The sequence below is a fragment of the Pseudomonas sp. RP-B7 genome, assembly GCF_059803535.1.
Genome location: NZ_JAPFHC010000016.1, coordinates 1 through 57,239, shown reverse-complemented (window position 1 = coordinate 57,239; position 57,239 = coordinate 1). Strand labels below are relative to the sequence as shown.

Here is a 57,239-nt window from a genome sequence, read left to right as displayed (position 1 = left end):
ACAAGCTGCTGCCGGTCGCCGCCGAACTCGATCTCAATGACCTTGAGGGGCGCCAGTCTGAGCCGACGGTCAAAATCCTCAAAGATCAGAACAGCATTCAAATCCTCGACATTTTGCCCGCCGCCTGAACATTGCGTGGTTGCCACTAAAGTGCCTCTGGTGGTGGTCAAAGCTTCGCGCTACTCTGCAAGCGAGATCAGCGAATGAATCGCTAAGGTCTGGTCTTGTCAGCTACATGCTTGTTTTCCAGCGGTGTTGTCATCGCCGTAGTCCATGCGCCAGTACGGCGTGGGCCTCGGGAAGCACGGAAAGTCTATCCATCGGTCAGAGGAGCACTTTTCATGAGCACAGCCTATCAAGAAGACATCAGCACCAACGTTCTGCGCCGCATGAAAGAAGGCGGCTTCGACTTCTCGCGTTTCCACCCCATTGAGTTCTACGCCATTTTCCCGGATGAGGAACGTGCGCGCAGGGCTGCGGGTGAGTTTCGTGGGGAATCCCTGAATGCCCAGGTCAGTGCGCGCGACGATGGCGCCTGGTATCTGGAACTGAGCAAAATCATGTTTGCCACCTACGACGGTATAGGAGACTTCGAACAGGACTTTGGGGCGGTGGTAGAGCCTCTGGGCGGGATTATCGAAGGATGGGGCGTCAAGCAGGAGGTGCGTGGGTTACCCATGTAGTTGTATGAAAAAACGCAGCGTATCGGCTGACCTTTGGGTCGGCCGATTTTGTTTGTGGCGTGGGAAAACTATTCTGAACTTGTGCGCCATTTTTCAGCACCAAAAAAAAGCCACCCAAGAAGGGTGGCCTAAAGGGAAGAGCGGTGTGCTGAAGGAGCGTGTTCAGCAGATGGGGCGATTATCCGCAGGCTTGGCCGGGCAGTGAAATCAACTCTGGCTATGCTGCTGATAGTCAAAGCCCGCATTGCGATGAAGCGCGCGACGGGACGGCGGGCATCTGGCTGCACCAGGACGGTGCGCTTGTGTCCTTGCTTTAATTCAACTCACTGATTTTTAAGTGTTTATGCCGCTGGCACGGGCCTTGCGATGGTTCTAGCGCCCGGGTGACAAGGAGTTCGGCATGATCCGCACTTATTACGATGAAATGTACGATGGGGCAGGCCAGGTCCGGCCTCATTACCGCGAGTTCGCCCGCTGGTTGGCCGAAACCCCAGATGATCTGTTGGCCCAGCGCCGGCGTGAAGCCGATTTGCTGTTTCACCGCGCCGGCATCACCTTCACCCTCTACGGTGACGAGCAGGGCACCGAGCGCTTGATTCCCTTCGACACCATCCCGCGCAGCATTCCGGCCAGCGAATGGCGGGTTGTCGAGCGTGGCTGCATCCAGCGGGTCAAGGCGCTGAACATGTTTCTCGCCGACCTGTACCACGATCAGCGCATCATCAAGGCCGGGATCATCCCCGCCGAGCAGGTGCTGGCCAACGAGCAATACCAGTTGGCAATGCAGGGCCTGGACCTGCACCGCGACCTGTATTCCCACATCTCCGGGGTCGATCTCGTGCGTGATGGCGACGGCACCTACTACGTGCTGGAAGACAACCTGCGCACACCGAGCGGCGTCAGTTATATGCTCGAAGACCGCAAGATGATGATGCGCCTGTTCCCCGAGCTGTTCGCCGCCCAACGCATCGCGCCCATCGACCATTACCCCAACCTGCTGCTCGACACCCTGAAAAGCTCCAGCCCCCTGGACAACCCCAGCGTGGTGGTGTTGACCCCGGGGCGCTTCAACAGCGCGTTTTTCGAACATGCCTTCCTGGCCCGGGAAATGGGCGTGGAACTGGTGGAAGGTGCCGACCTGTTCGTACGCGATGACCGCGTGTTCATGCGCACCACCGATGGCCCCAAGGCCGTGGACGTGATCTACCGCCGCCTCGACGACGCCTTCCTCGACCCGCTGGCGTTCAATCCGGACTCCATGCTCGGCGTGCCCGGCCTGCTGGCCGCGTACCGCTCCGGCAATGTCGTGCTGGCGAATGCCATCGGCACCGGGGTGGCGGATGACAAGTCGGTGTACCCATTCGTCACCGATATGATCCGTTTTTACCTGGACGAAGAACCTATCCTCAAGAACGTTCCTACCTTCCAGTGCCGTAAGCCCGACGAACTGTCCCACGTCCTGGCCAACCTGCCGGATCTGGTCGTGAAGGAAACCCAAGGCTCCGGTGGCTACGGCATGCTGGTCGGCCCTGCCTCCACCGCAGCGCAAATCGAGGCCTTCCGTGTACGTATCAAGGCCAAGCCCCACGCCTATATCGCGCAGCCAACCCTGTGTTTATCGACGTGCCCGACCTTTGTCGAAAACGGCATCGCGCCACGTCATATCGACCTGCGTCCGTTCGTCCTGTCCGGCAAGGAAACCCGTGTAGTGCCTGGCGGTTTGACCCGCGTGGCGCTGCGTGAGGGTTCGCTGGTGGTTAATTCGTCCCAGGGCGGTGGTACCAAAGACACCTGGGTGGTGGAGGACTGATGCCATGTTGAGTAGAACTGCCTCGGATTTGTATTGGATGTCGCGCTACCTGGAGCGCGCGGAAAACCTCGCGCGGATGCTGGATGTCAGCTATTCGCTGTCGCTGATGCCCCAGGACGGGCGCGGTGATGGCCTGCATGAACTGGCCATGCCGCTGTTGATTACCGGCACCCTGGATGACTACCGCGAGCGCCACGCTGAGCTGCACGCCGAACACCTGCTGCACTTCTTTGCCCTGGACGCGGCCAACCCGGCCAGCATCTACAGTTGCCTCGGCGCTGCGCGGGCCAGTGCCCATGCGGTGCGTGGGCGAATTACCGCCGACATGTGGGAAAACATCAACGCCACCTGGCTGGATATTCGCGACATTGCCCAGCAGGGCCTGAGCCGTTATGGCATGAGCCGCTTCTGTGAATGGGTCAAGGAGCGTTCCCACCTGTTCCGGGGCGCAACCTACGGCACCATCATGCGCAATGACGCCTTTCGCTTTATCCGCCTGGGCACGTTCATCGAGCGCGCCGACAACACCCTGCGCCTGCTCGACGCACGTTATGAAATGGCCGGCGACCAGGCTGCAGCGGTCACCGACGGTACGGCCCACGCCTACTATCAATGGAGCGCCTTGCTGCGTGCGCTGTCGTCGTTCGAGGCCTACACCGAGATCTATCGCGATGCGCCAGGCGCGCGACAAGTCGCCGAATTGTTGTTGCTGCGCGCCGATGTGCCACGTTCATTGCGCGCCTGCAGCGAAGAGATCGACCAGATCCTCGCCAGCCTGCCCGGCCTCAACGGCCGCCCGGCCCAGCGCCTGGCCGCCGAGATGGATGCGCGCCTGCGCTTTACCGCCATCGATGAAATCCTCGAGGAAGGCCTGCACGCCTGGCTGACCGACTTTATCCCCCTGGTGCGCCAGTTGGGCGACGCCATCTACAGCTCCTACCTGGAGGCCGCATGAGACTCTCCATCAGCCACGAAACCACCTACCACTATGAAGACCAGGTTCGCGCCAGCATTCAGTACCTGCGCCTTACGCCCCACGACAGCGAGCGTCAGAACGTCATCAGTTGGCAGCTCGACCTGCCGCGCCCGGTACGTGCGCAAGTGGACCCATTCGGCAACATCCTGCATGTGCTGACCCTGGACGAGCCCCATGACGCCATCATCATCGGTGCCCGTGGCCAGGTAGACATCGACGAACTGAGCGAGGCCGAACACGAGAGCCAATCGGCGTTCCCGTTCCTGCGCAGTACGCGCCTGACCGAGCCTGACGAGGCCCTGCGCGGGTTTGCCCTGCAACACTGCCATCAACGCCGCGACCGCAACGCGCTGATCGACTTGATGCACGCCCTCAACCACTCAATGGTCTACACACCCGGTGCCACCGAAGTCGACACCAGCGCCGCCGCAGCTTTCGCCGGCCGTGCTGGCGTATGCCAGGACCACGCCCATGCGTTCCTCGCCTGCGCCCGCAGCCTGGGGATTCCGGCGCGGTATGTGTCGGGGTATTTGTACAGCGAAGACAGTGCGCACCTGGCCAGCCATGCTTGGGCCGAAGCCTGGCTGGATGACGCGTGGTACAGCTTCGACGTGACCAACCAACTGGCGCGGCCCGAGCGGCATCTGAAGTTGGCGGTGGGCCTGGATTACCTCGACGCCTGCCCGGTACGCGGCATGCGCCGTGGCGGTGGGCATGAGCAGATGCATGCCAAGGTGTTCGTGGCGCCGACGCCGGTGATTGCTGTGCAGCAACAGTAGGCGAAGGCGATCAACGGTGGGAGCTGGCTTGTATGGGAGCCAGCTCCCACCGTTGATATATGTTGTACTCAGGGTTGTTGTTTACGCCCCGCCATGTGCTTCAAATATCCCACCAACAAATCCAACTCGCGGTCCGGTAACACACTGGCCGCAAACCCCGGCATCTTCGCCTGTGGCCAGTGCCTCAGGCTTTGCGGGTCACGGATATAGCGCTTGAGAAAGTCACCGCTGAAATATTCCGTGGGGTTGTAGGGAATGTTCAGATCCGGCCCCACCTGCGCGTCCCCGGCACCATTGAGCCGATGGCACGCCAGGCAGTTTTTCTGGAACAACGCAAAGCCTTGGTTGATCGGATCATCGGCGGCCAGTTCCGGGGCCGGCAACAGTGCCGGAAAACGCTCTGCGACGGTCTTCAACTGCTTGATCGCGCAGATCTGGAACGGCCACTGTTCCGGGCTGATATGCCCGGCTTGCGGGTCGGTCCACACCAGATAGAACGGCCCGGCACTCGGTTTGCCATCTGCCAGCGCCGGCCATGGCTGCGCCGGGTCCTCCACCGCCAGCCAGGCGCGGGCGCCGTGGGTTGCCAGCAAGGGCGCGGCCGTGAGTTCGGCGGCAAACCCGTCCAGGGCAACCGCTTGCAGATGGCTCTGTGCTGTGAGGCCCGGTAGGAGTGCTGCCAGCGGCACCGCGCGATAAGTCATGGTGCGCTTGTAGGAAACGTCATCGATGATCTGAATTGTTTTGACCGCCGGGTGTTTGAGCAATTCGGCGGTCTGCCAGGTCTTGCTGGTATGGTCCAGGTCGATGGTCAATTGCGCCGCCGTGACCGGCAGGGCCATGAACAGGGCGAGGAGGGCAAGGATCGATTTCAAGAGGAAGGCCTGCTGCAAAGTGGCGATGGCGCTCACGATACCGGAAAAATCCAGGCAAAAAGACAGCCCCCGCAACAGGATTGCTATTGGCAATGTCCCGGCAGGTGCTGCCAAAAACTGCAGTCCTGATGCTGTGTATACGCGCAGTGCGGGTGTTTAAGGGTTACCCAATGATCTTGGTCAGGTTGGGTAGGATCAGAATCAGTGTGGTGGCGAACAGAATAAGTCCCGCCTGACGTACTTTCGAGTGCTTGAACATGGCTGACTGCCTTTTTTTGTTATTCCTGAGCGTCAAATACGTGCCGTTTTATCGCAGTATGACGGTATGACGTGTCGCTTTTCTTACAGTTGCTCCAGCAAAACCCGGCAGCAACCTCCTACTGATTCAACCTTAGAGCCCTCGTTCTGCGTGGCTTAGATCCATTTCATATCAGCTCATCAGTATTCGCGCTAAAAACGGCATGAGGCCTAACGCCATCTTGGCGCCAGACCGTTGGCTAGACAGCTAAAACGATTAATCAGCGGATTGCCCCGGCGACCTACCGTTCGTCCGAGCGAGGGGGTCAAAAGCAATGAGCGCATCCGTCATTGAAACCGTGTCAATCGGGCCTAAGGTAGGGGCACACAGGTACAGCGGTTCGAGGACGTCATGACCCAAGCTTTGATCTTTGATGCGATACGCACGCCCCGGGGCAAAGGCAAGGCTGACGGCGCCTTGTACAGCGTCAAGCCGGTGACCTTGGTGGCCGGCTTGCTCACCGCACTGGCCCGGCGCAACGACCTCGACACCCAGCAGGTGGATGACATCGTGCTGGGCTGTGTGACCCCGGTGGGCGACCAGGGCGCCGACATCGCCAAGACCGCCGCGTTGGTGGCGGACTGGGACGTCAGCGTCGCCGGTGTACAGGTCAACCGCTTCTGCGCCTCGGGCCTGGAAGCGGTGAACCTCGGCGCGATGAAAGTGCGTTCCGGTTTTGAAGACCTGGTGGTGGTCGGCGGCGTCGAGTCCATGTCCCGCGTGCCCATGGGCAGCGATGGCGGTGCCTGGGTGCTGGACCCGCACACCAACCTGCACAGCCATTTCACCCCGCAAGGTATCGGCGCGGACCTGATCGCCACCCTGGAAGGCTTTACACGCCAGGATGTCGACACCTTTGCCCTACACTCGCAGCAGAAAGCGGCGAGGGCGCGTGCCGACGGTTCCTTCAACAAGTCGCTGGTCGCGGTGCAGGACCAGAACGGCATCGTGCTGCTGGACCACGATGAATTCATTCGTGGCGATTCCACGCTCGAAGGGCTGGGCAAGCTCAAGCCGAGCTTCGAGATGATCGGGCAGATGGGCTTTGATGCCACGGCGCTGCGGGTCTACAGCCATGTCGAACGCATCCAGCACGTACACACACCGGGAAACAGTTCCGGGATTGTCGATGGCGCCGCGTTGGTGTTGATCGGCTCCGAGGCCAAGGGCCGCGAACTGCGCCTGCAACCGCGGGCGCGCATTGTCGCCACGGCGGTGACAAGCACCGACCCGACCATCATGCTCACCGGCCCCGCGCCGGCGACACGCAAGGCCCTGGCCAAGGCCGGCTTGCGCGTCGAGGACATCGACCTGTTCGAGGTCAACGAAGCGTTTGCTTCTGTGGTGCTCAAATTCATCAAGGACATGCGTATCGACGCCGCCCGGGTCAACGTCAACGGCGGCTCCATCGCCATGGGCCACCCGTTGGGCGCCACCGGCTGCGCCATCCTCGGCACCTTGCTCGACGAACTGGAAGCACGCCAGCAGCGTTACGGCCTGGCCACCCTGTGTGTCGGCGGCGGCATGGGTATCGCCACCATCATCGAACGGCTCTGAGCCCAAGGAATCCAGCATGACCCAAGCCATTCGTTACGAAAAAGGCCAGGACCAGATCGTGGTGCTGACCCTCGACATGCCCGGCCAGAGCGCCAACACCATGAATGGCGCGTACCGCGAGGCCATGGCGGCCAGCGTTGCGCGTCTGGAGGCGGAGATAGACACGCTGGCCGGCGTGGTCATCACCTCGGCGAAAAAGACCTTTTTCGCCGGCGGCGACCTCAATGAACTGATCAAGGTCGACAAGGCCCAGGCCAAGGATTTCCATGACGGCGTATTGCTGCTCAAGGCGCAACTGCGCCGCCTGGAAACCCTTGGCAAGCCGGTGGTGGCCGCGATCAACGGCGCCGCCCTGGGCGGCGGCTGGGAGATTTGCCTGGCGTGTCATTACCGGGTCGCGCTGGACGACAAATCCGTGCAGCTCGGCCTGCCGGAGGTGACCCTGGGCCTGCTGCCGGGTGGCGGCGGGGTGGTGCGCATGGTGCGCATGCTGGGACTGGAAAAGGCCTTGCCGTACTTGCTGGAGGGCAAAAAAATCCGCCCGCAACCGGCGTTGCAGGCCGGTTTGATCAACGAGCTGGCGGCGGATCGCGATGAGCTGCTGGCCAAGTCCCGCGCCTGGATTCTTGCCAACCCCGAGGCCCGGCAGCCGTGGGACAACAAGGGCTATCAGCTCCCCGGTGGCACGCCGTCGAACCCGAAAGTGGCGCAGATGCTGGCAATCGCCCCGTCGATCTTGCGCAGCAAAACCCAAGGCTGTTTCCCGGCACCGGAGAAGATCCTGTGTGCCGCCGTTGAGGGCGCCCAGGTCGATTTCGACACCGCGCACCTGATCGAAACCCGCTACTTCACCGAGCTGGTCACCGGACAAGTGGCGAAAAACATGATCGGCACGTTCTGGTTCCAGCTCAACGAGATCAATGCGGGCAGCTCCCGTCCCCACGGTTTTGCGCCGTACGTCACGCGCAAAGTCGGGGTGCTCGGCGCGGGCATGATGGGCGCGGGCATCGCCTATGCGAGTGCCTGCGCGGGTATCGAGGTGGTGCTCAAGGACATCAACCCGGCGGCCGCCGAAAAGGGCAAGGCGCACTCGGCGGCGTTGCTCGACAAGAAAGTCAGCCGTGGGCAATTGAGCGCCGAACAGCGGGAAACCACCCTGGCGCGCATTCATCCTACGGACTCGGACGCCGACCTGGCGGGCTGCGATTTGATCATCGAGGCGGTGTTCGAAGACCGCGAACTCAAGGCCAAGGTGTCCGCCGCCGCCCAGCGCGTGGTGGGGGCCGACGCGGTGATCGCCTCCAACACCTCGACCTTGCCGATCAGCGGGTTGGCCACGGCCGTGCCGGACCAAGGCAAGTTCATCGGCCTGCATTTCTTCAGCCCGGTGGACAAGATGCCCCTGGTGGAAATCATCAAGGGCGTCCACACCTCGGACGAAACCCTGGCCCGAGGTTTCGACTTCGTACTGCAAATCAAGAAAACCCCGATCGTGGTCAACGACAGTCGCGGTTTCTTCACTTCCCGGGTGTTCGGCACCTTTACCAACGAAGGTATCGCCATGCTCGGCGAAGGCGTGGCGGCGCCGATGATCGAGACCGAAGCGCGCAAGGCCGGCATGCCGGTGGGGCCGTTGGCGGTGTCGGATGAAGTATCCCTCAGCCTGATGAGCCATATCCGACAGCAGGCGGCCAAGGATCTGCTCGCAGAAGGCAAGGCTGTGCCGCAGCACCCGGCGACGTTGGTGATTGATCTGTTGGTCAATGAATACAAACGCGGAGGCAAGGCGGCGGGGGGTGGGTTTTACGAGTATCCGAGCGGCGCGCAGAAATTCCTGTGGCCGGAGCTGAAAAGCCGCTTTGAACTGCCCGACCAACGCATCTCGCCGCAGGATGTGCGCGACCGCCTGCTGTTTATCCAGGCCATCGAAACCGTGCGCTGCGTGGAGGAGGGTGTATTGCGATCGACGGCGGATGCCAACGTCGGTTCGATCTTCGGCATCGGCTTTGCCGCGTGGACTGGCGGCGCATTGCAGTTTATCAATCAGTACGGCTTGAACGATTTCATCGCCCGCGCCCGCTACCTGGCGCAGCAGTATGGCGAGCGCTTCACGCCACCGGCGTTGCTGCTGGAAAAAGCCGCGCAGGGCGCATCTTTCTAGGCGTTCACACGGCTCAGACTGTGAGAGAGGGACTTGCTTTGCAGGTGGGTTTCGAGGCAGGCTTGGGTGTGCATTATTCCCATCACCGTGTCAGGTATTTTTTATGTCGCTACGCGTCTGCATTCTGGAAACCGATGTCCTGCGCCCGGAGTTGGTGGATCAATATCAGGGGTATGGGCAGATGTTCCAGCGTCTGTTTTCCCAGCAGCCGATTGCGGCCGAGTTCGTCGTATACAACGTGATGAACGGCGAATACCCGGACGACAGCGAGCAGTTCGACGCTTACCTCGTCACCGGCAGCAAGGCTGACTCCTTCGGCACCGACCCTTGGATCGAGAGACTGCGGGCGTACCTGCTCAACCGCTATGAGCGTGGCGACAAATTGCTGGGCATCTGCTTTGGCCACCAACTGCTGGCGCTATTGCTGGGCGGCAAGAGTGAGCGCGCAAGCCAGGGCTGGGGTGTGGGCATCCACAACTACAAGATGGCTGCCAAGGCGCCGTGGATGAGCCCACGGGTGGAAGAGCTGACGCTGCTGATCAGCCACCAGGACCAAGTCACCGCGCTACCGGAAAACGCCACCGTCATCGCCTCCAGCGATTTCTGCCCGTTTGCCGCGTACCACATCAACGACCAGGTGCTGTGCTTCCAGGGCCACCCGGAATTCATCCACGATTACTCCCGCGCCTTGCTGGATATTCGCCAGCAGAACCTCGGTGAGAAAATCTACAACAGCGGCGTGGCCAGCCTGGAACATGACCACCACGGCGTGACCGTGGCGGAGTGGATGATGCGTTTTGTCGCGCACAAGCCTGACGCAGCGGCTTAAAGCCAGCCCGAACGTTTGAAGCTGGCCCACAAGCCGGTGCAGCCCAATGCGATAAACCCGAGCACTGCAAAATAGCCGTAGTGCCATTGCAGCTCGGGCATGTTCTGGAAGTTCATCCCATAAATCCCCGCCACCGCCGTGGGGAACGCGAGGATCGCCGCCCACGCGGCGAACTTGCGCTGCACCACACTTTGGCGCGACGCCTCCAGCAACACACCGATCTCGATGGTCTGGCTGGCGATGTCGCGCAGGGTGGTGAGGTCTTCCATCTGGCGTGTCACGTGGATCTGCACGTCACGGAAATACGGGCGCATATTCTTGTCGATGAACGGGAAGCTCAGCTTCTGCAGTTCCTGGCTGATCTCCACCATCGGCGCCACATAGCGCTTGAGCCGCAGCACGTCGCGACGCAGGCCGTGAAGGTTCTGGATGTCGCGCTCATTCAAAGAACTGCACAGCACGTTGCGCTCCAACTCATCGATCTCGGCATGGATCGCTTCGCTCACGGGCTGGTAGTTTTCGGTGACGAAATCCAGCAGCGCATACAGTACGAAATCTTCCCCGTGTTCCAGCAGCAACGGCCGCGCCTCACAACGCTGGCGCACAAAGCCGTAGGACGCCGAATGACCGTTGCGTGCCGTGATGATGTAGCCGTTACCGGCAAAGATATGGGTTTCGATAAACACCAGCTTGCCGTTCTCGCGCACCGGCGAGTACGTGACGATAAACAGTGCATCGCCGAACGTCTCCAGCTTCGGCCGGCTGTGTTTTTCCAGGGCGTCTTCGATGGCCAGTTCATGCAGGTTGAACTGGCGTTGCAGGTTGGCCAGCTCTTGGGCGTTGGGTTCTTCCAGGCCGATCCAGACAAAGTGGCCGGGTTTGGCGGCCCAGGCCGCGCCTTCGTCGAGGGTAATGTCAGTAACTTTCTTACCGGCGCTGTAGACAGCGGCCGCAACAACTCTACCCATGGTGCTGATCACTTCTTATTAGGAGGACAGGTGTTGGGCAGCTTAGCCCGAAAGGCGTTCCATTGTGGGAACACAAGCCTGTAATGCTTGCTCGCGCTGGGGCGCCAAGCGCTCCCAAGACATCCTCACCCCCGCACCCACTCAAGATCCATCTGCGCAATACAAGCCTCCATCTGCACCTGACACGCCTGCATCAACCTCGGCACGTCATCCACCGTCATGCCAACCGTAGGAATCGGCGGCAACGAGCGTATGAGCACATCACCACTGTTCCAGCGATTCAGGCGCATCTGCGTGACGTAATTGTTCACGCACACCTGCACGATCGGCACACCGGCGGCAATTGCCATATGGAACGCGCCCTTCTTGAACGGCAGCAAACCCTTGCCCAGGTTGCGCGTGCCTTCCGGGAACACCCAGATCGACGTGTCCTTGTGTTGCAACGTATCGGTGGTGGTGAGCATCGCCCGGCGCGCCTTGTGCGCATTGCCCCGGTCGATCAGCACATTGCCCGCCAGCCAGAACAGCTGGCCGAACAATGGCACCCATTTCAGGCTTTTCTTGGCGATACACACAGTGCGATGGGGCACCACGTTGCCAAACACAAACAGGTCATAGTTGGACTGATGGTTGGCGATGATCACACAGCCGCTGGGCTTGTTTCGCAACGAGTCCACGTCGGCCTTGAGGTTCAGCCCCAGAATCCACATGGCCGGCAGTGCGTATAAACGTGCGCACAGGCGACTGTTGTCCGGGTTGAACGGTCGGCAGATCCCGACGAGCACGCCCAGCCCACCGGCGAGCATAAAATGCAGGCCCATCAACAACATACGCAGCAGAAAAAGCATCGACACGGCCTATCGGGACAAAAGGTGGCGCAGTGTACGGATGTGCACTGTATTCGGCAATTACCCCTGTAGAGGTAGGAGATAGGCGATGTTTAAGTACATGTTTCAACATGTGCCAGCAGTGGCCGGCTAGAGCGGCTAGGGAAGTTTCGAGTTTGTGTGTAAGAAAAAGCCCGACTCAAGGTCGGGCTCTGGTGTGGCGGATGTAAGGCTTAACTCAGAATATGGCCCTGATCCTGGATGATGGCGTCATCCAGGGCGTCCAGCAGCGCCTTACGCACCTTCAACTTGGTGTGCTTGTGGGCGTTCATGTTGATCTTCTTCAACTGCCGTGCCGCTTCCAGGGCGGCAGCGTGCAGCTCTTCAGGCGCCACCACCTTGTCAAGGAAGCCAGCCTGCAACGCGCCTTGCGGGTCAAACATCTCGGCATTGATCACCGAGCGATGAAACGCCGACTTGCGCAGGCGATCCCGCGCCAACTCGATCCCGGCGTGGTGCATGGTCATGCCGATCGCCACTTCATTCAGGCCAATGCTGAACGGGCCCTCGACCCCAATCCGATAATCCGCCGACAACAGCAGGAACGCGCCCTTGGCCACCGCATGCCCAGGGCACGCCACGATCACCGGGAACGGATGCGACAACAGACGGCGCGCCAACGTCGAGCCCGACGTCACCAGACCGATGGCTTCTTTAGGGCCGGCCGTCATCACCTTCAAATCATAACCACCCGACAAAATCCCCGGCGTCCCGGTGATGATCACCACCGCCCGATCCTTCTCGGCCTGATCCAGTGCCGCATTAAACGCACTGACCACATCCGGAGAAATGGCATTCACCTTGCCGTTGCTCAACGTCAGGGTCGCGATACCGTCTTCGAGGTGGTAAGTAATCAACTCACTCATGACGCGGTTCCTTGTATGACTTGTTATAGATAGGCTGTTTATAGAAACGCATCCCCAAACGTTACCCACCCCACCCGCCCCGGTAAAGCGCCATGACTGACTACCCAGTCAGACTTTTCCCGCCCACCCAGCGGCGGACGGCCTAGGGCAGGGCACGACAGCCGCCCCAGACACCCGCCGACGGTGCCTGAGAATGGCAGAAACACCACCCCTTGCCGGGCATGCAATGGCATATCCCGCTAAGCGCATGAAAATTCTGAAAAAAACCTTTGCCATCGGAAAGGCTTTCGACTACATTAGCGCGCCTCGACAGACTGAACTGGTTTGACGAGATACGGTGAAGTGTCCGAGTGGCTTAAGGAGCACGCCTGGAAAGTGTGTATACAAGAAATTGTATCGAGAGTTCGAATCTCTCCTTCACCGCCACATTAAGTAAACACAAACCCCTGATTTTCCTAGAGAAAGTCGGGGGTTTGTGGTTTTTGGTGTCTGAAAAATGGCCATATGGGACAGATCTGGGACAGATGGGGGCCTGGCTTAAGAATGAGCCCCATCTCGTCTGCTGCTCTGCCGACTATAGATATGCAGGAGTAGCCCAAATGGGCGGCAACAGAACAAAGCATAGATAAAGCAACGTTCGCCCACGCAGCTAAGAAATGGGTGGTTACTTCCGTCTATTTCACGCTAGAAATAGTAGGGCTTTCACTAGAGAGCGTGCTTTGCAGACCTGTAATAAAGCACGATCCCCCCTACACAGCCGAGTTTGACAAGTGCTATCGTTATGCCTTCATGCGCTAGGCGTCAAAAATACCGAAATAATTGCATAAGCTAGGCTGCTTACAGAGAAAGCACCTATAGCTGTGAAAGCCGAAGCTTCATATTTTAAAGGATTAATTTGTGCAAGAAATACTGACAGTCAAGAATTTCGTAGTTATCAAGAAAGCCGAAATTGAACTAAAGAAAATAAACATAATTATTGGTCCTCAAGCCAATGGCAAAAGTTTATTGGCTAAGCTCACTTATTTTTTCAAGAGTATTCCTGCTATTTTTATTGAAAGCATTCGATCCTTAGATAGCAAAAGGGAACTGGATGCTGGAATACTTAGTCAGTTTGAGTCGAGATTTCCACGTTACTCTTGGGATGGCACTAGCTTTACAATACAGTACGTGGCGGGGGAGTTTACGTTTGTTATTGAAGGGAAAGCTTCTAAAAAGGGCAAAACCCAGTTAAAGCTGAGTTACCCTGAAGCCCTTCTGAAGTTATTTAATTCTAAGAAAATTTCTTATAAGAGAAAAAGGGAAGGCCCCCAGTCTGATGATCCATTTATGGATGATTGGAGGATTATGAATAAATATGTTACAGGTCCGCTTCAGGCAGAATATGACTTTTTCAAGGGTCAGCCTATTTTTATTCCCGCTAGTCGAAGTTTTTTTGCAAACTTACAGAAGAATATATTTACTTTTCTTGCGTCAAGTTTAGAGATTGACCTGTTTTTAAAAGACTTCGGGCGGATGTATGAGCAATCTAAACGTTTTTACACTGACCCTTATCTAGTGAAAAGATCGCTTCCTGTAATTGAACGTCATAAGGATCTTGTTGAATCTATTATGAGCGGGACTTATAAGTACGAAGATGATCAAGATTGGCTTATATCGAAGGGACGTAAAATAAATCTGGCAAATGCCTCGTCGGGTCAGCAAGAATCATTGCCAATGCTTCTCGTATTAATGATATGGCCCTCTTTGAGGGGCAGCGAACCCAATGATATGTATTTCATTGAGGAACCGGAAGCCCACCTTTTCCCTACGTCTCAGAGTCGTGTTGTATCGCTGCTCTCCAGAATTCAGCATGATTGCTCCAGCAGCTTCTTTATTACTTCCCACAGCCCTTACATACTCTCTGCTTTTAATAATTTGATCCTTGCTCAGGATACAATAGAGTTGGGGCGGATCTCTATTGATGAGTTCATAAAGGTTAATGGTCCAAGTCAGCCGATTAAGTTTGAGGATGTCTCGGCTTATACTATAGATAATGGTGTGTCCAATCCTATTGCCGATCCTGAGTATCGGATGATTGGTGCTGATATGTTAGATGGCATATCAGAGCATTTCGAGAGGGTTATGAATACCTTGTTGAGTAGCGAGGCAGAGCAATGAACTATATGCTTTGCACTACCACGACGACTGACCCAATAATTGTTTTTAGTGAAAATAGAAGCCGTATTTCTGTATTGAATAATAATCGTATTGAGGTTCAAAAAATTCAGGTGGATGGTTGTCTTATTGATGCTCAGTTGGAAAAGTGTGACTGGCTATTTTGCTACGAAGATAACACAAAAAAAGCGGTGTTTATTGAGCTTAAAGGATGCGACTTGGATAAGGCTATTTCGCAGCTGAGGTCAACTATTGCTCACACGAGAGCAAACTACTCTGCATATAGGAAAGAGTGTTACGCCATCACCACTAGAGTTCCTAAGCACGGTGCGTCAACGAGAAAGCGTAGTATCGATTTTTTCAATCAAACAGGTGCGACACTCTCCATCAAAAATTCTCCATACAGTATTAGCATTTAGTGTATTAATTTTTAGGGGTGGGGGCACTTCTTACGTTCACGTTTGGACGAAAGAGTGCCGTGAGAAGTCAATAACCTACCCCTAAATCTTCAACGCAAGCTGCAACATCCCTACCATATCCGGCCCGTCCTCATTGATCCACGTCCCATAGTGCTGACGAATCATATTCCCGTTCGTATGTCCCATCTGTTCAGCGATCCAGTCGATTGACGCTATCCCCGTGGTCAGCAACTGACTGGCGTACGTGTGCCGGCACTGGCCAGGTCCGCGATAACGGACCCCTGCCGCGAGCAGGTGAGCCTTGAAAAACCTATCCCTAACCACGAAGTCGCTGACGTGCGGCAAACCGCTTTTCGTGTTCAAGAAGACAAAGTGCAGCTTGTGCTGCCGTATCGTCTTGTTGTCCCGCTCGACAATATCGACGGTTTCCGCCTTTCTTTTCCGATTCAGTGCATCGATCTTCCGCAACGCATCCCACGCCGGGGCGAGCAGGCGAACCTTGCGCGTCGATCGCCGGGTTTTCGTTACACGGTAAGCCCCACGTACCTTGGATCTACGGAACGTCACCGTGCCTTGCTCCAGGTCTACATCCTCCCAAGCAAGGGCTATGGTCTCGGATACCCGGGGGCCGGCCCATATCATGAATTGAACCATCAACAGCTCTTGCGTGCGGCTGGTGTGGGTTTCCAGGATCTGTTTGATTTCCGCCCTGGTGAATGGGTCGGGTGCCTCGGGATCTGGCAGTCGCACCATTAAACCCTCAGTCGGGTCGTGCGCCACTTTCATCCTGGTGCGATACAACCTGAACACCTAGCGTACGTTGCTGATGATGTCGCGGATGGCCTTGTTTTTGAGTGTTTTCGACAGTGTTACCTGTATCCATTCCTGCAGGTCCAGGTGGTCGATATTGTGGATCTGTATCTTCCCCCAGCGCGGCCGGACATGAACCTCTGCCTTGTTGGCGTAACCCCGATAGCTGGCCTAGGCAACAATGCCGAGCTGGGCCGTGCGTTGCTCGCCGGCGACACTCCGGGGCATGAGTGGGTGATCTGTGCCGGCCCGCTGCTGGTGGGATCTGAGCAGGGCCTGAGCTTCGTTCGTGAATTGGTGGGCCTATGACGCTACTTCTCGACGGTGAGCAGGTACGCGGGAAAAACCTCAAGGTCACGGGCAATCTGCGCATCGAGAGCGACGATCTGTCAGGGCAGACCAGCAACACCGACAAGGGGCACAAGGGCTTCAAACCCAAGACCCTGACCGTCAGCCTGACGATTCCTTTTGTTGACCAGGTGCAACTGCGCGACCTGATGCGCCTGGTGGAGGCGACCGCCGGCGGTGGCCAGCTCAAGACGTACCGCATCGTCAACGACACCGCTGCCGCGTTCGGCATGCGCCAGGTGACGTTCACCGAAGGCGTGAGCGCCCGAGAGGACGACAACCTGCGCGCCTGGCTGATCCAGTTCACCCTGACTGAAAAGCTGTCGAACCCGGAGAAAGTCGAAGGCCGGCGATCGGGCAACGTGGTTACCGCGCAGTCCGGCCCGGGCGGGCCAGTAGGTGGCGCCGGCGGCGTAGGTGGCGATTCCAGCGGGAGCCCCGAGGAACTGACCGGCTTTGAAGCCACCCTGAAAAAGGTGGACGGCTGGCTGGGCGGGAGTGACAAGCCATGAAGCTACACAAGGAACTGACCATAAACGGGCAGCCTTATGTCCTGGTCAAAAACGAAGTCCGGCTGGATGCGAAAAGCCCCGGCCGGGCGACGTTCACCATTCAGGCCACGGCGCCGGTCAAGGGCCTGGTAACGCTCGATATTGGCTACAACGGCAACACGCTGCAGCGACACTTCATTGGCTACGTTGAACGCTCCACCACGGCCAGCAGCACCCAGCAGGTGCTGTTCTGTCGCGAGCTGGCGGCGATCCTGGCCAACCCGCTGCCGTTGAACCTGCGTCACGTCGACCTGCGCGCCGTCCTGGTCGAGATCAGCCAGCACACCGGGTTACGCTTTCGCGTGCCGGACAAGCCCTACGCCGGGGTCAAGGCGCCGTTTTTCTACAGCCTGGCGGCCGGTTACCAAGCCATGGATAGCCTGGCCCGTGTTTTCAATATCCCCGACTTCATCTGGCAGCAGCAAGGTGACGGCGAAGTGTTCGTGGGCAGTTGGGCCGACAGCTTCTTTGGCGTTCGTTCGCCGCTGCAACTGCCGGTGGAACTGTTCGACGACTACCAGGGCAACCAAAGCGCGATGATTGCAGCCCTTCCCGGGTTGCGACCAGGTGCAACGATCAACCACGGCGAGCGCATCACCAGTGTGGCGCTCATCGACAACCAGATGGCCATCCGATGGACGACGCAATCCGCCGCAGCGTAGAACGACAATTCCCCGAACTTACCGGCGGTTACCACCTGCCACGCTTTGCCCGGGTTGTCGCCGTGGCCGACGCCCCGGCCGGCGCCGGGATCTGCGACGACTTCCGGCCGCGCTACGCGGTGGACATCGAGGTCATGGGGCCGGATGGCGAGCCAGACAGCAAGCTGCCGATCCTGGCCGGCGTGCCGTTGCCACTGCCCACCGGCGGCGAGGAAATGGGCATTTACGCGTTCCCCGAAGAAGGCACCCAGGTCGTGGTGTGCTTTGCCTATGGCCTGCCGCACAAGCCCTACATCCAGACGATCCTGCCCCGCGGGCTGAGCATGCCCAGCGTGCCGAAGGGTGACCAGGTGTGGCAGCACAGCGAAGCCTGCCAGCAGCGTGTGGACGCTGACGGCAACTGGCTGCGCCAGACTGACGGCAAGATCCGCGACAAGGCGATCGAGCGGGAAGTGGAGGCGATGGGCAACACGGAGACGTTCCAGAATCACACCAGGACGGTGGATGACCATTCCACCGAGTCAGTGGGTGGGATCAAGACGATCGAGGCGCTGGGCGCGCTCAAGCTGTTGTCGGGGGGATCTGCGAGCCTGGCGGCGGTGGATGATCTGCACCAGGCGACTGGGCGGGATTTGAACCTGGTGGTGGGGCAGAAGCACAACGCCACGGTGGGCGGTGATATGCAGGAAAGGATTGAGGGACTGCGTAAGAGCGTGGCGGCGGTCAGCCAGCGACTGGTCGCGCCCAAGACCTGGTTGGGATCTGAGGGGGTGAACGTGCTGCACGTGCTTTGCGATTTGCTCGACCTGGTGCAGGAAATGAATACTCATCTATCTGTGCATACCCACTTACCTGGACCGGCTCCAAATCCCAATGACGCTACGGGCTTCATTAAACGAGCGTCAAAGGTCGCTACGATGTCGTTCACTTTAAAAGGTATAACTATGTAGGGGGATTTATATGAATGGATCTTCTATGATTTCCTGATGTGTGGCATGTGGCTGCTTGCTTTGGGGGGGTATTTGCTCTGGCAGGCCAGTATCTTTGCGCCACTGCAAATACTCCGTTTTTAGGATTTGCTCGATAGCTTCAAGTTGGTCGTTGAATTTGAGGCGTGTATCAAATCTATTTTCTATATCGCTGAGTTTCTTGATGGCTCTCCATGCTTTGTAGTCTGTGAAAGGGTTTAGTCCGATTATGTTTCCGTGAAGTGAGCTTTGAGGATTAGGGCTATCTAGAATTAATGCAAGATTTTGTATGGATTTATTAATGTCCCATTCCGAAACGCTTAGTAGTAGGGAGCAAAAAGCTAAAAATTCTGAGGAGATTTTACCCCATCTATAATTGACCCAAGCCTTAGCAGGAAAGCCTAATGTTCTTGCGGTAAATGTGCATAGCTGAATAGTTTTTTCATAGTAGGGCTCTAGCGGTTCCATATCGAAAACTTCTTTGTCTCTATATCGAGCTATAAGTTTTGATATTTCAGATCTGTTATTGAAAAACGAAGCTCCCTTAGATGCTTCAATAAGCTCAGAATTTATTTGTACCATCTTTAATCTAGCAGCGTATGTCCAGTTAAATCCCGGGGTGCTCGCATGGCTAGGGTGATGTGTGAATGAATCATGGGGGTTCGTGGCAGCGAGATTATAGAGGAACGTCAGCGTTTCTTCTGATGCTGTCAAACGATATCTGCTGGCAGTTTTCAACTCGAAATACCATTGGCGCATTGCTCTGATATCCGACTGGTTAAAAACTTTCGACTCTATGCCTTTGCAAACCATGTCGCGGATAATTCGTGTTTCATTGCTTCTTGGTGACCCAAAGTCTATAAGTTCGGAACCTTTTGGGCTTTCTTTGTCGCTCGAACTGAACTCGCAAAATGGACGATGCGCGTCTTCATTTGAGTTGCTTGTAAAGCGAAAATGAGCCTGCCTTAAAGCTTTTGCTGTGCTTTTAGATTTCGCGCCGCTAACTAGAATAGCGCCCTCTACCCCGCAGGAGGGACACTGGATGTCTAGGCTGACCATTTCTCTGATGTGGTCAGGGATGTCATTAAGTATTCTAATGGAGTCTTCTATAGAGTGATTTCCGTAGAGAGCTAATAGCTGTTCTACGTCAACTTCCCGACTGTAAATTTTTGAGTATGCAGTTTTAGACATGTTCGCATCGCTCTAGTTATATCGTTGGGTTTGCTATTTATGGAGTTTGGTTAGTCGCCAATGTCAGTATCGGTTGCTATATTTTACTAGGTCGTAAAAACATGCGAGCCTTGCAAGGCCGCTAGCGTTTGATGTGTCAATATGCTTCCTCAATATCTCTGCTAGATCAGAGAGCCCTTCTTTGATTAGAGCTGGCTCCATATAAGGTAGCATTCTGTTAAAGAGTTCGAAGCCTTGTTTATGATACAGATCATTAACTCCGATTGTAACTTCGGGCACCGTTTTTGACCTTCTAAGCTCAGTGCCTCGGTTCGTTTCGGTAAAAAGGTTTCCTTCGAAACGTACCTGTGCGCCTGCGCATAGTTCTGGGATGCCTGCTTTCAGCGTGCCGTCATCGTTGAGGTACCCAGCTTTATTTAGGTAGTAATAAATTGGAAGTTTGATGTTTCCCTTTGCCAGTTTTGGAAAAACTGTTGAAACCAAATCTGCCGCATCATATTTTTCCGTTTCAAAAATAATGTCCCGGATGAGGTCGGAACGCTCTAGGCCAATTAGTCCTTGTTTTGAAATTGCCTCGCCTTTCTTGGTAGTTGATATCGCTCCGTATCCAACGACAAATTCTGTAAGTGAGTCGCCACTCGCAAGGTCGCTCTCGTTTCTTACATATAGCTGGCCTTTAGGGTCGTCAGTTATCACAAGTTCATATAGTTCGTCTTTGATTTTTCGGAAAATATGTGCGGGTATTCGTTTTTTTGTTTCCGAAAGAACCTCGTACAGCTCCACAAAATTTCGAACTCTTAGGAGTTTTACCGGTATCCGTTTATGGATGACTGAATCAGTGATGGTGGGTTCTTCAAGCTCTTGATGCCACTCAACAAAAATTAGCTTGTCTCTCAGGAAGTCCAAGCTTTTTTCAGGAAAACAGCCAATGATGTCTTCAAGTATGTCAGCAATGTGAGGATCTGCGAGTGAGTAGCCCAAGAAGATAACAGGCCGTTCGATGAATATGGTCAGAAGTTTAGAAGAAAGGTAAGGGTTTTTCCTTCTGTATTCAGCATAATCTGTTTCTGTTAGGACCAATGAGTTAGGTGCGGTCGAGCAGCCATGAATCTTATATATCTCAGCAATCCCGTGGCTTCTCTCTGCTATTAGTCCATCTTGTCCTATGAAAGTCGTAAACTTAGGGAATGTGTTCTCTATTAGACAATCCCAGTTGGTTGTTATTACGCCGTCAATATTGACCTTTTCTAGTAGGCTAAGCTCTTCTCTGACTTCGGCTATAGTGTTTTCGTGGGCGCTTTTCAAATAACGAGATATTTCAATCTTTAAGATTGAGCTATCGTTTATAAAGTGTTCGGAGAACTCTTCCGAAATTTCTTTCGAGTCCGGCCGTTCCCACCAAGAGTTCTCGTAGCTCTTTGCGAGGAGTTGCGCATATTTAGTTAAGTCTCCGTTAGAGCTTGTTTTTAGCTTTAACGGGTTTTCACCAATCAGATTGCAAAATTTTAGTAAGAGTTGCTCCCAGTTCTCGGTTCCTAAATAGCGTCTCGAGATTCCGGATCCAATGAATAGCATTGGAGAAGCGTCGAATTTTTTAAAGTGTTCCGTTAGCGCTTTTTTAAATTCCATGTATTTGAACTTCATAAAATTAGGGTGGAGTTGTGCTTTGAGTATAAGGCCTCGACAAGCAAAGGGCTAAAGGAAATGAAAAGGTAGCGAATGAAAAAATACGAACAGAAAAAGCACTTATCCCCCTCCCGCCGACGGGCTTTGTGTCCCTTTTTTGTGCAAACAGGTAGTGGGGTGCAAACGGTGCTCGGGCCCAAGCCCGCTGCGGGCTCTGGGGGATGCTTCGCAATTGCACAGAGTGCAAGGCTTTGCAAAAAAGTGTAGTGGCCTTGCACATACGTCACGGGGTGGCAGGGGAGCGGTCACGCAGACGAGGTGCCCGGTTTACGGGGGCTCTGATTGTGAAAACGTGCTGAATGCGGTGTTTTCATTTTTGGAACCGTTCATATCAGGGCTCAACCAGCCGCTATTGAACCCTACGCAAAAACGACTGTGAGGCCCAGCCTGTTGAGGTTTCCAGCATTTTTAGGCATTGCACGGCATCGCCATCAATTTCCGGCTGTTAGTACCAGCCCAAAGCGTTTGGAAAAAAAACCTGAAACGATGGGCGGATGGCTTTTTTTCAGGCGAGGGGTGGGAAAAGGGTAATTTTAGTAATTGGCAGGTCATAACGGGCTGGAGCACTTATAGAACGTGGCTTTCAGCCATTACCTTGGAGGGTAATATAAGGTAACGAGAGAGGTAATATTTTGTTCAAGCCCCCATTTTGCTGGGTTTGGCGGCTCAGTGGCATTACTAGCTCTGATAGTAATTTTCTAACCATCTACTTACCTTATTATTACCTCTATAAAACTATATCAACTACCTGATTTTATTAGGCTTTATCGAGTTTTTCACTGCTCATTACCAAAATTACCTTTTTCCCATGCCTCAACATAAATCGTTCAAAACGCTTGTTCTGACCGTTTTCTGCAACCTGGTGCATTTAAGCCATGGGACTGACGTGGGACAGATCCTACGCACGCGACCGGGCTGCAGCCCTTATAAACCGGGGGCCTTGGTTTCGAAAACCGCGAACGGGTAGTTTCGAATCTCTCCTTCACCGCCACATTAAGTAAACACAAACCCCCGGTTTTCCTAGAGGAAACCGGGGGTTTGTGGTTTCTGGCGTCTAAAAAATCACCTCTTGCTCCAAAAGTCATCGCCCCTTCGCAATCACACCACTCATATACTCATTCAAATCGCGAAAATCCTTAACACTCCAAGCGTGCGGCGGCACCTTCACGCCATTCTCCCGGAGTGTCCTTGGAATCAGGTCTCCATTGGGCCGAAGTATGACCGAAGACACAATGACGCCCGGGTAGTCACTCATGCGTTTCTTGAATGCGCGTGTTGTCAGGTCCGGGGTAGGAGGATTGCTCTTATTGGCCAGGGGCCCTGTGGCCTTGAGATCTGCTCCGTGACACATGGCGCAGCGTTGTGAATAGAGGTTCTTGCCATTGATGTTATCCGCGAAGGACAGTGGTGTGTGAATCAGCCAGGCCAATCCAAATGAAGCAATGAGTGAAGCTCTCACGGGTATACGTCCTTGTTTTGTCATTGGGGCGGGCTTTGCAGGGGCCAAGGCGCCTCAATGCCTATGTCGATGATGCACATCCGGAAAATGCGCGTGACTATGCCGCACCGGGCTGTGGACATGCACATGGTTATGCGGCACTGCCGGGTCCCATTCAAAGTCGTGTTCGTGCTGGTGATGCTCGTCATGCACGTGGCGGTGCCCGTGTTCCATTGCCTCATGTTGATGGTCATGGGCGTGCCGCTCCGTCAGGTGTAGCCACACGCCGATGGCCATCAGTGCCGATGCTGCCCAGAACGCCAGTGTCACCGATTCCCCCAGCACCAGCAGCGCTGTCGCCGCGCCGAGGAACGGTGCCGTGGAAAAGTATGCGCCGGTCCGCGCACTGCCGAGCCCGCGCAGGGCCAGGACAAACAGGACCAGGCTGATGCCGTAGCCCAGGAACCCCACCAACAGGATCGGCGTCAGCTGCGCCAAGCCCGGCATCTGTGCGCCGAGATAAGCCGCCAGGCTGCAATTGACCAGCCCGGCCATCAGCCCTTTGGTGCCAGCGATGAACACGGCGTCAGACGCCGAGACCTTGCGTGTCAGATTGTTATCAATCCCCCAGCACAAACACGCCAGTGCCACCGCGAACGGCCCGGTCCAATCCTGCTGGCCGCCGCCACCGCCTGCGCCGGATAGCGCCAGGCCACCCAGTACGATGGCAAACATGCCGAGGACGATGCGCCGATCGGCGTTTTCCCTGAACACCAGCCACGCGATCAGCGCGGTCAGGACCGACTCCAGGTTGAGCATCAGGGAGGCCGTCGCGCCAGAGGTGCGGGTGAGGCCGAACATCAGCGCAACCGGGCCGAGGATGCCGCCGAATGCAATGGCGCCGAGTAGCCAGGGCCATTCCGATGGGGTCAGTCCGCTGGGTTTCCAGCCGCGATCACGGATCAGCCGCACGCCGGCGAGTCCGACGCCGCTGCCGAGGTAGAGCAGGCCGGCGAGCAGTACGGGCGAGAGGCCCAGGCCGAGGCTTTTGGCGAGTGGGGTGCTGGCGCCGAAGAGGGCGGCGGCGGCCAGGGCGTAAACGATGCTGAGGTTCATGGGGCGTCCTCGAAGGTAGGCCCCATGATACGACTTATGTGGCTTTGTTCATGCCTGCACGTAAAGCCAGGCTGCCTGTTTAATGCGTCAGGCAAGCAGGTCTTCGTAAAAGGCGCCGTAGGGTTTGCTCGGGTGGGCGATCTGGATTTCGAGGATCCACAGTCCCGCATTCGGGTAGTGCTCGAAGTCGCCAAGGTCGCCGCCACGGTGGATGGCGTGGGGGAAGTCGCTGACGCGGTGGCCCTTGATGTCGAGGTTCAATTGCCAGCCCATGGCCTGGGCTTGTGCTTCGGCGTAGCGGTACAGCTCGAGGCCGACGACCTGCTCGTTTTTCCAGCGTGCCTGCACGCGGTCGAAGAGTTCCTTGGCCGCGCTGGCGCAGGCGATCATTTCCGGGTCGTTGCCGGTGGCGAACGTGGCACCGGCATCACCTTCGTGGCCTTGCCACACGGCGCCCATGTCGATAAAGAAGATGTCGTCTTCGCCCAGCACCGGGTCACCTTCGGAGCGCTGGTTGAACGCCTTGAGGGTATTGGCGCCAAAGCGCACCAGCAGCGGGTGCCAGATGCGTTGCATGTCGAGGTCGGCGAGGACGTGCTTGCCCAGTTCGCGGGCTTCGGATTCAAGCATGCCGGGGCGGATGCGTTGGGCGAGTTGTTCGATGGCTTGCCAGGTCATGGCCTGGGCGTAGCGCATGGATTCGAGGCTGTAGGCGGCGCCCACGGCTTCCTTGGTTTGTACGGTCACCAGCGGTCCCTCGGCTTGTGTTGGTTTGTCGTTATGCTTTTTACTATATAGCGCGGGGATGGTGTAGTGACAGCGCAAATTATGGGGGCTGACCCACCGTCATCGCAGGCAAGCCGGCTCCCACACAAGCCAGCTCCCACATGGGGTTGGCGGGGTGTCAGATATGCAGCCATGCCAGGCTGCCCAGCACCACCGCCACGCCCGCCGCCGCATACGACATGCGCTTCAACCACTCCTTCCTCGTCAATAACGTAATCGCCGCCAGCGAAATCGCGATCTGAATCGCGGTCATCGCCTGGGCCCAGCGGTGGTGCTGGTGCAGCGCCTGTTCCGACTTTTCATCCCATTCCTTCGAGGTGGCCTCAAGCTTCTCGGCTTGCTTGCGCACGTCTTCCTTCTGGCTTTTGTAGCGCTCGATCTCGTCCTTGTAATGCGCCGCGTCCACGCCGGGAATGTGGGTGGCCAGTTCCGCCAGGTTCTGTCGGCTGGATTTGGCCTGGTAGTAGTTCCATTGGTTGGCGGCTTCGGTCTTGATGATGGCGGCGTTGTTTTTGTCCATCGCCGCTTCGCTTTCGGTGGAGCCGGCCTGGTAGCTGAGCATGGCGCCGAGGGTGGCCATGAGGGCCGTCATCACGGCGATGCGGCTGGCGAAATTGTCCCCGCGGGCGTGGGCATGTTCGGTGGTGTGTTCGATGTGTTTTTCGTGGGGGCTGGGGACTTCGAAGGCTTCGGACATGGGAGCGTCTATGAAGGGACTAAGGGAGTCTGATTCTTCACCAGCGAAGCTGTCTCAAGCCTGTACGTAACGTCGGATCAGCCAGCCGTACACCGCGACGTTGACCGCGACCACCACCGCGCCCAGCGCCAGTTGAATATCCGGCGTCAGCCCGGCGGGGTAGATCAGCGTGAGGATGTAATGCTCGATAAACCCGCCGCCATAACCATCCTGCCCGGCGAGGTGGCGAAACAGGTTTTCCCAGCGGGTCAGCGGGCAGGGCAGGTGCAGCAGCTCAACCGCGATGCCCCAGGCCACGGCAGGCAAGTGCAGCCAGATCACGCGGCGCCACTTGAGGGCGAGCAACCCACCGAACAGCACGAACAGGATAAAGCTGAGGTGAAACAGCACCAGGCTGTCGGCGGCGAGACGGTAGAACATCGCGGGCACTTCAAAAGAAAGGGCGCACAGTCTAAAGGGTTGCCTGGCGGCAAGGGTGGCCGTTATTGTGCTGAATCCTTTTAGTCCTCCGCCCCCAAGGTTCTGTAGTGATGAATGCACCGCGTACCGCTGTCCCGATCAAGGCCGTGATTTTCGATATGGACGGGTTGTTGCTGGATACAGAAGGCATCTACACCGAAGTCACGCAGATCATCGCTGAACGCTACGGCCGCACCTATGACTGGGGGATCAAGCAGCACATCATCGGGCGTGGTGCCCAGGACCTGGCCGACTACGTGGTCAAGGCGCTGGACCTGCCGATTACCCCGGCGGAGTTTTTGCGGGTCCGCGAGCCCTTGATGAGCGAGCGTTTCCCCACCGCCCTGGGCATGCCCGGGGCCGAAGCGCTGGTGCGCCACTTGAAGGCGCATGACATTCCGATTGCCGTGGGCACCAGCTCGTCGCGCAATTCGTTTGGCCACAAGACGACGTTGCACCGCGAGTGGTTTGGCCTGTTCGACACCATCGTCACCGCTGACGACCCGGAAGTCGGCGCCGCCAAACCTGCGCCCGACATCTTCCTCACCGCCGCCCGCCGCCTGGGCATTGCACCCGAGGACTGCCTGGTGTTCGAAGATTCGCCGTTCGGCGTGACCGCCGCCAAGGCTGCGAACATGACCGCCATCGCCGTGCCGGATGAGGCCATGGCCGACAGCAAGTACCAGCATGCCGACCAGATCATCCGCAGACTTGCGGACTTTGACCTGGCGGCTTACGGCTTGCCGCCCATCCGCTGAATAAACGCGGTAAAAAATGTGGGAGCGGGCTTGCTCGCGAAAGCGGAGCGTCAGTCAACAGATTGATCGACTGATCCACTGCTTTCGCGAGCAAGTCCGCTCCCACATTGGGTTTTGCAGTGTTCCAGCAAACTAGGCGCTGAAACCACCATCGATGGTCAGGCTCGCCCCAGTGATATAACCGGCTTCCGGGCCGGCGAGGTACGCCACAAAACTGGCAATCTCCTCCACATGCCCATACCGCCCCACCGCCATCAGCCCGATCAAGCTCTCGGCAAAATCACTGTTCGCCGGGTTCATGTCGGTATCCACCGGCCCAGGCTGCACGTTGTTGATGGTAATCCCGCGTGGCCCCAGATCCCGTGCCAGGCCTTTGGTCAAGCCCACCAGCGCCGCCTTGCTCATCGCATACGGGCCACCGCCGCCAAAGGGCATGCGCTCGGCGTTGGTACTGCCGATATTGATCACCCGGCCGCCGTCTCCCATATGCTTGGCCGCTTCCTGGGTCGCAATAAACACGCTGCGCACGTTGATCGCCAGGGTCTGGTCGAAGTCTTCCAGCTTGAACGCTTCCAGCGGCGCGATGGCCAGGACGCCGGCGTTGTTCACCAGGATGTCCAGGCGGCCAAAGGCTTCGACGGTGGCGTTGACCGCGTTGCGGATCGCTGCGGCATCGGCGCTGTCGGCGTGGATCGCCAAGGCTTTGCCACCTTCGCTGATCACGCTGTTCTGTAATTCTTCAGCCTTGGCGGCCGAGCTCACGTAAGTAAAGGCAACCGCTGCACCTTGCGCCGCCAGGCGCTTGACGATGGCGGCGCCGATGCCGCGGGAACCGCCTTGAATCAAGGCGACTTTGCCGCTGAGGTTGTGTGTGGTCATGTCGATCTCCTAGCTGTTCAAGGCGGGATGCCTTGTTGTTGGAGCCGAGTATCGACCTCACCCACCCCTATCGGTAGACCGTGATTGCTATAGTCTGTGTAAACCAAAAGTTTAGAGTGTGGCGATATGGAAAGCTTTGGCAGTATCGAATGCTTTGTGCGCAGTGCAGAAGGTGGCAGTTTTGCCGAGGCGGCGCGGCACCTGAGCCTGACACCGGCAGCGGTGGGCAAAAGCGTCGCCAAGCTGGAAGCGCGCCTCGGTGTGCGCCTGTTCCAGCGCAGCACCCGCCGCCTGACCCTGACCGAAGCCGGCAAGCTGTTCCTTGAAGAAGTCAGCGGCAGCCTCACCACCATCCAGAACGCCGTGGCCAACCTGGCCAGTGCCGAAGGGCGGCCGGTGGGCACGCTCAAGGTCAGTATGGGCACGGTGTTTGGCAACCGCTACGTGGTGCCGCTGTTGGGCGCGTTCATGGCGCGCTTCCCGGACATAAGCCCGGACTGGCATTTCGATAACCGCCAGGTCGACCTGATCGGCCAAGGCTTCGATGCGGCCATCGGCGGCGGTTTTGAACTGCCCCAAGGCGTGGTGGCACGCAAACTCACGCCCGCGCATCGGGTGCTGGTGGCCGCGCCGGATTACTTGGCACAACGCCCGCCGGTGCGGGCGCCCGAGGATTTGTCGCGCTGCCTCGGCATCCTGATCCGCTCACCGCAGACCGGGCGCATACGTTCCTGGCAATTGACCAGTATCGAGCGTGAGCACCGGCCGTTGGTGCTCAAGCCGAGCATGACCATGAGCGACTCCGAGGCCGCCTGCTGCGCCAGCGCCCAGGGCCTGGGCATTGCCCTGGTGAGTATGCCCATGGCTGTGCCGTTTCTGGACAGCGGCGCGGTGGTGCGGGTGCTGCCCGACTGGTACGTCGACGACGGCAACATCTCCATCTACTACGCCGAACATAAACTGCTGCCTGGCAAGACTCGCGCATTTGTAGATTTCATTATCGAGCAGTTTGCCGAGCAGCGGTTGGGGCAGCGCTTCAGTGCGGTTTGATCCTCCTGGTGGACCGAGTCGCCTGCATCGCAGGCAAGCCAGCTCCCACAGGAGACTGCATTTCACCGTTGCACTGCGATCAACTGTGGGAGCCGGGCTTGCCCGCGATGCAGGCAGCTCGGTCTACCGGCCGAACTGGCCCGGCCAACCGATGACCTTCTTTGGCCTGGGGGTCGCATAGGTCCTGATCTTCGACGTCGACAACCCCAGTCGTACCAGCGACTCGGCTATGGTCACCGCCGCTGTCACCCCATCCACCACCGGCACGCCGGTGCGCTGGCGGATCTGCTCATCCAGCCCGGCCATGCCGCCGCAACCCAGGCAGATCACCTCGGCCTTGTCCTCGCGAATGGCCAGTTCCGCCTGGCGCACGATGGCTTCCATCGCGGCCAACGGGTCTTCTTCCAGCTCCAGCACCGCCATGCCGCTGGCGCGTACCGAGGCGCAACGCTGGTAGAGCCCTGCGAGTTTCAGGCGGTCTTCGATCAGCGGCACAGTGCGGTCGAGAGTGGTCACCACCGAGTAGGCATGGCCGAGGAACATCGCGGTACTGGCGGCGGCTTCGGTGATGTCCACCACCGGCACGTTCAACAATTCCTGCAAGCCTTCGCGGCCGTGTTCGCCATAGCCGGCCTGAATCACCGCATCGAACGGTTGGTCGTAGGCCATCACCCGGTCCATCACCGCGATGGCCGCCAGGTAGCTTTCAAAGTTGCCCTCCACCGATTCCGCGCCGAAGTGAGGCGTGAGCCCGACAATCTCGGTGCCCGGCGCGGCCACGGCGCGTGCCTGCTGGGCGATGGTTTCGGTGATGGATTCGGTGGTGTTGACGTTGACCACGAGGATGCGCATGGAATGTCCTTGATTAATGGCTGACGTTATCGACGGCAATGCTTTCGCCACTGACATCGGCGTAGAACGGCTGGCGCTTGGCGATCAGCAGGTAGAGCAACCCTGCAATACCGGCGCCAAACATCCAGGAGAACGGTGACACGCTGGCGAAACCGGGCAGCAGGGCCAGGAGAATGGCGATCACTGCCGCAGGAACAAATGCCGCTACGGCACGCAGATTGACCCCGCGGCTGTAGTAATAAGCGCCATTCGGGTCTTCGCTATACAGTTGCAGCACATCTACCCGGCTTTTACGGATCAGCCAGTAATCGACCATGATCACCCCGTACAACGGCCCCAGCAGCGCGCCCAGGCCCGACAGGAAGTACACGATCACCAGCGGGCTGTTGTAGAGGTTCCACGGCAGGATCAGTACGGCCACGGTGGCGCTGATCAACCCGGCACGACGGAAGTTCAGGTATTTGGGCGCCAGGTTGCTCAATACAAAGGCCGGCGCGACAAAGTTGGCCATGATGTTCACCGCCACGGTGACGATCAGGAACGCCAGGCAACCCAGGACCAGGAAGAAGGTGTTCGGGATGGCGGCGATGATTTCGGTCGGGCTTTCGATTACCCGGCCATTGAGTTGGAATTGCCCGCCGCACAGCAGCACGGTGATCGCGGCAAACACCAGGATGTTCACCGGCAGGCCCCAGAAGTTGCCGACCTGGATGGTCTTGCGGCAGGGCGAGGAGCGGGCAAAGTCGCAGAAGTTGAGGATCAGCGTGCCGTAGATCGACAGCCACAGCGCGCCGCCCGCGAAGATATTGCGCCACATCTCACCACCGCTGAGCGGCTCGCGGATCGACCAGGCAATGCTGCCGCCGGTCTGGAAATACATCCAACCGGCCAGCGCGGCCACGGTCAGCAAAATCACCGGCCCGGCGAAGCCTTCGTAGCGGCGCACCATTTCCATGCCGTAGGCCAGGATCACCAGTTGCACCAGCCAGATCGCCACAAAACACACCCAGCCGAGGGATGACAGGCCGAGGATCGAGTCGTGGTCATAGTCGGCAAAGCCTGGATGAATGGCGGTCAGCAGCACGCGGAAAACCACCGAGGCCAGGTAGGTCTGGATACCAAACCAGGCAATCGCGATGACGGCGCGGATCAACGCCGGAATCTGTGCGCCATGAATACCGAAACTGATGCGGCTGATCACCGGGAACGGCACGCCGGTCTTCTGCCCCATGTAACCCGACAAGTTCATGAAGAAGTACACCAGCGCAGCGCCAATGCCGAGGGACAGCAATATCTGCCAGCCGCCCAGGCCCAGTGCATATAAGCCAATGGCGAACGAATAGTTGGCGATGTTGTGCACGTCGTTGGTCCATAGCGCAAAGATGCTATAGCGCCCCCAGCGTCGCCCTTCGACTTTGGTGGGCGCCAGGTCCTTGTTGTGCAGGCGCGGGCTCAGCACCAGCGGGCCAGGGTCGACGGCCGCGGGGTGGAGGGCGGAGGGCAGATCCAGTGCGATGTTATTCGAGAGACTTGTACGCATTCCGGCAGGCTCCAGCACATCCGCAGGAGAGCCGCAGATGGCAAAGTGTATGTAGGTTTTGTATTTATTGTATACAAAGCGCTTTTCACCTTAAGCCACATGCGTGCCAGTTTTCGATCTATGAAAACTGTAGGTAATTTCGTTTTTGTAGGTGGGATAAATAAATTACTGAATTACAAGAAATATAAATTGACCGATTGAACAGCTATTTATTTTTTGGCGGGAAGAGGGCGATTCACGAACGGGAAAGATAGGCGGGAATAGGTGTTACGTATTGGTGCGGACAAGCAAAAATTGCACACATAAATGGCACCGATAGTTACACGTGTGTGTACATCTCTAATGGCCAATACAAAACAAATGTGGGAGCGGGCTTGCTCGCGAATGCGGAGTGTCAGTTGATACATTCATCACTGATACACCGCATTCGCGAGCAAGCCCGCTCCCACATAAGCTCATTCCACATTGTTTACTGCATCAGCCTCAAGCCTTGCTGATGATGTTCCCCGCATGCAGCCCACATTCCTTCTGCGTCGCTTCCTCCCACCACCAACGCCCTTCGCGCTCATGCTGGTTCGGCAACACCGGGCGGGTGCACGGCTCGCAGCCGATGCTGATAAAGCCACGTTCATGCAGGCTGTTGTACGGCAGTTCCAGCATGCGGATGTAGCCCCAGATCTCTTCGCTGGTCATCTGTGCCAGAGGGTTGAACTTGTACAGCGTGCGCTCTGGCGTGGAGAACGCCGAGTCGATTTCCAGCGCCGCTACCTGGCTGCGGGTGCCAGGGCTCTGGTCGCGGCGCTGGCCGGTAGCCCAGGCGCTGACACCGGACAGTTTGCGGCGCAAGGGCTCGATCTTGCGCACGCCGCAGCATTCGCCATGACCGTCCTTGTAGAAGCTGAACAGGCCCTTTTCCTTGACGAAGGGTTCCAGCTTGGTCTGGTCCGGCGAGATCAGCTCGATGTCGATTGTGTAGAACTCACGCACCTGCTCGATGAACCGGTAGGTCTCCGGGTGCAGGCGGCCGGTGTCGAGGCTGAACACCTTGACGTTCTTGTTCAGCTTCCAGGCCATGTCCACCAGCACCACGTCCTCGGCACCGCTGAAGGAAATCCACAGGTCATCGCCGAACTGGCTGAACGCCAGTTTGAGAATGTCCTGGGCGGACTTGTTGGCATAAGTCGCGGCGAGTTCAGCGACGTCGAAGGCTTGGTTCATCAGCACGGTTCCTACAAGGTCAGTGGCGCTAAGCGCTCTATAGGTGGGCGATGGTATCAAAATCCGCCCTGCGTTGCGGCCGCGAGCTTGAATCGCTAGAGTTCGGCAGTCCTTTTGCTCGCTCAACGTCAACAATATAAATAGGAGTGTCTTGTGGAAATTGCCTGTCTCGACCTGGAAGGGGTGCTGGTTCCGGAAATCTGGATCGCCTTCGCCGAAAAAACCGGTATTGAATCCCTGCGGGCCACCACCCGTGACATTCCCGACTACGACGTGCTGATGAAGCAGCGCCTGCGCATTCTTGACGAACATGGACTCAAGCTCGCCGACATCCAGGAAGTGATCGCCACCCTCAAGCCGCTGGATGGCGCCATCGAGTTCGTCAACTGGCTGCGCGAACGCTTCCAGGTGGTGATTCTGTCGGATACCTTCTACGAATTCTCCCAGCCGCTGATGCGCCAACTGGGCTTCCCGACACTGCTGTGCCACCGTCTGATCACCGACGAAACAGACCGCGTGGTGAGTTACCAACTGCGCCAGAAAGACCCCAAGCGTCAGTCAGTACTGGCGTTCAAAAGCCTGTACTACCGGGTGATTGCTGCGGGCGATTCCTACAATGACACCACCATGCTGGGCGAGGCCGATCGTGGGATCCTGTTCCATGCGCCGGAGAATGTGATCCGCGAGTTCCCGCAGTTCCCGGCGGTGCACACGTTTGAGGCGTTGAAGCAGGAATTTATCAAGGCGTCGAATCGGTCGTTGAGCCTGTAAGGCTTTCAGCGCGGCTGATGGCCTCTTCGCAGGCAAGCCAGCTCCCACACTTGACCGAGTTCCATCATGAGAATGCAGTCAAATGTGGGAGCGGGCTTGCCCGCGAAGAGGCCAGCCCAGTCACTACAAACCTTCCAGTGTCTCCAACAACACCCGCACCTTCGTCAGCGACTCCTGATACTCCGCCTCCCACTGCGAGTCCGCGACAATCCCGCCGCCCCCCCAGCAGCACACTTGCCCGTCCTTGACCAGCAAGCTGCGGATAGCGATGGAGCTGTCCATCTCGCCGCGCACGTCCAGGTACACCAGCGAGCCGCAGTACAAGCCGCGCCGGGTCGGTTCCAGTTCGTCGATGATTTGCATCGCGCGGATCTTCGGTGCGCCGGTGATGGAGCCGCCGGGGAAGCTGCCGGCGATCAAGTCGAGGGCGTCCTTGTCATCGGCCAGGGTGCCGACAACGCTGCTGACCAGATGGTGCACGTTGGGGTAGCTTTCCAGGCTGAACAGTTCCGGCACGCTCACCGAGCCGGTGCGGCAGGTGCGGCCGAGGTCGTTGCGCAGCAGGTCGACGATCATCAGGTTTTCGGCGCGATCCTTGGGGCTGGTCAGCAGTTCGGCGGCGTTGGCGGCGTCTTCTTCTGGCGTCAGGCCACGGGGGCGGGTGCCTTTGATCGGGCGGGTTTCAACGCGGCGTTCGCTGACGTGCACGAAGCGTTCCGGCGACAGGCTCAGCACGGCGCCGTCATCGGGCAGGCTCTGGAACCCGGAGAAAGGCGTAGGGCAGGCTGCGCGCAGGGCGCAGTAGGCGACCCACGGGTCCCCGCTGCACGGCGCGCGAAAGCGCTGGGCAAAGTTGACCTGGTAGCAGTCGCCGGCCTGGATGTAGTCCTGGATCCGCACGATGGCCTGTCGATAGGCCTCGGCGGTGAGGTCGGGGGCCATGGGGCCCTGGAGTTTGAAGGTGGCAGGCGTGTCGGTCATGCCAGCGCTGAACAGCGCAATCAGGCGTTGGCGCTCGCTGTCGGCCAGCGTGGGGTGGAATACAAGTTGGCTGGTCCGCGCCTGGTGATCGCTGATCAACGCCCAGGCATACAGTCCGAAGCGTGCGTCCGGCAGGTGCAGGTCGTCTGTCGCCAGGTGCGGCATCTGTTCCAGGTGCCGGCCGAAGTCGTAGCTCAGGTAGCCGATCAGGCCACCGGCAAAGGGTAATTCATAACCTGGAGGCAAATCCGCCTCGCCCAGATGCGCCACGTTTTCCCGCAAGCGTTGCAGGAAATCAGTGCCGTTTTCGTCAGGCGAAACCGTCAATGTAGCCTGTGGCCAGGCGCTGAGCAGGTCATAACGCCCACGTTCGGCCGCCGGGCGGCCGCTGTCCAGCAGCACCGCGCCGGGGGCATGGCGAATCGCCGTGAAGTAGTCAGCGGGGTTGGCCCGGTAGGGCAGCGGGTGTACGGAGCAGGTAGGCATGCGCGGGATGGATCAGCCGTGTGCGTGGGGGGAGGGGATTGTAGCGCCCCGAAGAACTGGGTCCTAGACCGCGGTTCAAATGTGGGAGCGGGCTTGCTCGCGAATGTGGTGTGTCAGTCACAGGTGTTTCAACTGATCCACCGCATTCGCGAGCAAGCCCGCTCCCACATTAGATTGGTGTTCAGCCTTCAACCGGCGGGATATGCCCAAACATCTCCTGCACGAACTTTACCCGTTCTTCCGGGGTTTCCGTCACGCCAGCGGCCTTCAGCTCTTCCAGGCGCGCTTCCACCGCGTGGGTACGCAGGGTCAGCCCGCAGTCGTTGGCGATCTGGATATTCAGCCCCGGCCGCGCATTCAGTTCCAGGATCAGCGGGCCTTTTTCCTGGTCGAGCACCATGTCCACACCGATATAACCCAGCCCGCACAGCTCGTAGCAACCGGCCGCGAGTTTCATGAAACCGTCCCAGTTGGGCAGTTGCACGCCGTCCACCGCGTTGGTGGTGTCGGGGTGTTTGGTGATGATGTTGTTCAGCCAGGTGCCCCGCAGGGTCAGGCCGGTGGCCAGGTCGACGCCCACGCCGATGGCGCCCTGGTGCAGGTTGGCCTTGCCGCCGGACTGGCGTGTCGGCAGGCGCAACATAGCCATCACCGGGTAACCCATCAGCACAATGATGCGGATGTCCGGCACGCCTTCGTAGCTGATGCTCTTGAAGATCTGGTCGGGTACCACGCGGTACTCGATCAGCGCGCGGTCGCGGTGGCCGCCCAGGGAATACAGGCCGGTGAGGATGCTGGAGATCTGATGCTCGATTTCTTCATGGCTGATGATCTTGCCCGATACCGTGCGATAGCGGCCCTCGAAGCGGTCCGCCACCACCAGGATGCCATCACCGCCGGCGCCCTGGGCCGGCTTGATCACGAAGTCGCTGCGCCCACCGATGATCTCGTCGAGCTTGTCGATTTCCTTCTCGGTGGAGATCACTCCGTACATTTGCGGCACGTGGATGCCAGCGGCAATTGCCCGTTCCTTGGTGATGATCTTGTCATCCACGATCGGGTACAGGCTGCGCTTGTTGTACTTGAGCACGTAGTCGGCATTACGCCGATTGATGCCCATGATTCCCCGCGCTTCGAGGGCTTTCCAGGTCTTCCAGAAACCGAACATTACTGGTCAGCCTTCAAGAACGCCTTGAAACGCACCAGCTCGGTCAGGCGGTAGCCGCGATAACGCCCCATGGCCAGCATGAAGCCCACCAGGATCAACAGGATCGCCGGGAAGGTAAACACGAAGTACACCAGCTCCGGCACGCTCATGATCAGGTGCGCCAGGGACGCGGCGAACAACGTGCCGATCGCCACTTTCAGCGCATGGTTGGCGCCGCGTTCCTCCCAGGTGATCGACAGGCGTTCGATGGTCATGGTCAGGATCACCATAGGGAACAGCGCCACCGACAAGCCGCGCTCCAGGCCCAGCTTGTGGCTGAACAGGCTGATGGCGGCGATCAGCACCACCACGAAGGTCAGCACCACCGACAGCCTCGGCAGCATCTGCAACTTCAAATGCTCCAGGTAGGAGCGCAACGAAAGCCCCAGCGCCGTGATGATCGTAAACAGCACAATCCCGAAGCCCAACTGCGTCTCGCGGAAGGCCAGGGCGATCAGCACCGGGGTGAACGTCCCCAGCGTCTGCAAGCCGATCAGGTTGCGCAGGATCAGGATCACCAGCACGCCGATCGGGATCATCACCATGATCATGAAGGTCTGCTGGGTTTGCAGCGGCAGGCCGTACAACGAGTATTCGAGGAAGTTGGCGTCGGTGTTTTCGTCCGTCAGCTTGGCCAGGCGAATCGCGTTCATCTCGCTGTTGTTCAGGCTGAAGGTCACCATGGCTTTCTTGCCGCCATCCACCGTGATCAGGTTTTCATCGCCAGTCCACCACAGCAGGCGGTCGGCGGGCAGGCCTTGTTCGCCGGTTTCCGGGTTGAAGTACAGCCAGTCATTGCCGTTGAAACTGCGCAGCCACAGCTCCGGGGTTTGTGGTTGGTCGGCGACGAGGCGGATGGTGTGGACTTTTTCCACCGGCACGTGGGCGATGGACAGCAGCAACTCGACGATCTTGGCCTTGTGCGGCGTCGACGGGTCGCCCGCCAGCAGCAGCTTCACGTTGTCGTCGTTGAGGTTGTTGGTGCGCTTGATGGCTTCGGTGATGAAGGTCTCGACGTCGGCCGAGTGCTGGCGGATCGGCGCCAGCAGGGCTTCGGCGGCGATTTTTTCCGGGCCTTCCACGGCGATGCTGTCGCGGAAGGTCGGGCCCTTGATCTTGACCTTTTCACCGCTGTAACGCTTGGTCAGCACCAGGCGGTAATACAGGGTCTGGTTGCCTTTGGCGCGGCGCGCCGACCAGGTCACCTTGCGGTTGCCGTCGATGCGGTTGACGCTGACCCCGTAGTTGTTCGAGATGAAGCTCTCGTTGAGGCTGACGAAGTCGCGGCTCAGCGGCGGCACGAACATTTGGATCTTCACCGGGTCCTTCGGGTTGGCGACGAACTCGACCTTGGCGTCGATATTCCACAAGTCGTCGGTGGCGTCCTCGGTAACGGGGATCCCCAGCACGAAAATCTGGTAGGCGGTGACCGAAATACCCAACACCACCAGGATGGTGATCAGGATTTTCAGGTGCAGGGTCAGAGAGCGCATTCGGTTTACTCGGCGGTATAAGCGTCGGCGGCGCAGGCGGGTTTGCCTGCTGCGTATTTAAGACTGGGGTCGACCAGCGCATCAAAGCGTTTCAAGGCTTCGGAGCCGATCAGCAGCGGGTATTGGAATGCGCTACGGTCAGTCAAGTTCACTTCGATGCTGCGTAAAGCGTTGCCCATGCAGACGTCGAGGGCAATCACCGGACGGGCGGTGTATTTCTTGTCCTCATCGGGGTCGTAGTCACCGGCGCGGCGCTTGATCTTGCTGACGCGGGCCAGGGGCAGTTCGATGGGGTGGGAATGGGCGGTGTCGATGGCCAGGTAGAAGCGTACCCAGGATTCACCATTGCGCTTGAAGCGCTTGATGTCGCGGGCACTGAGGGAGGCGGTCTTGGCACCGGTGTCGAGTTTGGCGGCGACTTCGAGGTCGATACCCGCCAGCTTGGCGTATTCGTTCAGGCCATACACAGTCTTCTCGGCGGCAATGCCAAGGCTTGGTAGGGTCAACAGGCTGATCAATAGAAGGAAGGGCTTGAGTCTCATAAATCCCGAGGCTGTACAGTGCGATGTTCAATTCAAGGCGACTGGCATTGCTGCGCAAACTCCCTCGTGCGCCTTTTCATCAGATGATGTCAGGCAAAAGCGGCGGGCATTCTAACATGATGCTTTTTTGGCGCCAGCGCTGGCAGGCGGCCATGCCCTTATCAAGTGTGAAGGGGGTTATTAGACGATTGTCGACAATGTGGATTTATTCTTTGACTATCCAGGCTTGATTGGCTAGTTTTTGCCACATTGATTTTAAAGGTGTCGACAATATGCTGGATCAAGCGGAAGCCTCGGTGGCGACAACGGACGAATCCCAGACCATGTCTGAGAACGTCTTCCGCCGTATCCAGGCCGCCATCGTCAAGGGCGAGATCGCCCCCGGCAGCAAGATCTCCGAGCCGGAGCTGGCGCGCACCTACGGCATCAGCCGTGGCCCGCTGCGCGAGGCGATCCACCGCCTGGAAGGCCAGCGCCTGCTGGTGCGCATACCGCATGTTGGCGCGCGGGTGGTGTCGTTGAGCCACGCCGAGTTGATCGAACTCTATGAAATCCGCGAATCCCTCGAAGGCATGGCCTGCCGCCTGGCGGCCGAGCGCATGACCGACGCCGAAATCGAAGAACTGCGCCAAGTGCTGCATACCCACGAACGCGACGCCGCGTTCCAGGCTGGCGTCGGCTACTACCAGCAGGAAGGCGATTTCGACTTCCACTACCGGATCATCCAGGGCGCCGGCAACCGCACCCTCACGCAAATGCTCTGCGGCGAGCTGTACCAGTTGGTGCGCATGTACCGCATCCAGTTCTCCGCCACACCCAATCGTCCACGCCAGGCCTTTGCCGAACACCACCGCATTCTGGACGCGATTGCCGATCGCGACGGTGAACTGGCCGAACTGTTGATGCGCCGCCACATCGGCGCATCCAAACGCAACATTGCCCGTCACTTCCCCGACGGCGCAGCCCAATCACGAGGTGAATGATGAGTTCCAATAACAAGAGCACCCCAGGCCAGCGTTTCCGTGACGCCGTCGCCAGTGAGCACCCGCTGCAAGTGGTTGGCGCGATCAATGCCAACCACGCGCTGCTGGCCAAGCGCGCCGGGTTCAAGGCCATTTACCTGTCGGGTGGCGGGGTTGCGGCGGGTTCCCTGGGGGTGCCGGACCTGGGCATCACCGGCCTGGATGACGTGCTCACCGACGTGCGCCGCATCACCGACGTGTGTGATCTGCCGCTGCTGGTGGACGTGGACACCGGTTTCGGCTCCTCGGCGTTCAACGTGGCACGTACGGTCAAGTCGATGATCAAGTTCGGCGCTGCCGCCATCCACATCGAAGACCAGGTCGGTGCCAAGCGCTGCGGCCACCGCCCGAACAAGGAAATCGTGTCCCAGCAGGAAATGGTCGACCGCATCAAGGCCGCCGTGGATGCGCGCACCGATGACAGCTTCGTGATCATGGCGCGCACCGACGCCCTCGCGGTGGAAGGCCTGGAGTCCGCCCTTGAGCGTGCCGCCGCCTGCATCGAGGCCGGCGCCGACATGGTCTTCCCTGAAGCCATCACTGAACTTGAGATGTACAAGCTGTTCGCCGCCCGGGTGAAAGCGCCGATCCTGGCCAACATCACCGAATTCGGCGCCACGCCGCTGTACACCACCGAACAGTTGAAATCTGCCGATGTTTCCATCGTGCTGTACCCGCTCTCGGCCTTCCGCGCCATGAACAAGGCCGCCGAAAACGTCTACACCGCGATCCGTCGCGACGGCACCCAACAGAACGTGATCGACACCATGCAAACCCGCATGGAACTGTACGACCGCATCGACTACCACACCTTCGAGCAGAAGCTCGACGCGTTGTTTGCTGCGAAAAAGTGATTGTGTGGGAGCAGGCTTGTGTGGGAGCGGGCTTGCTCGCCAAAGCGGTGTATCAGCTGTAATTGCTGTGACTGACACACCGTCTTCGCGAGCAAGCCCGCTCCCACACGAACCCAGCTCCACTCGCGACTCCCTATAAGTACAAGATTGGAGAACAGACATGGCTGAAGCAAAAGTACTGAGCGGCGCCGGCCTGCGTGGCCAGGTGGCCGGGCAGACCGCACTGTCCACCGTGGGCCAGGCCGGTGCCGGCCTGACCTATCGCGGCTACGACGTGCGCGAACTGGCCGCCGATGCGCAGTTTGAAGAAGTCGCCTACCTGCTGCTGTACGGTGAACTGCCGAGCAAGGCCGAACTGGCCGCCTACAGCGCCAAGCTGAGCAAGCTGCGCGACCTGCCCCAAGCCCTGAAGGAAGTGCTGGAACGCATCCCCGCCGACGCCCACCCGATGGACGTGATGCGCACGGGTTGCTCGTTCCTGGGCAACATCGAGCCGGAAACCGACTTCAGCGTGCAACGCGACGTCACCGACCGCCTGCTCGCCGCCTTCCCGGCGATCATGTGCTACTGGTATCGCTTCAGCCACGACGGCCAGCGCATCGACTGCGTGACCGACGAGCCAAGCATCGGCGGGCATTTCCTGCACCTGTTGCACGGCAAGAAGCCGAGCGAGCTGCACGTCAAGGTGATGAACGTGTCGCTGATCCTCTACGCCGAACACGAATTCAACGCCTCGACCTTCACCGCCCGGGTGTGTGCGTCGACCCTGTCGGACTTGTATTCCTGCGTCACCGCCGCCATCGGCTCCCTGCGCGGCCCGCTGCATGGCGGTGCCAACGAAGCGGCGATGGAAATGATCGAACGGTTCTCGTCCGCTGAAGAAGCGGTCGAAGGCACCCTCGGCATGCTGGCGCGCAAGGACAAGATCATGGGCTTTGGCCACGCGATCTACAAAGACAACGACCCGCGCAATGAAGTGATCAAGGGCTGGGCGAAAAAGCTCGCTGACGAAGTGGGCGACACCGTGTTGTTCCCGGTGTCCGAAGCCATCGACAAGACCATGTGGGAGCAGAAGAAGCTGTTCCCCAACGCCGACTTCTACCATGCCTCGGCGTACCACTTCATGGGTATCCCGACAAAGCTGTTCACGCCGATCTTTGTCTGCTCGCGCCTGACCGGCTGGGCTGCGCATGTGTTCGAGCAGCGTGCCAACAACCGCATCATCCGTCCAAGCGCCGAGTACATCGGCGTAGAACAGCGCAAGTTCGTGGCAATCGAACGTCGCTGAGTAAGAAGACCGGCGACCCTGAATTGGAAACCGGATCAAATGTGGGAGCGGGCTTGCTCGCGAAAGCGGTGTCTCAGTCGCAGGTGTGTTGAATGACACACCGCTTTCGCGAGCAAGCCCGCTCCCACACTGGGATCGCATTTCAATTCTGGATAGGCACAGGTCTTCCTTTTGCAACTACCGTGACCGAGTCCTGACGATGAACACTGAATTTCGCAAACCGCTCCCCGGCAGCCGCCTGGATTTCTTCGACGCCCGCGCGGCTGTCGAGGCCATCACCCCCGGTGCCTACGCCACCTTGCCCTACACTTCCCGCGTACTCGCCGAAAACCTCGTGCGTCGCTGTGACCCGGCCACCCTCAATGCGTCCCTGAGCCAACTGATCGAACGCAAGCGTGACCTCGACTTCCCGTGGTTCCCGGCCCGTGTGGTGTGCCATGACATCCTCGGCCAGACCGCCCTGGTCGACCTCGCCGGTCTGCGCGACGCCATCGCCCAGCAAGGTGGCGACCCCGCGCAGGTCAACCCGGTGGTGCCGACGCAATTGATCGTCGACCACTCCCTGGCCGTCGAAGCCGGTGGTTTTGATCCGGACGCGTTCGAGAAGAACCGCGCCATCGAAGACCGGCGCAACGAAGACCGCTTCCACTTTATCGAGTGGACCAAGAAAGCCTTCAAGAACGTCGACGTGATTCCGCCGGGCAACGGCATCATGCACCAGATCAACCTGGAGAAAATGTCCCCGGTGATCCAGGTGCGTGACGGCGTGGCGTTCCCGGATACCTGTGTCGGCACCGACAGCCACACCCCGCACGTGGACGCGTTGGGCGTGATCGCCATCGGCGTCGGTGGCCTCGAAGCCGAGAGCGTGATGCTCGGCCGCGCCTCGTGGATGCGCCTGCCGGAAAGCGTCGGTGTCGAGCTGACGGGCAAGCTGCAACCGGGCATCACCGCCACCGACATGGTGCTGGCGCTGACCGAGTTCCTGCGCAAACAGAAAGTGGTGGGCGCGTGGCTGGAGTTCTTTGGCGAAGGTGCTTCGGCCCTGACCCTCGGCGACCGTGCGACCATCTCCAACATGGCCCCGGAATACGGGGCCACGGCGGCGATGTTCTATATCGATCAGCAAACCATCGCCTACCTGAAACTCACCGGCCGCGAAGACGAACAGGTCGCGCTGGTGGAGCAATATGCACGTCACACCGGCCTGTGGGCCGATGACCTCAAAGGCGCGCAATACGAGCGCGGCCTGACGTTCGACCTGTCCAGCGTAGTGCGCAACATGGCAGGCCCGAGCAACCCCCACGCGCGCGTGGCAACCAGCGACCTGGCCGCCAAAGGCATCAGCGGCCAATGGGACGAAGTGCCCGGCCAGATGCCCGACGGCGCGGTGATCATTGCGGCCATCACCAGTTGCACCAACACCAGCAACCCGCGCAACGTGATTGCCGCAGGCCTTCTGGCACGCAATGCCAACAAACTGGGGCTGACGCGCAAACCGTGGGTCAAATCCTCATTGGCGCCAGGTTCGAAAACCGTGGCCATGTACCTGGAAGACGCCGGCCTGGATCATGAACTGGAACAACTCGGCTTTGGCGTGGTGGCGTTTGCCTGCACCACGTGCAACGGCATGTCCGGCGCGCTCGATCCGGTGATCCAGCAGGAAATCATCGACCGCGACCTGTACGCCACCGCCGTGCTGTCGGGTAACCGCAACTTTGACGGGCGCATTCACCCGTACGCCAAGCAAGCATTCCTCGCCTCGCCGCCGTTGGTGGTGGCCTACGCGATTGCCGGCACCATCCGTTTCGACATCGAAAAAGACGTGCTCGGCCTCGACGCCAATGGCCAGGAAATCCGCCTGCAAGACATCTGGCCGAGCGACGAAGAAATCGACGCGGTGGTCAAGGCCTCGGTCAAGCCGGAGCAGTTCCGCAAGGTGTACATCCCGATGTTCGCGATCCATGAAGACACCGGCCCCAAAGTCGCGCCGCTGTACGACTGGCGCCCGCAAAGCACCTATATCCGTCGCCCGCCTTACTGGGAAGGTGCGCTGGCCGGGGCCCGTCCGCTCAAGGGCATGCGCCCGCTGGCGGTGCTGCCGGACAACATCACTACCGACCACCTGTCGCCGTCCAACGCGATCATGCTCGACAGCGCCGCCGGTGAATACCTGGCGAAAATGGGCTTGCCGGAAGTCGACTTCAACTCCTACGCGACCCATCGCGGCGACCACTTGACCGCGCAGCGCGCGACCTTTGCCAACCCGAAACTGTTCAACGAAATGGTGGTGGAAAACGGCAAGGTCAAGCAGGGCTCCCTGGCGCGGATCGAGCCGGAAGGCCAGGTCACGCGGATGTGGGAAGCCATCGAAACCTACATGGAACGCAAGCAGCCGCTGATCATCATTGCCGGCGCCGACTACGGCCAGGGCTCGTCCCGCGACTGGGCGGCCAAGGGCGTGCGCCTGGCCGGTGTGGAAGCGATCGCCGCCGAAGGTTTCGAGCGCATCCACCGCACCAACCTGGTGGGCATGGGCGTGTTGCCGCTGGAGTTCCTGCCGGGCACCGACCGTCATACGTTGCAGATCGATGGCAGCGAAACCTATGACGTGGTCGGCGCACGCACCCCGCGTGCCACGCTGACCCTGGTGATCAACCGCAAGAATGGCGAACGTGTCGAAGTGCCGGTGACCTGCCGCCTCGACACCGCCGAAGAAGTGTCGATCTACGAAGCGGGTGGCGTGTTGCAGCGTTTTGCCCAGGACTTCCTGGAATCGGCGGCAACGGCCTGAGGGGGAACCATGGCACACGTAGCGCAAATCAAGATCCCCGCCACCTACATGCGTGGCGGCACCAGCAAAGGCGTGTTTTTCAGCCTCACGGACCTGCCCGAAGCGGCGCAGGTGCCGGGCGCTGCACGCGACGCCCTGCTGCTGCGGGTGATCGGCAGCCCCGACCCCTATGACAAGCAAATCGACGGCATGGGCGGCGCCACGTCGAGCACCAGCAAAACCGTGATCCTCGCCAAAAGCACCCGCGCCGAGCACGACGTGGATTACCTGTTCGGCCAGGTGTCCATCGACAAGCCGTTCGTGGATTGGAGCGGCAACTGCGGCAACCTGTCGGCGGCGGTCGGTTCGTTTGCCGTCAGCGCGGGGCTGGTCGACCCGGCCCGCGTGCCCCGCAACGGCGTGGCCGTGGTGCGTGTGTGGCAGGCCAATATCGGCAAGACCATCATTGCCCACGTGCCGATCACCGACGGCGCCGTGCAGGAAACCGGTGACTTCGAGCTGGATGGCGTGACCTTCCCGGCCGCCGAAGTGCAGTTGGAGTTCATGGACCCGGCGGCGGACGAAGAGGGCGGCGGCGGTTCGATGTTCCCCACCGGCAACCTGATCGACGACCTCGAGGTGCCGGGTGTCGGCACCTTCAAGGCGACGCTGATCAACGCCGGCATCCCGACGATCTTCATCAACGCCGAAGACCTCGGCTACACCGGCACCGAACTGCAAGGCGCGATCAACAGCGACCCGAAAGCCCTGGCGATGTTCGAAACCGTTCGCGCCTACGGCGCGCTGCGCATGGGCCTGATCAAACAACTGGATGAAGCGGCCCGGCGCCAGCACACACCGAAGATCGCATTTGTGGCCAAGCCTGCGGACTACGTGGCCTCGAGCGGCAAGGCGATCAAGGCCGGCGATGTGGATTTGCTGGTGCGTGCACTGTCCATGGGCAAGTTGCACCACGCGATGATGGGCACTGCGGCAGTGGCGATTGGCACGGCGGCAGCAATTTCCGGCACGCTGGTCAACCTCGCCGCGGGTGGCGTGGAGCGCAATGCGGTGCGCTTCGGGCATCCGTCGGGCACGTTGCGGGTGGGCGCCGAAGCCAGCCAGGTGGACGGTGAGTGGGTAGTGAAAAAAGCCATCATGAGCCGCAGTGCGCGGGTATTGATGGAAGGCTTCGTGCGCATCCCCGGCGACGCCTTCTAAGCCCAACACCAATCCCTAATGTGGGACAGGGCTCGTGTGGGAGCGGGCTTGCTCGCGAAGGCGCTGGGTCAATGAAGTCTGTATCGACTGAAACACCGCCATCGCGGGCAAGCCCGCTCCCACAGGGGGCTACCTACGTAGAGTTTCTATTCCAAGGCAGGCATTCAAGACCTGCTTTCAACAACCGTGAGCCCGAGGACTAACCCCAACCCTTTCTTGGAGCACTGCCATGAGCGCCAATGTCGACCAGAACAACCGCCCCGACTACGACCAGGTCCTGCAGGACATCGCCGACTACGTCCTCAACTACCGGATCGATTCCCAGGCCGCCCTGGACACCGCCCGCAACTGCCTGATGGACACCCTGGGGTGCGGCCTGCTGGCCCTGCGTTTTCCCGAGTGCACCAAGCACCTGGGGCCGATTGTCGAGGGCACGGTGGTGCCGTTCGGTGCACGGGTGCCGGGCACCTCGTTCCGCTTGGACCCGGTCAAGGCCGCGTGGGACATCGGCTGCATCGTGCGTTGGCTTGACTACAACGACACCTGGCTCGCTGCTGAATGGGGCCACCCTTCGGATAACCTCGGTGGCATCCTGGCCGTGGCCGATCACCTCTCACAAAAACGCGTGGCCAACGGCGATGCGCCGCTGACTGTGCGTGCGGTACTCGAAGCGATGATCATGGCCCATGAGATCCAGGGAGTGATTGCCCTGGAAAACTCGTTCAATCGTGTCGGCCTCGACCATGTGCTGTTAGTGAAAGTTGCCTCCACGGCGGTGACCGCCAAGCTGATGGGGGCCAGTCGCGAGCAGTTGCTTGCCGCGCTGTCCCACGCGTTTGTCGATGGGCAGGCGCTGCGCACCTATCGGCACGCGCCGAACGCGGGTTCGCGCAAGTCATGGGCGGCGGGGGATGCGTCGAGTCGCGGTGTGCGCCTGGCCGACATCGCCCTGCGTGGCGAGATGGGCATCCCCGGCGTCTTGAGCGCGCCGCAATGGGGTTTCTACGACGTGCTGTTCAGCCACACCAACAAGGACCTGGCCCTCAAGCCCGAAGACAAACGCGCATTCAGCCTGTCCCAGCCCTACGGCACTTACGTGATGGAAAACGTGCTGTTCAAGATCAGCTTCCCCGCCGAGTTCCACGCGCAAACCGCCTGCGAAGCCGCCGTGACCTTGCACCCGTTGGTCAAGGATCGCCTGCATGAAATCGAGCGCATCGTGATCACCACCCATGAATCGGCGATCCGCATCATCTCCAAGGTCGGCCAACTGGCCAACGCTGCCGACCGTGACCACTGCCTGCAATACATGACCGCCGTGCCGCTGGCGTTTGGCAATTTGGTGGCCGAGCAGTACGAAGATGAATTCCACGCCGCGCACCCGATCATCGACGCGTTGCGCGACAAGATGGTCATCGTCGAAGAGCCGCGCTACAGCCGCGAATACCTGGAAGCCGACAAACGCTCAATTGCCAACGCGGTGCAGGTGTTTTTCACGGACGGCTCCAGTACCGAGCAGGTGGCGGTGGAATACCCGATTGGTCATCGCCGTCGTCGGGTGGAGGGTATTGCATTGCTGGAAGACAAGTTCAAGGCCAACCTGGCCACGCGGTTTACCGCGCAGCGCAGCGGGGAGATTTTTGCGTTGTGCAAGGATCAGGCGAAGCTTGAGGCCACGCCGGTCAATCGCTTCATGGACCTGTTCGTAATCTGAAAACACCAGAGATTCAATGTCGAAGTGAGCTTGTGTGGGAGCGGGCTTGCTCGCGAAAGCGGAGTGTCAGTCGCTACCTGTGCTGGCTGAAACACCGCTTTCGCGAGCAAGCCCGCTCCCACATGTGGAACTGTGTTGGTCCTGACTAACTACATGCTGCCTTCGACGTCTTCCAGGCTGAATGTCTCAGTGTGGTCGTCGTAGGAGAAAATCTCCGCGTACCGCCCCCACGCCACCACGCTTTCCAGGGTCTTTTCCACGAAGGCTTCGGTCATCGAGTCTTCCAACTCCTGTTCGAAACGCACCCGTGGCGCGCGGTGCCCGCTGCGTTCGAGCAGTACCTGGTGAATGCGCGCGGCCAGCGGTACGTGCTGGATCAGGTGCTCGGCGAACAGGGTCTTGCGTTCCTGGGTGCCGTAGTCGGCAAACAGTTTGCCGGCGTCGGTGAGGGTGATGTCGGCGCCCTTGAGTTCGGCGAAGCCCAAATGCTCGAGCATCTCGGCCACCGGGAACAGGTCGTCGACTTCCAGCAAGCGCCGCTCGGCCACGTTGGGCAAGCCCGCGTGGCCGTTGTAGGGCTCGGCGGCCAGGGTTTCGATCAGGCCGGCCATCAGGTTGGTGGAGACTTCCGGCAGCAGGCTGCTCATCTTCAACTCCGGCTTGCCGGCGCTGGCATCGGCGCTGCGTCGGTCGGTCATCAGCGCGTAGATGTCATCGACCATTTGCCGGAACGTCGGGTCCAGGCGGTTGCGTGGGTGGGCAAACGGCACCTTGATCTCGGCGACCACCCGGCCGGGGTTGGAGGACAGCACCAGGATGCGGTCGCACATCAACACCGCTTCTTCGATGTTGTGGGTCACGATCAGGATCGATTTGATCGGTAATTGCTTGCCACTCCATAGCTCCAGCAAGTCGGTGCGCAGGGTTTCGGCGGTGAGCACGTCGAGGGCGGAGAAGGGTTCGTCCATCAGCAGCAGGGTCGGGTTGACCACCAGGCCACGGGCAAACCCGACGCGCTGGCGCATGCCACCGGACAATTCGCGGGGGTAGGCGTTTTCAAAACCGTCCAGGCCGATCAGGTCGATGGCGGCCAGGGCACGGCGGCGGGCTTCCTTGCGTTCGACCTGCAAGGCTTGCAGGCCGGCCTCGACGTTTTCCAGCACGGTCAGCCACGGGAACAGGGCAAAGGTCTGGAACACCATGGCCACGCCTTCGGCCGGGCCGGTCAGCGGTACGCCGTGGTAGCGCACGTCGCCCGACGACGGCTGGATCAGCCCGGCAATAATGCGCAGCAAGGTCGACTTGCCGGAACCGGAACGGCCGAGCATGCCGACGATCTCGCCTTCGTGCAGGCTCAGGTCCACGCCGCTGAGCACTTGCAGCTCGTCTTTGCCTTTGCCGAACACTCGGTTCACATTTTTCAGCGAGTAGATTTCCGGGGTGTCGGCAGTGTGTTCGGTATAGGTACTCATCTCGGCAAATTGCCCCTCAATTCAGACGCAGTTTGTTCTCAGCCATGGCGTACATCGGGCGCCAGACCGCACGGTTGAAGACCACCACAAAGATCGACATCACCACCACGCCCAGGGCGATTTTCGGGAAGTCGCCCGCCGCGGTGGTTTGTGCAATGTAGGCGCCAAGGCCGTGGGCGACCACATTGTCCTGGCCCCAGGACACATACTCGGAAACGATGCTGGCGTTCCATGCGCCACCCGATGCGGTAATCGCGCCGGTGACGTAGTACGGGAAAATGCCCGGCAGCATCACCTTGCGCCACCACAGCCAGCCGCGAATGCGGAAGTTGGCGGCGGCTTCCTTGTAGTCATTGGGAAACGCGCTGGCACCGGCCACCACGTTGAACAGGATGTACCACTGGGTGCCCAGGACGATCAGCGGGCTGAGCCAGATGTCCGGGTTGAGGTGGTAGTGCAGGATCACAATGACGAATACCGGGAACAGCAGGTTCGCCGGAAACGCCGCGAGGAACTGCGCCACGGGCTGGATCTTTTGCGCCAGGCGCGGACGCAGGCCGATCATCACGCCCAGCGGTACCCAGATCAGCGAGGCAATCAGGATCAGGCCGGTCACTCGCAGCAGGGTTATCAAACCGAGTACGAAGACATGGCCGACCTCGGCGAAGGTCACTTCGGTGCCGACGTACTGCACGATGTGGTACAGCGCGTAGGCCGTGAGCAGGCCAATCAACCCGCCCCATACCCAATCGATCACCTTGGACGCTGCCGGCGATTCGCTCGGCAATGCCTTGAACGCGCCGCCGGCGAGCCTGAAGCGTTTGTTGCCGATGCGGCCGATGGCGCGGGTGATGGGGCGCAGGATGCGTTGGACCATGCGCGTGCGCTGGATCAGGTTCAGCACCCAGGATTGCGGCGCAGCGCCCTGGGAGGCGGTGGTTTCCATGCGGAACTTGTCGGCCCAGGCCACCAGTGGGCGGAACAGGAACTGGTCGTAGATCAGGATCACCGCGATCATCGCCAGGATCACATAGCCCACGGCATGCAGGTCTTTCTGGGCAATGGCCAAGGCCAGGTACGAACCGACGCCGGGCAGGGTGATGGTCTTGTCGCCGACGGTGATGGCTTCGGAGGCGACCACGAAAAACCAGCCGCCGGACATGCTCATCATCATGTTCCACACCAGCCCCGGCATGGCGAACGGCACGTCGAGCTTCCAGAAGCGTTGCCAGCCGGACAGCCGCAGGTTGGTGGACACTTCCACCAGGTCATGGGGCAGCATGCGCAGCGACTGGTAGAAGCTGAACGTCATGTTCCAGGCCTGGCTGGTGAAGATCGCGAAGATCGCCGCGAACTCTGCGCCCAGCACGCGGCCGGGAAACAGCAGCAGGAAGAAGGTCACGGTAAACGAGATGTAACCGAGCACCGGCACCGATTGCAGGATGTCGAGCACGGGCACCAGCAGTTTTTCGGCGCGCCGGCTTTTGGCGGCCAGGGTGCCGTAGAGCAGGGTGAAGATCAGCGCCGCGACCATCGCCGCGAGCATGCGCAGGGTGGTGCGCATCGCATATTCCGGCAGGTTGGCGGGGTCGAGGGAAATGACCTCGCTCTGCAGCGTCTCGATGGGGGCCCAGGTTTCCCGCGCAGTGATGGAAAAAAACAGCAGAAAGCCGATCACCAGCGGCAGGGCGACCAAATCCCAACGGTTGGGCAGCAAGCGCATGGTGGATGCTGGTATGTAGTGACGGAGCACTTTATTCATAGGCAGTCATTCCTGCAGCGTTCAGGTTCAGGGGAGCGGTGGGGTGAGCTTGGCTTCTGTTCGAAAGACCCCGCGAGAAGGGGCGGGCGCTCTTTCTCCGAGAGTCAGGTGGCAGTGCATCAGGACGATGACCTGCTGGCGAGATTCTACGTTTCTGAATGTTACAAGGCGGATAAATTTCCTGTCAGTTCGCTGTACGAAAAGCGGCCGGGGGGTTGGCTCCCCAGCTGCGTGGCCATTACTCGAAGCGCAGGATCACCCGCCGGTTGTGTTTGCTCTTCTTCTCGATCTTCTCGCAGAACACCCGGCCGATTTCCTCGGTGTTGATCACATGGGTGCCGCCGCAGGGCTGGATGTCGATGCCGGCGATTTCAATGATGCGCACCGAGCCCTGGATCACTGGCGGCGCGACCGCCTGGGTGCGGGTGATCTGCAGCAGGGTGGCGTATTCCGAGGCGGGCATCGCCAGGGCCTTTACCGTGTGGGCCTGTTCGATCAGCGCATTGAGGTCGCGGGTGAGGCTGTCTTTGTCGAGGGTCATTTCCGGCAGGTCGAAGTCCAGGCGGCCTTTGTCGGCGCTGATGCTGCAGCCGGTCACGGGGGCATCGATCAGTGAGCACAACAGGTGCAGGCAGGTGTGCATCTTCATGTGCTGGTAGCGTCGCTCCCAATCGAGGCCGGCGTCGACTTGCACACCGGCGGTCAATTGTTCGGGGCAGTGTTCCACCTGGTGCCAGATGATCGAACGCAGCACCGGGTCGCGTACCGTACCGACCACCTCGACCCGCGTGCCATCCGCCAGGGTTAAGTGGCCGGTGTCGCCCGGTTGCCCGCCGCCGGTGGGGTAGAACAACGTGTGTTCCAGGGCAATGCCGTGTTCGCTGACGGCAATCACCCGGGCGCTGAATGCGTTCTGGTAGGGCGCGCTGTCAAACAGCGCCAGGGTTTCCATGGTGTGCACGGACATATTCAACCTCGGACGATCAGTGGGCTGGCTTGCAATAAATGACGCACCATTGCGCTCAAGCCAGGGGGGGAGAGCAGGGTGATTTCAAACTCCGGGCCGCAGACCTTGAGGTTCAGCGGCAGGCGCGGCAGGTAGCCGTCCGAGTCGATGCGGTGCAGGCGGAACTGCAGGTGATGGCGTTCTTTCACCGTGGGTTCGAGCAACAACCCCTGCAAGGGGTGAAAGTCGGCGTCCAGCACGGTGACCTTGTGGTTGGCATTGATCTCGCCGACCACGTGCAGGCGCTCGTCGAGGGCGAAGGCCCCGAGGTAGTTGCTATGGTCCGACTCGTCGTTTTTTTGCAATTGCACCTGGTTCACCACCTTGACCTTGGTGCCCGCCGGCACGTCCTGGGTGATCACGCAGGAGGGGCTGATGAACACGTCGTCGCCGATCAGCACATAACCCAGCACGCGCGCGCCGGAGCCGATCTCGACGTTGTTGCCCAGGCGCGGGTGGCGCTTGCCGTCCGGGTTGTTGGCAATGCCACGGGCACCGAGGGTCACGCCGCAGAGGATGTAGCAGTCGTTGCCGATCTCGCAGGTCTCGCCGATCACGGTGCCGTAGCCATGGTCGAGCACAAAGCGCCGGCCGATGCGCGCGGCCGGGTGGATCTCGGCGCCGGAGAGGATCTTGCCCTGGTTGCTGAGCTTGAGGGCAATGCGTGAAAACACGCCGTTGGTCTGGTCCGGGAAATTCCACACCAGGTGCGCCAGGCGATAGAACAGCACAGCCTTGAACGAGGCGTAGGACTCCAGGATCAGTTCGCCGCGCCCGCGCGACGCCGGGTCACGGTAGGCGTAGGCGATCAGGTCTTCGGCCACGGCCTGGGCGGCGTTCTGCACCAAGGGCGCCAGGTGTGGTTCCAGCTGCTTCATCTGCGTTGGCGTAAGGGTCTTGATGAGGTGGGTGAGCAACTCATCGTGCAGCTGTTGCATGTCAATAAAGCCCCCCATGGAGGCACCCCCACATTCTGGATGGTTGGGAAACCGTTTATTCGAAACTGGGCAGGTAGCTGTCGGCATTGTCGTAGACCATGGTCAGTACCACCGTTTCGGTGGGCAGTTCCGGGGCGAGCCTGGCGATGGCGACCATATTGGCCGCCGAGGACAGGCCCAGGCTGATGGCGTCCGTGCGCATGATGCGTTTCATCATGTCGATGCACTCCTGGCGCGACACCTTGAGCATGCCGTCCAGTACGTCGAGGTTGAGAATGCTCGGAATCAGGCCAATTGACAGGCCCTGGATATGGTGCGGCGCGTGCTGGTTTTTCAGCAGGTCGCATTCTTCCGGCTCCACGCCCATCACCCGCAGCTGCGGCCATGTGGCCTTGAGGGTTTCGCCGATGCCAGTGATATGGCCGCCGGTGCCGATGCCGCTGACGAAGTAGTCCACGCGCAGATCACCGAAGGCACGCAGGATCTCCGGCGCGGTGGTCTCGCGGTGGGTTTGCGGATTGGCACCATTGCGCTGCTGGTTGAGCATCACGTAGCTGGGGTTTTCCAGCTGCATTTCCAGGCACTTTTCGCCATGGGAGTTGTTGCCCAGGCGGCTGTCCGACAGCACCACCTTGGCCCCGTAGAGGCGCAGCAACTTCTGTTTTTCCGGGCTGTAGTTATCGGGGATCACCAGCACCACTTTGTAGCCCAGCACATTGCCGGCCATTACCAGGCCAATGCCGGTGTTGCCGCCACTGGGCTCGATGATGGTTTGCCCGGCGTTGCGGATCAGCACGCCACGCCGTTCGGCGTCGAGGATCATGCCCAGGGCGATGCGCGCCTTGTGGCTGCCGCCGGGGTTGAGGGATTCGAGCTTGGCATAGACCTCGATGCCGAGGTCTTCGGAAAACTGCGCCAGACGCACGATGGGCGTGTGGCCGATCACGTCGAGGATGGAGTCATGCAGCATCAGTCGATCCCCGGCTCAATACAGCGGCATGTCGGGTTCGACGTCGCGCACCCAGTGTTTCATCCCGCCCTGCAAGACCTTGGTGTTGGCGAAACCGGCCGCCAGCAGGGTCGTGGCAGCTTGTTCGGCGCGGGTGCCGGCGTAGCAGATCAGGTAGTGGGTATTGTCGCGGCTGAGGCTGTCGAGTTGCCTGTCCAGTTCGGCCAGGGGAATGTGCACCACGCCTGGTAGTTTGCACACTTCCAGTTCGCTGGCGTCACGCACGTCCAGCAGCACATCGGCGCTGTGGTGGTGTTCGAGCAGTTGCTTGAGGACGCGGGGCTTGATGTAGCGTTCTGCGGCCAGCGACGGCTGGCTTGGCACGGCGTCGGCGCAGACCGCTGGCGCCTGGGTCTGGCTGTGGCGCAGGTCCGAGCAGCACGGGCAGTCGGCGCGGCGCTTGAAGCGGATCTCGCTGAACTTCATCGCCAGCGCATCGAAGCGCATCAGGCGGCCGGACAAGGGTTCGCCGATGCCGATCAGCAATTTGATCGCTTCGGTGGCCTGGATCATCCCGACCACGCCGGGCAGCACGCCGATGACCCCGCCGGCGCTGCAATTGGGCGCCAGTTCGGCGGGCGGAGCCTGGGGGAACAGGCAGCGGTAGCACGGCCCACCTTTATAGTTGAGCACGCTGATCTGCCCGTCGAAGCGGTAGATGGCGCCGTACACCAGGGGTTTGCCAAGCTGGACGCAGGCGTCATTGACCAGGTAGCGGGTGTCGAAATTGTCAGTGCCGTCGATCACCAGATCGTAGGCGCCCACCAGCTCCAGGGCGTTGTCGGCATTCAGGGCGGTGTCGTGGGCATTGATCTGGATGTGGCGGTTGAGGTCTTGCAGGCGCTGCTTGGCGGACTCGACCTTGGGCAGGCCCAACGTGCTGTTGCCGTGGACGATCTGGCGTTGCAGATTGCTGCTTTCCACCACGTCGAAATCCACCAGCCCCAGGGTGCCAATGCCGGCTGCCGCCAGGTACAGGCTGATGGGCGAGCCCAGGCCGCCGGTGCCGATGATCAGCACCTTGGCTTTCTTGAGGTTCAACTGGCCTTCGCGACCGACGCCGGGCAGGGTGATGTGGCGCACATAGCGCTGCACTTCTTCATTGCTCAGCGTGTCGACATCGATGCCGCCAGAAGTGGCGAGCAGCACTTCGATCCTGGCCTTTTCCGGGAGGCGATCATCGGCGCCCACCAGTTCTTCCTCGGCGGTAAACAGGAAGTGCTCCTTGAGCTGGTTGTTCTTCTCGTGGAACAGGTGCGGGCGCAGTTGCGGGTGATTGATGCAGAGGTTTTCAATGACTTCGCGCAATGTCGATCCGGTGCCTTCAAGGGTCGATTCCGGCAGCTTGGCTACGCGAACCAGAATGTCGGGGAAAGAGACAGCGTTCATGGACAACTCCGTGTGCAGGTCGTTGAAAGGGTTGAGGGCGAAATGCTTGCCATCCCAGGCAAACAGCTTTGAGCCCAGGGCGTGGCCCTGGCGAACGTCGACCACCAGATAACTCACAGGGAAGATCGGTTCGCCCATGAACAGCGCCTTGTCCTGGTCTTCGTCACTGAAGTAGGCGCCTACGTCGGGGTGGGAGTGATAGATCACTACCACCGGGTTGTTGCCGCGAGACGCCTTGTTCATCAGTAGGGTGTCGGCCACCGAGAAGGTGTAGCCGTTGGCGGCGGTGCGCGGGTATATCTGGGGGTTCTTGCGGTGCAGCTCGTTCTGGATATTGCTGCCCAGGTGCACACTGCCGTCGGCGAAGACGAAGCCACAGCATTCCTCGGGATAGCTAGAGCTGGCGTGGGCGTAGATCTGTTCCAGGGCTTTTGGGCGGAGGACGTCCATGTTTCTCTCGCGTGGTTGATGTTGATGGGGCCGCAAGCTCAATTTTTCTTGGCCAGGAGTTTTTCAATCGGCAACTTGGTGATCGCAAAGCCGGCCAGCAGGATGGCCGAGTACAGCATCAGGTCGCGGGAAATCGCCATGCCTTCGTACCAGGCGCCGATGATCACCGCGAACACCGGAAAGATGATGAACACGAACGACAGGATGATCGGGCTCAAGCGCTTGAGCAGCATGAAGTACACGATGAACCCGCCGACCGAGGCCACCAGCCCCAGGTAGAACAACGCGCTCCAGGAGCGCAGGGTGATGGCCTCGAAGGTCGGCGTTTCAAACCACAGGCCCGCCACGAACAGCATCAGCCCGGCAATGCCGATGGGCAGGGTGTTGTAAGTGATCACGCTGATGGCGCTGCCTTTTTGCTTGGTAATGACGTAGCACAAGGCGTGCATGATCGCGGCGCTCAGAATGGCCAGTACCCCGAGAAACTCGGCGTGGTCCAGGTGCAGGCCCTGGCTCTTGATGATCATGTAGAGGCTGCCGAAACCGATGCCGATGCCGACCACCTGGGAGAAGTAGATGCGCTCGCGCAGGAACAGCGCGGAGAAAATCAGGATGAACACCGGCATGCAACTGAACAGCAGGGCGGTAAGCCCGGACGAGACATGCATCTCGCCGTAGTTGAGCAGGTAATAAGGAACGCTGAAGTAGGAAAGCGTCACGAACACGAAGAACCAGCGGCTTTCCCGGGGAAACAGGATCGGCTCCCGGCGCACCATGGCAAAACACAGGAACAGCGGGAAGGCGATCAGGAAGCGCAGGCCGGCGGACGTCAGCGGCGGCACGCTCTCCACGGCGATCTTGATGCCCAGCCAGGTGGTGCCCCAGCTCAGGCACACGATCAGGAACATCACGCTGGTGACCAGGCCGGCCAGCCATTGTTTCTGGGATTTGGTTTTTTCAGTGTTTTCGAGAACGGCGGACATTGGCATCGTTTATTACTTCCATGAGCCGGAATTGAACTCTATATTGACTGTGTATTGAGTTGTTTCATCCGGTGATTGAACCCGTAAAAGCACACTATTAGGGCGAAAGATGGCTGTCAAAACAAATATTGACATGGTGTCAATTATGCGTGAGGGGTTGTCCAGCGGTCAGGGCGTGAAGTACAAGCGCCTGTCCGATGTCATGGAACGGGGCATCCTTGAAGGGCTGATTGAACCAGGACGAAAGCTACCGCCTCATCGGGTGCTTTCCGACAATCTGGGGGTGACCATCGGCACCATCAGCCGGGCCTACGGCGAGTTGGAACGCCTGGGGTTGGTGGTGGCGCGGGTGGGGGACGGAACTTTCGTGCGCAAGCGTGGGATGGAGCGCCAGCGCGATGAAGGCTTTCGCAACTTCAGCGAGGAGCCGCGCCAGTACTTCGACATGAGCCGCAACATGCATATTCCAGGGCAGGAAACGGCCTTCCTGGCCCAGAGCCTGCAAACCCTGGCGACCAACGCCAAGTTCCTCCAGGACATCAGTGCCTACACGCCCGACGCCGGGCTGCCGCGTTATCGCGAGGCGGGTGCGCAATGGCTGGTACAACGCGATTTTCATCCGATTCCCGAGCAGGTCATCTGCGTCAACGGCGGCCAGCACGGTTTGCTCTGCGCCATGATGGCGTTGCTGCGCGCCGGCGATACGGTGGTCACCGAGCAACTGACCTATCCAGGGTTGATCACGGCGGCGCGCATGTTGGGTGTGCGTCTGATCGGCCTGGAGATGGATGAGGAAGGCGTGCTACCGGGGGCGTTGGATGAAGTCTGTCGTAACCACCGGGTTTCGGCGTTGTATTGCACGCCGACCATTCAGAACCCGACCACTGCAGTACTTTCGATTCCGCGCCGCGAAGCCTTGGCCCGGGTCTGTCGGGAACACAATCTACTGATTCTTGAAGATGAAGCCCACGGCGTGCTGGTGGAGGATCGTCCACCGCCCCTCAGCTATTTCGCGCCTGAGCGTACGATTTTGATCAGCAGCTTGAGCAAGGCAGTGTCTGCCGGGTTGCGCGTGGGCTATGTGCATGCACCACCGGCCTTGGTCAGCCGCATCTCGGCGGCGCTGCGCTCGACCTGCTGGATGGCCACGCCGGTGACGCTGGAACTGGCGACACAGTGGATCGAAAACGGCACCGCCGAATACCTGCTGCGCCAGCAGATCAATGAGATCAGTCGCCGCAAAGCCTTGGTGCAAGGGTTGTTGGCCGGTCTTGAATACCGCACGCACCTCAACAGCCCGCACTTCTGGATTGAAGTCCCGGAGCCGTGGCGCGCATCGGAAATCGAAGCCGAGCTCAAACAGAACAATTACCTGATCGCCACCGCCGAGGCGTTTGCCGTGGGGCAGACGGCGGTGCCGCAGTTTATTCGGGCGAGTATCTGCAATACGTCGGGGGATGATCAGTTGCTGTTGGCCGGGTTTGATGCGCTGGCGACCGCGCTGGGGCAGGGCGGCGGACGATTTCAATTGTAGTGAGCGGGCTTGCCCCGGTACAAACCGGGGACATCGTTTACATATCTAACCGGGGACATGGTTTACAGGTTAA

The 57,239-nt window shown here is 59.3% G+C and carries 50 protein-coding genes, 1 tRNA gene and 1 pseudogene (1 of these 52 running past the window's edge); 25 read left to right on the top strand and 27 right to left on the bottom strand.

Annotation, left to right across the window (positions count from 1 at the left end; genetic code table 11):
• The 5 genes from OPU96_RS16280 to OPU96_RS16260 form a co-directional block, all read left to right on the top strand.
• Positions 1–128 carry the 3' portion of a hypothetical protein gene (locus tag OPU96_RS16280; RefSeq protein ID WP_226455214.1) on the top strand. 109 nt of this gene lie to the left of the window's left edge, so 128 of the gene's 237 nt are visible here — the last part of the coding sequence; its start codon lies off the left edge, out of view; the stop codon is at positions 126–128.
• A 213-nt stretch (positions 129–341) separates the two neighbouring features.
• On the top strand, positions 342–683 hold the full coding sequence (locus OPU96_RS16275; RefSeq protein ID WP_025854181.1) for a ribonuclease E inhibitor RraB: 342 nt from the start codon (positions 342–344) through the stop codon (positions 681–683).
• A gap of 400 nt (positions 684–1,083) precedes the next feature.
• Positions 1,084–2,493, top strand: coding sequence for a circularly permuted type 2 ATP-grasp protein (locus OPU96_RS16270; protein ID WP_498559360.1), 1,410 nt, complete (start codon positions 1,084–1,086; stop codon positions 2,491–2,493).
• 4 nt (positions 2,494–2,497) lie between these two features.
• Positions 2,498–3,448, top strand: a complete 951-nt coding sequence (locus OPU96_RS16265) for an alpha-E domain-containing protein (protein WP_192297203.1) — start codon at positions 2,498–2,500, stop codon at positions 3,446–3,448.
• On the top strand, positions 3,445–4,248 hold the full coding sequence (locus OPU96_RS16260) for a transglutaminase family protein (RefSeq protein ID WP_305391379.1): 804 nt from the start codon (positions 3,445–3,447) through the stop codon (positions 4,246–4,248). The genes OPU96_RS16265 and OPU96_RS16260 overlap by 4 nt, the downstream gene beginning before the upstream one ends.
• A 68-nt stretch (positions 4,249–4,316) precedes the next feature.
• Here the strand turns inward: OPU96_RS16260 and OPU96_RS16255 are convergent, their stop codons facing one another.
• Complete coding sequence (locus OPU96_RS16255; RefSeq protein WP_498559376.1) at positions 4,317–5,123, bottom strand: c-type cytochrome; 807 nt, start codon at positions 5,121–5,123, stop codon at positions 4,317–4,319.
• 649 nt (positions 5,124–5,772) lie between these two features.
• On the opposite strand from OPU96_RS16255, the gene OPU96_RS16250 reads away from it, so the two are divergent.
• The 3 genes from OPU96_RS16250 to OPU96_RS16240 all read left to right on the top strand — a co-directional run bounded on the left by OPU96_RS16250 (position 5,773) and on the right by OPU96_RS16240 (position 9,968).
• Complete coding sequence (locus OPU96_RS16250) at positions 5,773–6,978, top strand: acetyl-CoA C-acetyltransferase (protein ID WP_498559359.1); 1,206 nt, start codon at positions 5,773–5,775, stop codon at positions 6,976–6,978.
• Positions 6,979–6,994: 16 nt separating this feature from the next.
• Positions 6,995–9,139, top strand: coding sequence for a 3-hydroxyacyl-CoA dehydrogenase NAD-binding domain-containing protein (locus OPU96_RS16245; protein WP_498559358.1), 2,145 nt, complete (start codon positions 6,995–6,997; stop codon positions 9,137–9,139).
• 103 nt (positions 9,140–9,242) lie between these two features.
• Positions 9,243–9,968, top strand: a complete 726-nt coding sequence (locus OPU96_RS16240) for an amidotransferase (RefSeq protein WP_192297199.1) — start codon at positions 9,243–9,245, stop codon at positions 9,966–9,968.
• Here the strand turns inward: OPU96_RS16240 and OPU96_RS16235 are convergent.
• The 3 genes from OPU96_RS16235 to OPU96_RS16225 all read right to left on the bottom strand — a co-directional run bounded on the left by OPU96_RS16235 (position 9,965) and on the right by OPU96_RS16225 (position 12,689).
• Positions 9,965–10,936: a magnesium and cobalt transport protein CorA gene (locus OPU96_RS16235; protein WP_192297198.1), complete on the bottom strand. Its 972-nt coding sequence runs from the start codon at positions 10,934–10,936 to the stop codon at positions 9,965–9,967. The genes OPU96_RS16240 and OPU96_RS16235 overlap by 4 nt on opposite strands.
• Positions 10,937–11,061: 125 nt before the next feature.
• Positions 11,062–11,784 carry a lysophospholipid acyltransferase family protein gene (locus OPU96_RS16230; protein WP_498559357.1) on the bottom strand — a complete coding sequence of 241 codons (723 nt, stop codon included), beginning with the start codon at positions 11,782–11,784 and terminating at the stop codon, positions 11,062–11,064.
• 212 nt (positions 11,785–11,996) lie between these two features.
• Positions 11,997–12,689, bottom strand: a complete 693-nt coding sequence (locus OPU96_RS16225; protein WP_226454842.1) for a crotonase/enoyl-CoA hydratase family protein — start codon at positions 12,687–12,689, stop codon at positions 11,997–11,999.
• A 336-nt stretch (positions 12,690–13,025) separates the two neighbouring features.
• Between OPU96_RS16225 and OPU96_RS16220 the strand changes: the two genes are divergently transcribed.
• The 3 genes from OPU96_RS16220 to OPU96_RS16210 all read left to right on the top strand — a co-directional run bounded on the left by OPU96_RS16220 (position 13,026) and on the right by OPU96_RS16210 (position 15,262).
• A tRNA-Ser gene (locus OPU96_RS16220) sits at positions 13,026–13,115 on the top strand.
• Between the two features lie 471 nt (positions 13,116–13,586).
• On the top strand, positions 13,587–14,846 hold the full coding sequence (locus OPU96_RS16215; protein ID WP_498559356.1) for an AAA family ATPase: 1,260 nt from the start codon (positions 13,587–13,589) through the stop codon (positions 14,844–14,846).
• Complete coding sequence (locus tag OPU96_RS16210) at positions 14,843–15,262, top strand: hypothetical protein (protein WP_498559355.1); 420 nt, start codon at positions 14,843–14,845, stop codon at positions 15,260–15,262. The genes OPU96_RS16215 and OPU96_RS16210 overlap by 4 nt, the downstream gene beginning before the upstream one ends.
• Before the next feature lie 81 nt (positions 15,263–15,343).
• Here OPU96_RS16210 and OPU96_RS16205 read toward each other — a convergent pair.
• Positions 15,344–16,240, bottom strand: a pseudogene (locus tag OPU96_RS16205) (tyrosine-type recombinase/integrase); the annotation flags it as partial.
• On the opposite strand from OPU96_RS16205, the gene OPU96_RS16200 reads away from it, so the two are divergent.
• From OPU96_RS16200 to OPU96_RS16185, 4 genes are read left to right on the top strand one after another with little or no spacing between them, the layout of a single operon-like run.
• Positions 16,205–16,381 (top strand): hypothetical protein, encoded by a 177-nt coding sequence (locus tag OPU96_RS16200; RefSeq protein WP_498559354.1) that lies wholly within the window; start codon positions 16,205–16,207, stop codon positions 16,379–16,381. The pseudogene OPU96_RS16205 and the gene OPU96_RS16200 overlap by 36 nt on opposite strands.
• Positions 16,378–16,932: a baseplate complex protein gene (locus OPU96_RS16195; RefSeq protein ID WP_498559353.1), complete on the top strand. Its 555-nt coding sequence runs from the start codon at positions 16,378–16,380 to the stop codon at positions 16,930–16,932. The genes OPU96_RS16200 and OPU96_RS16195 overlap by 4 nt, the downstream gene beginning before the upstream one ends.
• On the top strand, positions 16,929–17,633 hold the full coding sequence (locus OPU96_RS16190) for a hypothetical protein (protein ID WP_498559352.1): 705 nt from the start codon (positions 16,929–16,931) through the stop codon (positions 17,631–17,633). Before OPU96_RS16195 ends, OPU96_RS16190 begins: the two co-directional genes overlap by 4 nt.
• Positions 17,606–18,583, top strand: coding sequence for a hypothetical protein (locus tag OPU96_RS16185; protein ID WP_498559351.1), 978 nt, complete (start codon positions 17,606–17,608; stop codon positions 18,581–18,583). The genes OPU96_RS16190 and OPU96_RS16185 overlap by 28 nt, the downstream gene beginning before the upstream one ends.
• Positions 18,584–18,589: 6 nt before the next feature.
• Here OPU96_RS16185 and OPU96_RS16180 read toward each other — a convergent pair whose 3' ends face one another.
• The 7 genes from OPU96_RS16180 to OPU96_RS16150 all read right to left on the bottom strand — a co-directional run bounded on the left by OPU96_RS16180 (position 18,590) and on the right by OPU96_RS16150 (position 25,935).
• Positions 18,590–19,792 carry a hypothetical protein gene (locus OPU96_RS16180; RefSeq protein WP_498559350.1) on the bottom strand — a complete coding sequence of 401 codons (1,203 nt, stop codon included), beginning with the start codon at positions 19,790–19,792 and terminating at the stop codon, positions 18,590–18,592.
• Positions 19,793–19,855: 63 nt separating this feature from the next.
• Positions 19,856–21,421 carry an SIR2 family protein gene (locus OPU96_RS16175; protein ID WP_498559349.1) on the bottom strand — a complete coding sequence of 522 codons (1,566 nt, stop codon included), beginning with the start codon at positions 21,419–21,421 and terminating at the stop codon, positions 19,856–19,858.
• A gap of 1,138 nt (positions 21,422–22,559) precedes the next feature.
• Positions 22,560–22,961 carry a c-type cytochrome gene (locus tag OPU96_RS16170; protein WP_498559348.1) on the bottom strand — a complete coding sequence of 134 codons (402 nt, stop codon included), beginning with the start codon at positions 22,959–22,961 and terminating at the stop codon, positions 22,560–22,562.
• A gap of 30 nt (positions 22,962–22,991) precedes the next feature.
• The gene (locus tag OPU96_RS16165) at positions 22,992–24,032 is read right to left on the bottom strand and encodes a DMT family transporter (RefSeq protein WP_498559347.1); all 1,041 of its coding nucleotides are present in this window, start codon (positions 24,030–24,032) and stop codon (positions 22,992–22,994) included.
• A gap of 87 nt (positions 24,033–24,119) precedes the next feature.
• Complete coding sequence (locus OPU96_RS16160) at positions 24,120–24,728, bottom strand: M24 family metallopeptidase (protein WP_230412695.1); 609 nt, start codon at positions 24,726–24,728, stop codon at positions 24,120–24,122.
• A 208-nt stretch (positions 24,729–24,936) separates the two neighbouring features.
• Positions 24,937–25,515 carry a DUF4337 domain-containing protein gene (locus OPU96_RS16155; RefSeq protein WP_192297190.1) on the bottom strand — a complete coding sequence of 193 codons (579 nt, stop codon included), beginning with the start codon at positions 25,513–25,515 and terminating at the stop codon, positions 24,937–24,939.
• A gap of 54 nt (positions 25,516–25,569) precedes the next feature.
• Entirely contained in the window at positions 25,570–25,935 is a 366-nt protein-coding gene (locus OPU96_RS16150; RefSeq protein WP_226454876.1) for a DUF2784 domain-containing protein, read from the bottom strand.
• A gap of 110 nt (positions 25,936–26,045) precedes the next feature.
• Here OPU96_RS16150 and OPU96_RS16145 point away from each other — a divergent pair, with 110 nt between their 5' ends.
• The gene (locus tag OPU96_RS16145; RefSeq protein ID WP_192297188.1) at positions 26,046–26,732 is read left to right on the top strand and encodes an HAD-IA family hydrolase; all 687 of its coding nucleotides are present in this window, start codon (positions 26,046–26,048) and stop codon (positions 26,730–26,732) included.
• A gap of 132 nt (positions 26,733–26,864) precedes the next feature.
• Here the strand turns inward: OPU96_RS16145 and OPU96_RS16140 are convergent, their stop codons facing one another.
• Positions 26,865–27,611, bottom strand: a complete 747-nt coding sequence (locus tag OPU96_RS16140; protein WP_305391369.1) for a 3-oxoacyl-ACP reductase family protein — start codon at positions 27,609–27,611, stop codon at positions 26,865–26,867.
• 126 nt (positions 27,612–27,737) lie between these two features.
• On the opposite strand from OPU96_RS16140, the gene OPU96_RS16135 reads away from it, so the two are divergent.
• Positions 27,738–28,661 carry a LysR family transcriptional regulator gene (locus tag OPU96_RS16135; RefSeq protein WP_498559346.1) on the top strand — a complete coding sequence of 308 codons (924 nt, stop codon included), beginning with the start codon at positions 27,738–27,740 and terminating at the stop codon, positions 28,659–28,661.
• A 123-nt stretch (positions 28,662–28,784) separates the two neighbouring features.
• Here the strand turns inward: OPU96_RS16135 and OPU96_RS16130 are convergent, their stop codons facing one another.
• The 3 genes from OPU96_RS16130 to OPU96_RS16120 all read right to left on the bottom strand — a co-directional run bounded on the left by OPU96_RS16130 (position 28,785) and on the right by OPU96_RS16120 (position 32,271).
• Positions 28,785–29,513, bottom strand: a complete 729-nt coding sequence (locus tag OPU96_RS16130) for an aspartate/glutamate racemase family protein (protein WP_498559345.1) — start codon at positions 29,511–29,513, stop codon at positions 28,785–28,787.
• Between the two features lie 13 nt (positions 29,514–29,526).
• Complete coding sequence (locus OPU96_RS16125) at positions 29,527–31,053, bottom strand: NCS1 family nucleobase:cation symporter-1 (protein WP_498559344.1); 1,527 nt, start codon at positions 31,051–31,053, stop codon at positions 29,527–29,529.
• A gap of 483 nt (positions 31,054–31,536) precedes the next feature.
• Entirely contained in the window at positions 31,537–32,271 is a 735-nt protein-coding gene (locus tag OPU96_RS16120; RefSeq protein ID WP_305391366.1) for a phosphoadenylyl-sulfate reductase, read from the bottom strand.
• 153 nt (positions 32,272–32,424) lie between these two features.
• On the opposite strand from OPU96_RS16120, the gene thrH reads away from it, so the two are divergent.
• Entirely contained in the window at positions 32,425–33,042 is a 618-nt protein-coding gene (thrH, locus tag OPU96_RS16115; protein WP_226454880.1) for a bifunctional phosphoserine phosphatase/homoserine phosphotransferase ThrH, read from the top strand.
• Positions 33,043–33,165: 123 nt separating this feature from the next.
• On the opposite strand, the gene pabB is transcribed toward thrH, so the two are convergent.
• The 4 genes from pabB to rloA all read right to left on the bottom strand — a co-directional run bounded on the left by pabB (position 33,166) and on the right by rloA (position 37,751).
• On the bottom strand, positions 33,166–34,509 hold the full coding sequence (gene pabB, locus OPU96_RS16110) for an aminodeoxychorismate synthase component I (protein WP_498559343.1): 1,344 nt from the start codon (positions 34,507–34,509) through the stop codon (positions 33,166–33,168).
• 181 nt (positions 34,510–34,690) lie between these two features.
• The gene (locus OPU96_RS16105; RefSeq protein ID WP_090400363.1) at positions 34,691–35,677 is read right to left on the bottom strand and encodes an alpha-L-glutamate ligase-like protein; all 987 of its coding nucleotides are present in this window, start codon (positions 35,675–35,677) and stop codon (positions 34,691–34,693) included.
• A complete protein-coding gene (rloB, locus tag OPU96_RS16100) occupies positions 35,677–37,209 on the bottom strand; it encodes an osmotic stress tolerance membrane protein RloB (RefSeq protein ID WP_192297181.1) in 1,533 nt (510 codons plus the stop codon). Before rloB ends, OPU96_RS16105 begins: the two co-directional genes overlap by 1 nt.
• 5 nt (positions 37,210–37,214) lie before the next feature.
• The gene (gene rloA / locus OPU96_RS16095; protein WP_226454882.1) at positions 37,215–37,751 is read right to left on the bottom strand and encodes a retropepsin-like aspartic peptidase RloA; all 537 of its coding nucleotides are present in this window, start codon (positions 37,749–37,751) and stop codon (positions 37,215–37,217) included.
• Between the two features lie 272 nt (positions 37,752–38,023).
• On the opposite strand from rloA, the gene OPU96_RS16090 reads away from it, so the two are divergent.
• The 6 genes from OPU96_RS16090 to prpD all read left to right on the top strand — a co-directional run bounded on the left by OPU96_RS16090 (position 38,024) and on the right by prpD (position 46,623).
• Entirely contained in the window at positions 38,024–38,734 is a 711-nt protein-coding gene (locus tag OPU96_RS16090) for a GntR family transcriptional regulator (protein WP_192297179.1), read from the top strand.
• Entirely contained in the window at positions 38,734–39,627 is an 894-nt protein-coding gene (gene prpB / locus OPU96_RS16085) for a methylisocitrate lyase (protein WP_027603670.1), read from the top strand. The genes OPU96_RS16090 and prpB overlap by 1 nt, the downstream gene beginning before the upstream one ends.
• Before the next feature lie 160 nt (positions 39,628–39,787).
• A complete protein-coding gene (prpC, locus tag OPU96_RS16080; RefSeq protein ID WP_192297178.1) occupies positions 39,788–40,915 on the top strand; it encodes a bifunctional 2-methylcitrate synthase/citrate synthase in 1,128 nt (375 codons plus the stop codon).
• Positions 40,916–41,114: 199 nt separating this feature from the next.
• Positions 41,115–43,709 carry a Fe/S-dependent 2-methylisocitrate dehydratase AcnD gene (gene acnD / locus OPU96_RS16075; protein WP_498559342.1) on the top strand — a complete coding sequence of 865 codons (2,595 nt, stop codon included), beginning with the start codon at positions 41,115–41,117 and terminating at the stop codon, positions 43,707–43,709.
• 9 nt (positions 43,710–43,718) lie between these two features.
• On the top strand, positions 43,719–44,909 hold the full coding sequence (gene prpF, locus OPU96_RS16070) for a 2-methylaconitate cis-trans isomerase PrpF (RefSeq protein ID WP_192297176.1): 1,191 nt from the start codon (positions 43,719–43,721) through the stop codon (positions 44,907–44,909).
• 229 nt (positions 44,910–45,138) lie between these two features.
• Entirely contained in the window at positions 45,139–46,623 is a 1,485-nt protein-coding gene (gene prpD, locus OPU96_RS16065) for a 2-methylcitrate dehydratase (protein WP_498559341.1), read from the top strand.
• Positions 46,624–46,772: 149 nt separating this feature from the next.
• Here the strand turns inward: prpD and OPU96_RS16060 are convergent, their stop codons facing one another.
• The 7 genes from OPU96_RS16060 to OPU96_RS16030 form a co-directional block, all read right to left on the bottom strand.
• Positions 46,773–48,095, bottom strand: a complete 1,323-nt coding sequence (locus OPU96_RS16060) for an ABC transporter ATP-binding protein (RefSeq protein ID WP_226454886.1) — start codon at positions 48,093–48,095, stop codon at positions 46,773–46,775.
• Between the two features lie 16 nt (positions 48,096–48,111).
• Positions 48,112–49,857: an ABC transporter permease gene (locus OPU96_RS16055; RefSeq protein ID WP_226454887.1), complete on the bottom strand. Its 1,746-nt coding sequence runs from the start codon at positions 49,855–49,857 to the stop codon at positions 48,112–48,114.
• Between the two features lie 238 nt (positions 49,858–50,095).
• Positions 50,096–50,824, bottom strand: coding sequence for an alanyl-tRNA editing protein (locus tag OPU96_RS16050; protein WP_192297172.1), 729 nt, complete (start codon positions 50,822–50,824; stop codon positions 50,096–50,098).
• A 2-nt stretch (positions 50,825–50,826) separates the two neighbouring features.
• A complete protein-coding gene (locus OPU96_RS16045) occupies positions 50,827–51,819 on the bottom strand; it encodes a serine O-acetyltransferase (RefSeq protein WP_192297171.1) in 993 nt (330 codons plus the stop codon).
• 37 nt (positions 51,820–51,856) lie between these two features.
• Positions 51,857–52,771 carry a PLP-dependent cysteine synthase family protein gene (locus tag OPU96_RS16040; RefSeq protein WP_192297170.1) on the bottom strand — a complete coding sequence of 305 codons (915 nt, stop codon included), beginning with the start codon at positions 52,769–52,771 and terminating at the stop codon, positions 51,857–51,859.
• A 15-nt stretch (positions 52,772–52,786) separates the two neighbouring features.
• The gene (gene moeB, locus OPU96_RS16035) at positions 52,787–54,649 is read right to left on the bottom strand and encodes a molybdopterin-synthase adenylyltransferase MoeB (protein WP_498559340.1); all 1,863 of its coding nucleotides are present in this window, start codon (positions 54,647–54,649) and stop codon (positions 52,787–52,789) included.
• 38 nt (positions 54,650–54,687) lie between these two features.
• Positions 54,688–55,581, bottom strand: coding sequence for a DMT family transporter (locus OPU96_RS16030; protein ID WP_192297241.1), 894 nt, complete (start codon positions 55,579–55,581; stop codon positions 54,688–54,690).
• 160 nt (positions 55,582–55,741) lie between these two features.
• Here OPU96_RS16030 and OPU96_RS16025 point away from each other — a divergent pair, with 160 nt between their 5' ends.
• The gene (locus OPU96_RS16025; RefSeq protein ID WP_192297168.1) at positions 55,742–57,166 is read left to right on the top strand and encodes an aminotransferase-like domain-containing protein; all 1,425 of its coding nucleotides are present in this window, start codon (positions 55,742–55,744) and stop codon (positions 57,164–57,166) included.
• Positions 57,167–57,239: the final 73 nt, after the last annotated feature.

Bases quoted from the DNA above. Each gene is read 5' to 3' on its own strand.
- OPU96_RS16275 (WP_025854181.1), top strand. From the start codon at position 342: ATGAGCACAGCCTATCAAGAAGACATCAGCACCAACGTTCTGCGCCGC.
- OPU96_RS16270 (WP_498559360.1), top strand. From the start codon at position 1,084: ATGATCCGCACTTATTACGATGAAATGTACGATGGGGCAGGCCAGGTC.
- OPU96_RS16265 (WP_192297203.1), top strand. From the start codon at position 2,498: ATGTTGAGTAGAACTGCCTCGGATTTGTATTGGATGTCGCGCTACCTG.
- OPU96_RS16260 (WP_305391379.1), top strand. From the start codon at position 3,445: ATGAGACTCTCCATCAGCCACGAAACCACCTACCACTATGAAGACCAG.
- OPU96_RS16250 (WP_498559359.1), top strand. From the start codon at position 5,773: ATGACCCAAGCTTTGATCTTTGATGCGATACGCACGCCCCGGGGCAAA.
- OPU96_RS16245 (WP_498559358.1), top strand. From the start codon at position 6,995: ATGACCCAAGCCATTCGTTACGAAAAAGGCCAGGACCAGATCGTGGTG.
- OPU96_RS16240 (WP_192297199.1), top strand. From the start codon at position 9,243: ATGTCGCTACGCGTCTGCATTCTGGAAACCGATGTCCTGCGCCCGGAG.
- OPU96_RS16235 (WP_192297198.1), bottom strand. From the start codon at position 10,936: ATGGGTAGAGTTGTTGCGGCCGCTGTCTACAGCGCCGGTAAGAAAGTT.
- OPU96_RS16230 (WP_498559357.1), bottom strand. From the start codon at position 11,784: ATGCTTTTTCTGCTGCGTATGTTGTTGATGGGCCTGCATTTTATGCTC.
- OPU96_RS16225 (WP_226454842.1), bottom strand. From the start codon at position 12,689: ATGAGTGAGTTGATTACTTACCACCTCGAAGACGGTATCGCGACCCTG.
- OPU96_RS16210 (WP_498559355.1), top strand. From the start codon at position 14,843: ATGAACTATATGCTTTGCACTACCACGACGACTGACCCAATAATTGTT.
- OPU96_RS16200 (WP_498559354.1), top strand. From the start codon at position 16,205: ATGAACCTCTGCCTTGTTGGCGTAACCCCGATAGCTGGCCTAGGCAAC.
- OPU96_RS16195 (WP_498559353.1), top strand. From the start codon at position 16,378: ATGACGCTACTTCTCGACGGTGAGCAGGTACGCGGGAAAAACCTCAAG.
- OPU96_RS16190 (WP_498559352.1), top strand. From the start codon at position 16,929: ATGAAGCTACACAAGGAACTGACCATAAACGGGCAGCCTTATGTCCTG.
- OPU96_RS16185 (WP_498559351.1), top strand. From the start codon at position 17,606: ATGGACGACGCAATCCGCCGCAGCGTAGAACGACAATTCCCCGAACTT.
- OPU96_RS16180 (WP_498559350.1), bottom strand. From the start codon at position 19,792: ATGTCTAAAACTGCATACTCAAAAATTTACAGTCGGGAAGTTGACGTA.
- OPU96_RS16175 (WP_498559349.1), bottom strand. From the start codon at position 21,421: ATGGAATTTAAAAAAGCGCTAACGGAACACTTTAAAAAATTCGACGCT.
- OPU96_RS16170 (WP_498559348.1), bottom strand. From the start codon at position 22,961: ATGACAAAACAAGGACGTATACCCGTGAGAGCTTCACTCATTGCTTCA.
- OPU96_RS16165 (WP_498559347.1), bottom strand. From the start codon at position 24,032: ATGAACCTCAGCATCGTTTACGCCCTGGCCGCCGCCGCCCTCTTCGGC.
- OPU96_RS16160 (WP_230412695.1), bottom strand. From the start codon at position 24,728: ATGCGCTACGCCCAGGCCATGACCTGGCAAGCCATCGAACAACTCGCC.
- OPU96_RS16155 (WP_192297190.1), bottom strand. From the start codon at position 25,515: ATGTCCGAAGCCTTCGAAGTCCCCAGCCCCCACGAAAAACACATCGAA.
- OPU96_RS16150 (WP_226454876.1), bottom strand. From the start codon at position 25,935: ATGTTCTACCGTCTCGCCGCCGACAGCCTGGTGCTGTTTCACCTCAGC.
- OPU96_RS16145 (WP_192297188.1), top strand. From the start codon at position 26,046: ATGAATGCACCGCGTACCGCTGTCCCGATCAAGGCCGTGATTTTCGAT.
- OPU96_RS16140 (WP_305391369.1), bottom strand. From the start codon at position 27,611: ATGACCACACACAACCTCAGCGGCAAAGTCGCCTTGATTCAAGGCGGT.
- OPU96_RS16135 (WP_498559346.1), top strand. From the start codon at position 27,738: ATGGAAAGCTTTGGCAGTATCGAATGCTTTGTGCGCAGTGCAGAAGGT.
- OPU96_RS16130 (WP_498559345.1), bottom strand. From the start codon at position 29,513: ATGCGCATCCTCGTGGTCAACGTCAACACCACCGAATCCATCACCGAA.
- OPU96_RS16125 (WP_498559344.1), bottom strand. From the start codon at position 31,053: ATGCGTACAAGTCTCTCGAATAACATCGCACTGGATCTGCCCTCCGCC.
- OPU96_RS16120 (WP_305391366.1), bottom strand. From the start codon at position 32,271: ATGAACCAAGCCTTCGACGTCGCTGAACTCGCCGCGACTTATGCCAAC.
- pabB (WP_498559343.1), bottom strand. From the start codon at position 34,509: ATGCCTACCTGCTCCGTACACCCGCTGCCCTACCGGGCCAACCCCGCT.
- OPU96_RS16105 (WP_090400363.1), bottom strand. From the start codon at position 35,677: ATGTTCGGTTTCTGGAAGACCTGGAAAGCCCTCGAAGCGCGGGGAATC.
- rloB (WP_192297181.1), bottom strand. From the start codon at position 37,209: ATGCGCTCTCTGACCCTGCACCTGAAAATCCTGATCACCATCCTGGTG.
- rloA (WP_226454882.1), bottom strand. From the start codon at position 37,751: ATGAGACTCAAGCCCTTCCTTCTATTGATCAGCCTGTTGACCCTACCA.
- OPU96_RS16090 (WP_192297179.1), top strand. From the start codon at position 38,024: ATGCTGGATCAAGCGGAAGCCTCGGTGGCGACAACGGACGAATCCCAG.
- prpB (WP_027603670.1), top strand. From the start codon at position 38,734: ATGAGTTCCAATAACAAGAGCACCCCAGGCCAGCGTTTCCGTGACGCC.
- prpC (WP_192297178.1), top strand. From the start codon at position 39,788: ATGGCTGAAGCAAAAGTACTGAGCGGCGCCGGCCTGCGTGGCCAGGTG.
- acnD (WP_498559342.1), top strand. From the start codon at position 41,115: ATGAACACTGAATTTCGCAAACCGCTCCCCGGCAGCCGCCTGGATTTC.
- prpF (WP_192297176.1), top strand. From the start codon at position 43,719: ATGGCACACGTAGCGCAAATCAAGATCCCCGCCACCTACATGCGTGGC.
- prpD (WP_498559341.1), top strand. From the start codon at position 45,139: ATGAGCGCCAATGTCGACCAGAACAACCGCCCCGACTACGACCAGGTC.
- OPU96_RS16060 (WP_226454886.1), bottom strand. From the start codon at position 48,095: ATGAGTACCTATACCGAACACACTGCCGACACCCCGGAAATCTACTCG.
- OPU96_RS16055 (WP_226454887.1), bottom strand. From the start codon at position 49,857: ATGAATAAAGTGCTCCGTCACTACATACCAGCATCCACCATGCGCTTG.
- OPU96_RS16050 (WP_192297172.1), bottom strand. From the start codon at position 50,824: ATGTCCGTGCACACCATGGAAACCCTGGCGCTGTTTGACAGCGCGCCC.
- OPU96_RS16045 (WP_192297171.1), bottom strand. From the start codon at position 51,819: ATGGGGGGCTTTATTGACATGCAACAGCTGCACGATGAGTTGCTCACC.
- OPU96_RS16040 (WP_192297170.1), bottom strand. From the start codon at position 52,771: ATGCTGCATGACTCCATCCTCGACGTGATCGGCCACACGCCCATCGTG.
- moeB (WP_498559340.1), bottom strand. From the start codon at position 54,649: ATGGACGTCCTCCGCCCAAAAGCCCTGGAACAGATCTACGCCCACGCC.
- OPU96_RS16025 (WP_192297168.1), top strand. From the start codon at position 55,742: ATGGCTGTCAAAACAAATATTGACATGGTGTCAATTATGCGTGAGGGG.